Source organism: Paracoccus methylarcula (genome assembly GCF_003007735.2).
GTDB classification, from domain to species: domain Bacteria; phylum Pseudomonadota; class Alphaproteobacteria; order Rhodobacterales; family Rhodobacteraceae; genus Paracoccus; species Paracoccus methylarcula.
In genome coordinates this window covers 1-54,971 of the sequence record NZ_PXNQ02000008.1, presented here as the reverse complement: position 1 = coordinate 54,971, position 54,971 = coordinate 1, and the positions used below count along the sequence as shown (strand labels likewise).

Genomic DNA, 54,971 nt, shown 5'->3' with positions numbered 1-54,971 from the left:
GTGAAGCCGGTGGCATCCTCGAAGAGTGCCATCCCGACATCATCCTCTGCGACATCCTGATGCCCGGTCTGAACGGGTTCAAGTTTCTGAAAAGCGTCCGCCGACAGCATCATGAACTGGACGATACTGCATTCATCTTTCTTACGGCGCTCGGAGATCACGACAATCAGGTTCTCGGACGCAAATCGGGGGCAGATGACTATCTGGTCAAGCCTGTGGATATCGAATTGCTCGATGCCGCGATCTGCGCAAGGCTCGACTGCCTGGCGCGGCTTCAGGCAAGGAAATCGCGGCTAAGGGAAGGTGCAGACGGACTGGTGCATTTGTCCAGCCGGGAGACCGAAGTTCTCACGGAACTGGGTCGCGGCAAGACGATCAGGCAAGCCGCCGCCCATCTTGGCCTGTCGGAATATACGGTGGGGGATTACGTCAAGGCCATTTATCGCAAACTCGGGATCTCCAGCCGAGCGGAAGCCGCCCTCGAAGCGTTCCGTCGGGGGCTGGGATAGTCGCTCTGCCCTCAACCGCCTTCGTCCCGAGATGATCTGTTCAAGGCACCCTATACCATCATGCCGCTGCCCTTCTGCGCCGGACATGGGCCATGCAGGCAACCTCGCGGATAGCGCCGGAACGGTAGAGTTCCTCGAACCCGGCATAGCCATCGGCATGCATCCATCCACCAAACCGGGCGAGGTGATTCTTGGGGTGTTTCCCCTTTCGGTCGCCTGAGAAGCGATAAGCACGCGGCCGGTGGCGCATCGCCCCCCCATGGCCGTTCATCGCGGGCATAGACCCACAAACGTGCCGTCTGCATCTTTCCGGTGCCGGGGCCAGCATGCGCATGGGCGTGTCATCCGTGAAGATCGCTTCGCCTGCCAACACATGCCGCCCGATGGTATCGGCCAGGGGCTCCAGCAGGGCGGTGGATTTGCCGACCCAGTCGGCCAGGGTGGAGCGGTCGAGGTCGATGCCCTCCCGCTCGAAGATCTGGCATCTGGCGATGCAATGGCAAATGGTCGGCGTATTTGCCGGCCAACACATGGGCCAGCAGGCCCGGACAGGACGGCCACGCTCGATGGCGCACAACCGCATCGGTGCTGCATTGGTTCCGGTGTCGCTCATGAGGATATCCCCCTCGGCTCGCACCCGAGGTGTCGCCAGGCTATGCGAAACGCATAGACATGGACAAGAGCGTCAACAACCTGCTGGCCAGCAACACTTACGGGTAATAGCTCAGATGCACGATATCGGCCGATACACCTGTCGTCACAGGGGCGATTATGATATCGGCATCACCGTCGCGATAACCGAAGCCTCCATCGCCATAGTCGCCAAAAGGCTCATAGCGCAGCAGATCGGCCCCTGCCGTATTTGCCATCTGAGCAGCGATCGCTTCGCTCTGTCTCAGCGGGTCCGCCGCGTTCAGCATCATGATGCTGCACTTGTCATCGGTCATGCTTGCCCCCGACAAGACCGATGCATTGATATCGTTCGGACCGGCGAAGCTGGCAAACATGAATGCACCTGATCCGGATTGGGATTGCCCGCCAAAACTATCGGATTTGGCCAAGGAGTCGATGGCCCGCGAAAGGTCCCCGGCCGAACCAAGGCAATATTCCTTGAAATAGGATATTGCTTCCACCTGACGGTCTTGAGCGAGCGCAGCGTTCGGTATCAGTACTATCGCCATCGCTGCCGGGCCAAGTATTTTTCTCATAAAGAAACCTCCGTTCAATATCTTATCGCGAAATCGGATTCTTCTCAGAATAGCCCGATGAGTGCAACCGAAGGGAATGTGAGAGCCTCCGGCTCCTGTAATTCACCTGCTGAAAGCCGGTAGATAACGGACATGCAGCCTGTCTGCACAGTCAAATACACAACCAGCGTGCCGGCAAGAATGTCAGCATTGCTCACGAATAATTCCGGTAACCAGCCGCGTGCCATGACGGGCGACCTCGTCGACCAGGATATCCAGGTCTTCACGTGCCGTTCGGTGGTTGTTGATCGCGGCACGCAGGCAATGACGGCCCCGCACCGTTGTATCGGATACCGCGGCGACACCGGTCTCCTGCATTCGCACCATGATTTCCGTGTTCAATTTCTTCAGCACCGACTCCGGCAACCCTCCGGGATCGTAACGAAAGCACACGATGTTTATGGATGTCGGAAAGCAGATTTTCAGATCCGGCATCGCCTCGATCCGTTCTGTCAGGTAGCGTGCGTGTGCAAGATCTTGTTCGATCAGGCGGCCGAACTTGGTGACACCATGTTCCTTCAGCGCCATCCAGACCTTGAGCGCCCTGAACCCGCGCGATGTCTGAAGTCCCAAGTCATGCAACCACGCTCCTGACGCAATGCCGCGCGGCGCGTTCTCCAGATATTCGGGCGTAACCGTGAAGGTGCCGTGATGCAACTGTGCATCCCGGACCAGGACACATCCGACCTCGAATGGGGCGTGCAGCCATTTGTGCGGGTCCAACGCGATGGAGTCGGCACGCGCAATGCCCCGAACCAGCCTCCGGCTTTCCGGCGCGATGGCCAGGAGCGCGCCGATGCAGCCGTCCACATGCAGCCAAAGCCCTTCCTCGGCACAGAGATCGGCAATTGCCTCCAGATCGTCGAGAGAGCCGGTATTGACTGTTCCCGCGGTTGCAATCACGCAGGCGGGGTTGATCCCGCGCGCCCGGTCTTCGGCAATAGCAGCGCGCAGAGCGGCAATATCCATTCGGCACCCCGGATCAGACGGAACACGGCAAAGGGCGCGGTTGCCCAGGCCCAAGGCCTCCAACGCAATCCGGTGGCAGGAATGGAGCTGGTCGGAACCGTAGAACCGCATGGGAGCTTTCAACGCAGCCAGACCAAGTTCGCGCAGGTCAATGCCGGACATCCGGTTGCGTGCCACGGTCAGCCCGATCAGGTTGGCCATCGAGCCGCCCGACACCAGCGTGCCGCTCGCCTCTGCCGGATAGCCCATCATCTCCTTCAGCCAGTTGACGACCTGCTTGTCGATCTCGGCCGCGGCATGGTCTCCGCCACCGAGATTCGACCCGAGGATCGCGGCCAGAAAATCGCCGAGCGCTCCGGTAAAGTTGCTCGCGCCCATGTACCACATCCAGAAGCGCGGATGGATATTCCCCATCGGAAAGGGCAGCATATTGACGACGAGTTCGTCATAGACCTCTTCAAGCGGTTTCCCGGCTTGCGGTGCGGGACTCCGGAAATGGGCGCGCACCTCGGGCGGCATGTCTCGCCAGACCGGCTGGTCACGCACTCCCTTCGTGTAGTCGATCGCGTCGTCGACGATACGGCGGGCAAGGACCCTGAGCGGGTCCCAGTCCGCAGGGTCGAGGGTTTCGGTGCTGTCCCCCATCGCTCAATCCAACTGATATCCGGGAGTGGAGCGCGACAGCGCTATCTCGTCGTCGGTCATTTCCTCGGGGATGGCTTCGAAAAGCGGCGTGGACATGTAGCGTTCACCCGTGTCGGGCAGCATGCAAAGGATGACGCTGCCCGGTTCCGCCCTTTCCGCGATCTTCATGGCCACCGCAAAGGTCGCTCCGCCAGAGATACCGGTCAGGATCCCTTCCTGTCGCGCAAGTTTCTGCGCCCAGGCGATGCCGTCGGGCCCGGCCACCGGGATCAGTTCGTCATAGAGGCCGGCATCCACCGCTTCTTGCAGCACATGGGGAATGAAATCGGGCGTCCAGCCTGGATCGGGTGCGGCTCGAAGGCGAGATGACTTCCGGTGGGCGAGCCATCGGCATTGCGGAGCTGCGACTGGCCGCTGCCCAGAAGCTGCGCATTGGCAGGCTCCGACAGGATGATCTTCACCTCCGGGCGTTCGCGGCGCAGCACACGGCCCACGCCCGTCACCGTGCCGCCCGTGCCGTAGCCGGTGACCCAGTAGTCCAGACGCCGTTCCTTGAAATCAGCAAGGATTTCGCGTGCGGTCGTATTCTCGTGGATGCGGGCATTGGCGTCGGTCTCGAACTGGCGTGCGAGAAACCAGCCATTGGCTTCGGCCAGTTCGACCGCCTTGCGATACATGCCGAAACCTTTTTCCGCCCGTGGGGTCAGCACGACCTTTGCACCCATCATCCGCATCAGCTTGCGTCGCTCGATCGAGAAACTGTCTGCCATCGTTACGACCAACGGATAACCCTTCGCCGCACAGACCATGGCCAACCCGATCCCGGTATTCCCGGATGTCGCCTCGACGACCGTCTGGCCCGGGCTCAAACGTCCCTCCCGCTCTGCTTCCTCGATGATGCTGAGAGCCAGCCGGTCCTTGACGGACCCGGCCGGGTTGAAGAATTCGGCCTTCACATAGATCTCCACCCCGGAAGGCGCGAGGGTACAGATCCGGATTGCGGGGGTGTCTCCGATAGTTTCGAGTATGCTGTCGAACAGCCTCCCGCGACCCTGTGTCATTCGCATTGTCATCGCGTCCATCACTACTCTCCATTTGTTTTCCAGGATCGGCGTCCTGCCTGCCCCGCCGATCGGCCCGGCGGGAACATCACTAGTCAGTGGACGAGGGGCGTGATCCTCGCGCGCAAACCATGGGTGAAAACGGCCTCCTCGCGAGGGTGACCTCAGTGTTGATGCTCGGGCGGCGCGAACAGGATCAGTTCGACTCGATCAGCGCCATCGACATAGCCATCATGTCCCGGCGGGATCTCGAAGAAGTCACCGGTGCGGATGCGCGTCTCCACCCCGGTGTCGATCATGCGAACGACGAGCTCGCCGGAGATGCAATAGCCGGTATGCTGCATCGGGCAGGACTCGGGTGAGCCGAGCAGCGGCTTCTCGTCAATCTCCCAGTTCCAGCCGGGCTCGAAGATCGCATGCATTCCCATGCTACCGTCGCCCATCCTGATGATCGAGATTCCCCCTCGCTCCTTCATGTCGAGAAGTTCGTCTGGAGCATCAAACCGTCGAGTTTCTATCACTTGCTGTTGCATCGTCTCTCTCCATGTTGGGGCAGGATTATCGGCGGATCAACCGCCATACCTTCGAACCTATGCCCTTAGCTTCGGGCAAGCTTGACGGAATCCTGAAGGAATCATGCAGAACTTCGCGATTATGTCGTATTCTCGCATATGACATGGTTTTTTGGAGATCTTCGACTCGACTCCGAGCATTTCCAGCTCAGCCGTTCCGGCGAACCGGTGCGGGTTGAACCGCAGGCGCTTTCATTACTGATTCATCTCGTCCGGCATCACAACCGCATGGTGACGAAGGATGAACTCGCCGCGACAGTCTGGCAGGGCCGGGCAGTCTCGGATGCCAGCATCTCCAGCAGCATCCGCATGGTTCGGCAAGCCGTGGGCGATGACGGTGTACACCAGAAAATTATCCGCACCGTGCATGGTCGCGGTTTTCGCTTTGTCGCGGAAATGACGAATATCCCGGCGCGGGTTTCGATCGAAGCCAGCGGGAAGCCGCTCGAACCTCCGGCGGGGCGACCCTCGATTGCCGTTCTGCCCCTCCAACCGCTCGGGATTTCACCTGATCTTGCCATTCTGGGCGAAGCAATTCCCCACGAGATCATCGAGGCATTGTCGCGGCTACGATGGCTGGCGGTTATCGCCCGAGGCTCGACATTCCGCTTTAGTCAGGCCACCACCGATACGGCTCTGGTCGCGACAGCGCTCGCGGCGCGTTATGTCCTGTCCGGTATCATTGAAGGCAGGCACCGGACGGTTGCAGTGACGCTGGAACTGACCGACACCAGTTCCGGCGAAATCATCTGGGCTGACCGGCTCACGACCCCGCTAGACGAAATCGATGACCTGAGAGAACAGATCGTCGTGCATCTTGTCTCGGCGCTCGAAACCCACATACCCTTGAACGAAGCACGAATTGCGCGACTGAACGGTCCCGACGGGTTGGATCCCTGGGCCAATTACCATCTCGGCCTGCGTCATCTCTATCGCTTCACTGCCTCCGACACGATGCTCGCGGAGAAATGTTTCGAACGGGCGATCGCAGTAGATCCACGCTTCGCCCGCGCCCATGCCGGGCTGTCCTTCACCAGCTTTCTGCAAGCCTTCCTGCACCTTGTTTCCGATCCAGCGGCTGCGGCATGCGCAGCCCGGCGAAACGCCGAACGCAGCCTGGAACTCGATGCTCTCGATCCGTTCGCGAACTTTACCATGGGCCGCTCATACTGGTTGACGAACGAGCCCGAAGTTGCCGCCGATTGGCTGGCACGGGCGACGACCCTCAACCCGAACTATGCCCAGGGATTCTATGCTTCGGCATTCACCGCAATGCTGACCGGCAACGTGCCAGCGACGATGGCCGCCCTGGACACCTCGCTGCATCTCAGCCCCCTGGACCCGCTGCTCTACGGAATTCACGGGGTCCGTGCGCAGATACTGCTCCAACAGGGGGACCATCAAGCCGCGGCCGATTGGGCCGAACGCGCGGCCAAGACGCCCGGAGCTCATTACCTGATCGCCATGCTTGCACTTGCCGCGAACGGGTTGGCCGGTCGCCGCGATCACGCAGCCCGCTGGCGGCAAGAAACGCACCGGCTCAAGCCCGATGCCAAGGCGGCAGACTATTTCGCGGCCTTTCCGACACGCGATGTCACCTCTCGCGAACAGATCGCCGCCGAGCTGCGCCGGCAGGGCTTCTGAGGCCGGTTTCGTGGAACCGATTTTGGGGCATTCGCGGGTTTGAATACCTGTAATATAAATGTCAATTTGGTCGTCTGCGCCGCAGTGCTCATCATGACCGCATCGGCGATATCAGCATCCTCGGCGGGAGCCCAGACGACTACCAGCAGCGCAACATCCAGTTCTTCAAGTTCCGCGCATGTCGAAAGTTCGGCGGCTGCCTCCGCATCCGGCGGCACCTCCATCATCGGCGGAGGCGCAGCCGGTGGCGTCACCCAGGTCGACGAGACTTGCCTGCTGGCTTAGATGGGGCAAGGCCAGGCTGCACTGATCATGATCGCTACGAGGGAATGCTCGGCCCTTCGCCAGGCTGGAAGCATCCCTTCCGGCAGCATCTGCTCTGGTTCGGAACGTCGCGCCGCCGAGCGCGCGACGGCAACAGGGGATAGTATCGAGCCAGTCGATCGCCTCCAACTCGGACTATGTCACATGCACCCGCAATGACAGCGGTCAGTTGGTCGCGCGAAAGCGCAGCCGGATGCAGGACTATCGCTCGTGATACCGGCGTGGTCAGAACCAACCGCATAACCAGCTTCCGAAATCCTCACCACGCCCTTCACGCTATGGGGCCATCGAAATTGCCGCCGCCATCAGGCTATTCTGAATAAACGGAACGCTCCGGAGTCGTGAGACAGGCATCACCGCTGCCGCGCTGGCCGATGGGAATACGGCTACATTATGTGAAGGGGGGAACATTGCATGCCGGCAGGCATCCCGAGACCTGGGCCAATGTCACCGCATATGTGTAGCCGTCCCAAACGACGCCTCGCGCATGCGACGGATTTCCTGATCAAAGTGGCAATCAGCGCGTTTCCTGCCGGTCAAGAAACGGTGTAATGCCTCAACGCCAACCTTGATGCTTTTGGCCGGCTCAAAATTTTCCGAACTCGAATATCGCCTGGAAACACACCTCCAGAACCGTAGTTCAATCAACAGGCGAAGCTCTTCCCTTCCCGGAAAGCTCCCAGATCGCGGTCCAATCACTTCCAAATTGCGGATACTTGACTTCCAATTAGCCGAAGATGATAGTTCCAAATAGCTGCAGATTTGGAGACGGGATGTTCAAACGGTTTATAAAGCACCGGGCAGAAGAAGCACTATCCGATACGCCCGTGGTTCTGATTGTGGGACCACGCCGGGCAGGCAAGACCACGCTCGTCAAGGAGATGAAGGAAGCCGGTCGGGATTATATCACACTCGATGATCAGACCGTGCTCGAGGCAGCCCGATCCGATCCGGCAGGCTTCATCCGGGGCTTGGACCGGGCCATCATCGACGAGATCCAACGCGCCCCGGAACTGCTGCTGGCGATCAAGAAAACGGTCGATGAGGATTATCGGCCAGGCCGGTTTCTTCTCACCGGCTCCGCGAACGTGCTGACCTTGCCGCGGGTTGCCGACAGTCTCGCCGGTCGCATGGAAACCCTTCAGATGTTGCCGCTTTCGAGAGCCGAAATCGAAGATCGGACACCAAGCTTCCTGGAACGCCTCTTCAACGGAAATCTGCAGAGCCAGCCCAAGGCCCTTGTCGGCGATGATCTCGTCCAACTCGTCCTGCTTGGCGGTTTTCCCGAAGCGATCACGCGTGAACGCGAGCGGCGGCGGCAGGACTGGGCGCGCTCCTATCTGACCTCTGTTCTCACTCGCGATTTGCGGGACATCGCGGAAGTGGAAAAATTGACCGAACTTCCGAAATTCGTGCGGCTTCTGGCCGAACATTCCGGTCAACTGGTCAATTATTCGCAGTTCGGGGCCAGCATCAATGTCAGTCACAAGACCGGGCAGCGCTATGTCGGACTGCTCGAACAGGTATTCCTGATCGCCACAGTGCAGCCCTGGTTTACCAACGGACTGAAACGCATGGTGAAAACGCCGAAACTGCATTTCCTCGACTCTGGCCTGCTGGCGGCGGCGCGAGGGTTGACCTTCGACCGGTTGAAGGCGGATCGTGAGAAATTCGGGGCATTGCTGGAAAGCTTCGTGTTCTCGGAAGTGCTGAAACTGATGACAGCCTCGGATCTGCACCTGACAGCTTATCATTTCCGGGACCGGGATATGCGCGAGGTGGACATCGTACTGGAGCGCGATGACGGGATCATCGCGGCCATCGAAGTCAAGGCAAGCGCCACGGTCAAGGCTGGAGATTTTGGAAGCTTACGCGCCATGGCGGAAGCGCGCGGGGATCGCTTCGCCTTTGGTGTCGTCCTCTATGATGGCGCGGATGTCGTGCCGTTTGGCGATCGCCTCGCGGCAGTCCCATTGTCGAGTTTGTGGGGCTAGGAAATCATGGCGATCCCTGCTTTTTGCAGGCACGGTATCCGTTCCCGGTGCCGGTCGTCCAGATGTCACGCAGCACAGGCGATCTATGGTATGCAGCCTGCAACGCATGAACCGCCAAGCCCGACAGCTTCAAGGACTTAGGAGCGCTTTGGCCCAAGCTGGAGAAAAGGGCCAAATCCCGCGCCATGGAATACGCATCTATCTTATGTCGGCTTCCTGTTCGAGTTTCCAACATGATTTTCCCCTATGTGATGCCGTAAGACGGCATAAAGACCTCGCGCCGATTGGCGCGAGGCAAGTCCAACAGGGAGGTGGTCATATCGACCACGAGGCATTGCAGGATGCGGATTGGGTGCATCTCGGCACCCATTCCGACGCCGCCCTTGTGAGGTGCCTCGTCGAAGAGAAAGTGCAGTTCAGCATCGATGTCTCGACCCAACCGCTAGGCCTCGCGTTGGACGGTGGCCGCAGTGGTGGGTGAGCAGGAGGCGCGGCGTCTTTGCGCCGACACAGCCGACAGTATTGCCGAGATCAGGGCGCTTCACGACCGGGGCCTGATCGATTGCGACCTGCGTCTCGATGGCTGGCTCTGGACGGCCAGTTCGACGGCCCAGGAAGGAGCATGGTCACAGGCTGTCGCGATGACCGAGGCTGCGCCGGCGCCGATCATTCCCGGCCGCTTGACGCAGACGAAATCCACCGTCGCACCGGTTCACCCGTTTCCTATACCGGGGTCATCGAAGCCGATGCCGGTTCCGTTCATCCGGGCAAGCTAGCCGTCGGTCTGCATAATCTGGCCATTGCACGTGGCGTGATCATTCACGAGAATTCGCCGGTTCTCGAAATCCATCCCGGCACGATCTGCCGACTGCGTACCCCGGCCGACGAAGTGACTGCGCCGACACTCGTGCTGGCTGCCAATGCGTGGCTGGCCGGCATTCCCGAGTTACGGCAATATCTCTACATCGTGCAAAGTCAGGTCATCGCCACGGAAGAGAACCCGCAGCGCCTGGACGATCTGGGCTGGCGCGACGGAGCGGCGATCTGCGATTCTCAGCGGCAGGTCCTGTATTATCAACGGACACCGAGAGGCCGGGTGATCTTTGGCCACGGCAGCGGGTTGACCGCCTTTCGTGAGAATTTTGGCGCCGAGTTCAATCGCAGCACCAAGCGCGGGCGCGACAATATCGCAGAGCTTCATCGTGTCTATCCCAAGCTTGCGGATCTCACGATCACCCATGACTGGGCCGGTCCCATAGACTGCTCGGCCGATCATGTGCCGGTCTTCGACCATTTGGTCAAGCATCCCAACATCTTTTTCGGTATGGGCTTCAACGGCACAGGCATTGCCCAGACACCGATTGCCGGCCGTATCCTGGCCAGCCTTGCCCTGGGCAGCCGCGACCGCTGGAGCGAAAGCGGGCTGGTAGGGATCGGAAAACGTCTCAAATTACCTTCCGAACCCTTCCGCTATCTTGGCGGCAGGTTGGTGCGCGCCGCTATCCGCCGTCGCAACGCAATCGAAATCCGGAATGAGCGGCCGGACCCGATCACCCGGGTCCTGTCGGACATGACCCCCGGGCGCTGACCCGCCTGCACCACCGACGAGCCGCAACTGGAGTTTCGCAAAATGGCCGAGCTGACAATCCGTCAAGTAAGGAAATCATATGGCGCGATGGAGGTGCTGCATGGCATCGATCTCGATATCGAGAAGGGCGAGTTCATGGTCTTTGTAGGCCCTTCGGGCTGCGGCAAGTCCACGCTTCTGCGCAGCATTGCCGGGCTGGAAGACATCACCTCGGGGGAGTTGCGCATCGAGGGTCAACTCATGAACCATGTCCAACCCTCCAAGCGAGGCATCGCCATGGTCTTTCAGTCCTACGCACTGTACCCGCATATGACCGTGCGCGACAACATGGCCTTCGGCATGAAGATCGCCGGCATGAAAAAAGCCGAGATAGAAAGGCGCGTCCGGCATGCCGCCGATATCCTGCAACTGGGCGACTATCTGGATCGCCACCCCAAGGCATTGTCGGGCGGACAACGCCAGCGTGTCGCCATCGGACGGGCCATCGTGCGCGACCCCAGGGTGTTTCTCTTCGATGAGCCCTTGTCGAATCTGGATGCCGCATTACGCGTCGCCACCCGGATCGAGATCGCCAAGCTGAAACAGGCCATGCCCGATACGACGATGATCTATGTCACCCACGATCAGGTCGAGGCGATGACTCTTGCCGACCGCATCGTGGTGCTGAAAGACGGCAATGTCGAACAGATCGGCGCACCAAAAGAGTTGTATCGCAGCCCCCGTAACATATTCGTCGCACAGTTCATCGGCTCTCCGGCAATGAATATCGTCGAGGGCAGGATCACCGGAAACGGCGGCGATCGGGTAATCATTGAACACACCGCGAACGGCAGCGCCGAGGTTGCCATGCGGATGACCGGTGATGCCACCGGCCGCACCGTCCGTATCGGTGTCCGCCCCGAAGATCTGTCGCTGGCGCAGGATGGCTCCCACATCTTTGCAGGCAATATCGACCATATCGAGCATCTGGGAGAAGTCCAACTGGTGCATCTTGATGCGGGGCTTTCCGATAGACCGGTGATCGCAAAGCTTGCGGGATCGCTGGATCTCGCCCGAGGACAAGATATCTGCCTGCGCACCAACGTGACATCACTGCATCTGTTCGACGATCAGGGAGAACGTCTGAACGGGCCAGCAGGCGGTTGATCAGTGAACTTCCTACCGGCTTGCACCGGTAGCATCCCGGTTGGAGCGCAACTCCAGATACTGGCGGATGATGTCATTGCTGACATTTCCCGAGGTCGTCGAGAAGTAACCGCACATCCTGACAGGCTATCGGCAGTTCGGAGAACAGGTTCTCGCTCATGGCGAAGCCGTAGAACAGCCGGAAATGATCGGTGATGGTCACCGTATCGGCGACCTCCATCAGGTTGGCATCCGCCATTCCGCGGATCCCGCCCTCAGCCGCATCGACCACGCCCTGCTGCAGTGCCAGGTAGAGTTCGGAAAAGGGAATGGTCTGCGGCGCGGTGCCCAGCACCTCGAAGGTCCGGACATAGGCCGGGGCTTCCGGAACCCGCATCTTGATGCCCGAAAGATCCTCGGGCTTCGGATAAGGCTTGTGCCCCAGGATCGAGCGAGGCGCATCGAACCAGTTGAGCGCCAGAACCCTGAGGCCGCCCTTTTTGGAAAGTTGCCCGTTCATCTCTGTGACCAGATCAGACGCCGCGAGCTTCTGCGCGTCCTCCAACGTCGGGGTTAGAAACGGCCCGTTCAGGATGGAATAATCGGCGACGCCCGCCGTCGCGAGATTTCCTGCAGACATGTAAAAGATGATGTTTTCATCGAAAGTCGCCTGCTCAAGCGCCTGAACTGGCCCCCCAAGCTGCGCCGCAGGAAAGATTTCGAGTTTCAGCTTCCCATCCGTCTGTTCCCCGATATCGGCGACGATTTCCTCCAGCTTGGGATGAATGGGACTGGTCGTCGAGTTCTGATGCGAAATCCTGAAATAGGCCTCGCCATCAAGCTCCGCCGCGCATTGAGCCCCGTTTTCCGCTGCCTGCGCCATTGTCACAGTCGCAACCACCGCCATCGCGGATACGGTCGATCCCAGAAACTTGACCTTCATTGGTTCCTCCCTTCAAGAGCAAGTTGGTCTGACGAATTCGCGCAACCTTATTGTGGGCGCTGGCCCCGATCTTGAAAGTTTGTGCAGAAGCGGTTTTTATGGGTGGTGCTTCAGCCATCCGGGCGCCATCGGCGGTTCGCAGGACGAATTACGCTTTAACAGCCGCAGGCTACATGCGCTCATGCCGCAATCGACGTCCAGGACTCTCGCACATTGGCGCATAGAACCCGGCTTCGACATTTTTGATATTTGCACCAAAGCGGAACCGGGTACGCTGCATTGTCACCCTACCTATAACTTCGGTTGCGTCCTCGAAGGGGCCGCGCAACTCGATATCGGCGGGAAAACCATTCCCCAGCCCATGGGTTCGGTGGTATTGCTAAACGCTTTTGACGCCCATGCCAGCACCTGGCTGGAACGGGAAAACCGGTATTTCGTCATCTATGCCAATGACGACGCATGGAGCGAACTGCTTGATCGCACTCATGCGCATGAATCATTGCGATTCATCGAACCGGTCACCGATGACAATATCCTTTTTCACATGCCCAGGGGTATCCGGCTGGAATTGCATGCACGCCCGGCCAATGTGGGTCTGGCAGATATTGCCTGCCTGCTGCAGTTTTGTATCAGCCGCGGGAAGGCTCGCGAACACGGTTCGGCACCGCGAGACATGCCCGAGGCCCAGGCTATCCTGCAAAACCTGTCGCCGGACCCCACCGCCGAAACCGCAGAGGGTGTCATTCGGGTCGAAGAGGTCGCCACGCAACTGGGCATGAGCCGTTTCCAGTTGTCGCGCCTGTGCCTGGCAAATCATGGCATACAGCCCCGCCGCCTGAAACTGCAGTTGATGGTTGCCCGCGCCCAACTGGAAATCTCTCAGGGCACCTCGCTCACCGACGCCGCATTGGCGGCAGGTTTCAGCGACCAAAGTCATATGAGCCGGGAATTCCGCAAGACAATAGGGATGACCCCCCGGGAATATCAGGACGTCATCACCCCATTGCCCCGCGACTGACAGCACAAACATGCAAGAAGCTTCGCAGTTTGACGGTTACGGGATGGTAGATGAAACCTGCCATGGAGAGCAAATTGCAGAAAGTGGATTTTCGCAGCGCGATTGCGAGGCAACCCGGGATGCTGGAAGCCAGCCGGGTTGAAGTGCTTGACCAGATCCGGGCATTGCGATCGAAACTGTCTCATCCCGGATCACCGCTGCTGACCGCGACGGGTGCCAGCTATTACGCCGCACTCAGCGCGGCATCCAGGTGGCATCGACAGGGGCTGGCCGCCAATACCCTAACCAGCGGCGAGCTTTACGGGGCCCGCCTTCAATTGCCGATACGGTGATCGCGATTTCCGCATCGGGACGCAGCGTCGAGCCGATCGAGGCGCTCCGGCAGTTGAAGCCCCGGCTTTCGATCGGCATCTGCTGTACAGCCGACAACCCCATGGAGGATCATGTCGACTCGCTCATCGCGACCGGGTGCTCGGCGGACAGCAGCCCCAATACTGCCAGCTTCGTCGGGACGGTGCAGGCCTTGGGGCTTCTGGGGGATGCCCTGAGCGGCCAGCAAACGGATTTCTCGGCACTTTCCGGGCAACTCGACAATGCCCTGTCCTCGGTCCGCCCGCATATCGGCAAGGCTGCGCATATGCTGCTGGACAGGACGTCGGTCGATCTTGTCGGTAATCGCTGCGCCTTCGGCATTGCGGGCTACGCCGCACTTCTTATGCGGGAATTCGCACGTATCCCGGCTCATAGCTGGGCGACCCATAATTTCCTGCACGGGCCGATGGAGCCGAACAACGACGCCACGGCAATCGTCCTTTTCGGCGAAGAGAGGGAGATCACGCTTGCCCAGGACAGCGCGGATTACGGAATTCCGACGGTCCTGATTACTCAATCACAGGCGGTGCAGGAAAGGCGGAACCTTTGCGTCCTGACGCTGCCGGCAGCCGGTGATGACCTGATCGGGGCGATTGTTCAGGCGGCTGTTGCCCAGTTACTGGTCGTCGAGGTCGCGGAATCCCGTGGCTTTGAATCCTGCAATTTCCGCTATCGGCAGAACGATACGAAAATCCATTCATAGCAAGATCGGGCCATGACATATGCCGTCCGCCGCGAGGCGGGTGGCCTCACCCGCTCCTGACGCGGCGTCCCTGCTGATCAAACACCAGAACCTTCGCAGGATCGAAACAAGTATGCACCTGCCGGTCATCGGCAAAGCGGGCGCCGTGGGACAGTACCGTGACCCTTGCGCCGCCCGGGATCTCGCCGTGAACGCATGTGCTCTCGCCCAGTTCCTCGACAAAACCAATCGATAGCGGAAATGTCGCGGAACCGCCATGATCGGACAACGCGATATGCTCGGGCCGGATCCCCAGCGTCACCTTTTGCCCCACCGAAAGCCCGGCCCCGCCATGCGCGAAGCGCAGCCCGCTGTCCGAACCGGACAACCGCGCCTCGACGGTTCCGGCGTTCAACCCCGCCACCTCGGCTTCAAGGAAATTCATCCGCGGCGTTCCCACGAACCCCGCCACGAACATGTTGTCGGGATCGTCATACAGATCGAGCGGCCGCCCCACCTGTTGGATCACACCGCCATTCATCACCACCATCTTGTCGGCCAGCGTCATCGCCTCGACCTGGTCATGGGTGACATAGATCATGGTGCTGCCAAGCCGCTTGTGCAACAGGGCAAGCTCGGCTCGCATCTGGATGCGCAACTCGGCATCCAGATTGGACAGTGGCTCGTCGAACAGGAACACCTTCGGCTCGCGCACGATGGCCCGCCCGATCGCCACCCGCTGTTTCTGGCCGCCCGAAAGCTGGCCGGGCTTGCGGTCGAGCAGTTTCTCCAGCTGCAGGATCCGGGCCGCCTGATCGACCTTTTCCGTGATCTCCCGTTTCGGAGCCCGCGAAAGTTTCAGCGTAAAGCCCATATTCTCGGCCACGGTCATATGCGGATACAGCGCATAGGACTGGAACACCATCGCCACGCCCCGGCGTGCGGGATCGGTGTCGTTGATGACCTGTCCATCAAGGCGGATCTCGCCACCGCTGATTTCTTCGAGCCCCGCGATCATTCTCAGCAGGGTAGATTTGCCGCAACCGGAAGGGCCGACAAAGACGACGAACTCCCCGCTGGAGACATCGAGGCAGATGTCCTTCAGCACCTCGACAGCGCCGTAATTCTTGTGTGCGTTGGTGATTTCAAGAGATGACATGGGTCTTGTTCCGTTTCGAATGATCCGCAGCGCTCAGCCCTTGCTGCCCGTCGAGGCGATGCCTTCTACGATGCGGCGCTGGAAGATGAGAAAGAAGATCAGCGGCGGGACCGCGGCCAGCAGATTGGCCGTCATTACCACATCCACCGTGGTATGGGACAGCGGTGAGTTGAACAGGCTGACCACCTGGCTCACCGTGAACATCTCGGGTTTCTGGCTGACCACCAGGGGCCAGATGAAATTACCCCATGTTTTCATGAAGGTCAGGATAGCCAGTGTCACAAGCGCCGTCCGCGACAGCGGCAGGGCGACATGCCAGTAAAGCTGGAAATGACTCGCTCCGTCCAGCCGCGCCGCCTCCAGCATCTCGCGCGGGATGCTTTTCATGAACTGCGTCAGCATGAACAGGCCAAAGGCGGATGCAAGTCCCGGAAGAACCAGCCCCTGCATGGTATTGAGCCAACCCAGCCTGGCCACCAGCAGATAGGTGGGGATCAGCGTCGCCGCCATCGGCACCATCAGCGACAACATGACGACGGCGAAAAGGATTCGCTTGCCAGGAAAATCGAACAGGGCGAACTCGAATGCCGCCATCGAACTGACCAGCAGCACCCCGGCGATGGTCAGGATCGTATAGGCGACCGAGACGTAATAGGCACGCAGATAGCCGGTCTCGGTCAAAACACGCTGGATATTGCTGATCCCCGAACTGAACGAAGTCGGATAAAGACGCGGGTTCAGCGACACCGGCTGACCCGGGTCGGCGAATACCACGTTGAACATCCACCAGATCGGGAAGGCCGCAACGATCGCGATACAGATGGCAAGCGTCCATTTCGCCACGCTCCAAGGAGTGATCCGGGACATGCGCGGCAGCAGGGCTATGCTCATCATCCGTTCTCCTTCTTGCGCTGGAAGGCAAAGATTGTCGCGGTGATCGCCACGATCACGAGGGTAAGCAGAAAGCCATAGGCCGCCGCCTGCCCAAAGCCCAACCGTCCGAAACCGCGCCCCATCATGTCCATGACGGGAAAGAGCAACGCATCCCGCCTGCCGCCGTAATCGAGAAAGGACGACCCGGTCAGGAGCCAGGGGATATCGAACACCTGCAGCGCCGAGATGAAGCTGTAGGTGACGACAAAGATCATCACCGGGCGGATCATCGGCAGGGTTACATAACGGATCTCCTGCAGCTTGTTGGCTCCATCCAGCCGCGCAGCCTCATAGTAATGGCGTGGAATATCCTTGAGCCCCGCCAGCAGGATGACCATGTTGAAGCCCGCCGAAACCCAGACATCGACACCGATGAGCGAATACAACATCACATCCGGGTCGGTCAAAAAGCGGACATTCTCAAAGCCGAACCAGCCGAGGATCAGGTTGAGCACGCCGAAATTGGGCGCATAGATCCAGCGCCAGATGGTTGCCGCCAGAAACAGCGGCATCACCACAGGCACGAAATAAACGCTACGGAAGAACCGGGCCCAGAATCCCTGGAAATGATCGACCAGCAGGGCAAGCCCAAAGGCGACGGACACCCCCAAAGGAACCGTGATCATGACATAGGTGAGCAGGTTGGTTGCCGCGATCCGGGAACTGCGCGCGTTCAGGATCATTTCGTAATTCTTCAACCCGACAAAGGCGGGCTCGTGAATGCCGTCCCAGTCGAAAAAGCTGTAACCGAAGCCGCTGAGGATCGGGTAAAGAAAAAACGCCCCGAACAACAGCATGAACGGCGTCAGCATCATGAAATTGGGTAGGCTCTTGGTAAGTCGCATGTATCTCTCTGCCGGGCGGGGATACGGCGCGGCCGGCGGAATGCCGGCCGCTGCTTGACAGTAAGGCCTCAGTTATAAGCGATAACTTCGTCCAGCTCTTCCACGATACGCGCGGCGCCCTCATCAGGGGTTTCGTCCCCCTCGACGATCGAGGCGATACCGTCCAGAAGCACCGACCAGTAATCGGCGGGATAAGCCTCGACAAAGAAGGGCGGGCGGTTGAAGATCGCGTTTTTCGCCGCGTCGTTGGTAATCTTCAACAGGGGATGACCCGACACCTCGGGATCGGCCAGGGCTTCATCGTTGCTGTTATAACGGCCAAGCGCGGCGGCCCAACGGCTCATCTGCGACTTCTCGGCGACATAGGCCGCGAACAGCCACGATATCCCGGCATTTTCCTTGGGCGCGACACCGATGAACTCAAAGCCCTTCACGCCGCCATGCTTGCCTTCCTCGGCGCCGGGAACCAGAACCCAGTCATATTCGAGATCGCCGTTTTCTGCGGCTTGCTCGAAGATCGGGTTAATCCACGGACCGCCCACGATAAAGGCCAGCTCATTGCTCATGAACAGATCCTTGGTTGCCTGATCGTCCTCGGAGGTTCCGGTGGAATAAGGCTTCATATCGACCAGGAGCTGCGCGGCGGCGGCAAGCTTATCCGGTTCGATCAAGGTCTTGTCGTTCTCGAAATCGATCCCCCATTCGCCGGGTTCGGCCACGCCCGAATAGGCATTGGCGACCGAGAACCAGGTCTGCGACATGTCGGGCACGGCCTTCTTGCCAATGGCCTCGATCTTTTCCATCTGCGCCTTCCAGTCCTCCCAGTCCCGGATCGGCGCGTCAGGGTCGATGCCGGCCTCTTTCAGGACTGCGAGGTTTCGATACATGAAAGAGCCATAGCCGGTATAGGGAAGGCAATACATCACCTCGGGCTCGGGCGAACACATGTCGATCAGGTCGGGATTGAACTGCTTGCGAAACTCTTCGGGCATAGCCATCCAGTCTTCATAGATGTTCTTCAGCGCCCCCGCCTCGACCAGAATCGCCCCCAGCGAGGTCGAGTTCATGAACACATCCGGCCCGGTCCCGCTGGCCGCGCCCGCGATCTGCCCGGTCAGCAGATCGTCATCGCCCCGCCCCGAGATGGTGATCTCCACCTCCGGATGCTCGGCCTTGAACTCGTCGATAAAACTCTGCTGAAGCTCCAGCGCCTCGCCCTGCGCAAAATCAGAGTAGACCCAGTAGTCCAACTCCTGCGCACCGGCATGACCGGCAAGCGCCGCACCCGCCAAAGCAAGCCACAGCACCCGCGGCCTCATTGTGATCGTCATAAGCTCCCCTCCTCTCACCGCCGGCCCCGAATCAACAACGACACTCGGCTTGCCAATATTGTTAAGTTACTTTACTAATAAATCAGGATCGTTCAATAGCTAATTTTTAGAGAGCGCAGAATAACACTTTATATCAGTTATTACTGAATAATTATGCAAATCCATGGTTGCACAGCGCTTCAATACCTGTTTGTAATAATACCTTACTAACTTGAGGAATCCCTGGATGGCAGACCTTTATCTGGGTGTAGATATCGGCGGCACCAAGACGCATCTGCGTGCGACCGCTCCTACCGACGGGGAGCGGGAGCTGATTTTGCCTACGGCAGAGTGGCGCAGGCATGACTGGGCAAAGGATGCGCAGGCGCTGGTCCGGCTGGGCAGCAGAGTCGCCGATGGCCGCCCCATCGCCGCCATGGCCGTCGGAGCACATGGCTGCGACGATGCCCAGGAATGTGCGGCCTTCGAATCAGCGCTTGTGGCCCTCGCCGGCTTTCCTGTTCGCGTGGTCAACGACGCAGAACTGATCCCGGCAGCCATGGGCGTGCATGACGGAATCGGCGTCGTCGCCGGCACCGGCTCCATCGCCGTGACCCGGAACCCGGATGGCGAGATGTTGGTCGCGGGTGGTTGGGGCTGGGTGATCGGTGATGAGGGCAGTGCCTCGGGGCTTGTGCGCGAAGCCGCCCGGATCGCCAGCCTGTATCTGGATCAGGGTGGCACACCGGATGAACCGCTGGTCCGGCTGTTATGCGAAAGCCTCGGGATCGACAGAACCGTGCGCTTGGGCAGTGCCATCTCGGGCAGCAAGAGCGCCGCGAGCCTCGGCAGCCACGCCGCAGCGGTCTTCGACGCGGCAGCCGCCGGATCGGTTTTGGCGCAACGCGCCATCGACGAGGGCGCCGCAGCACTCGTGGATCTGATCGCCCGGCTCATCGCAAGGGGAGCGCGCGCGCGCAAAGTCGTCGCCGGCGGCGGAGTCATCCGCGCCCAGCCCCCTCTTGCCGACGCGTTCCTGAGGCAAATCTCGTCACGCTTCAGCAACAGAATGACAGCCCGCATTCTCGACGGCCCGCCCGTTGCCGGGGCCTGCGCCATCGCGCGACGCCTTCGCCCCGATTTTTCCCAATCCGCAACCGAGGAGAACCCATGAGCTACCGTTCCACCATCGCACGTCAGCCCCAACAGCTTGCCGACAGCCTGAAAACCATCAACGAGGAAATCCGCAATCTCGACCTTTCGCGTTTTTCCGGGGGCTCGATCGCCGTCGCGGGTATCGGCGCCAGTTTTGAGGCAGCGGTCGTCACCGCAGGAGAGTTGCAGCGCCGGGATAAACGCGCGGCGGCATGGCACGCGGTCGATCTGATGCAGCCTGGCAATGCCGCCGACAGCATCATCGCCCTGTCAGCCGGGGGGCGCAGCATCGAGCCGGTGCACGCATTGGAAGCCCATGCCGGAACGCCCTCGCTGGCAGTCACGAGCGAGGGCGGCAATCCACTGTCCGATGCGGCCGATGCAAGCCTTTGCTTCCGGTCGGGCGAGGACGCCACCCCATCGAGCACCGGCTACACCGCGACACTGCTTGCCACGGGGATCCTTGCTGACATGATTTGCGGCGCTTCCGGGACAGATTGGCAGGAACTACCGGCTCTTGCGGAAAAGGTTCTGAGTGATGCAGGCGCCGCCATGCCCCGGCTGCGGGAACTTTTTCACCAACGCCGGGCGATAGATTGCGTTGGCGCCAACTCGGCGCTTGGTACCGCAGGCGAAACCGGCCTGCTGATCCGCGAAGCGGCACGGATTCCGGCCGGCGCCACCGATACGCTCCATTATCTCCACGGCCCGATGGAGGCGATGGACCGCACAACCGGAGTCGTTATCATCGGAGAAGGCCGCGAAGTGAAACTGGCCCGTGACATGGCGGAAATCGGATGCGCGGTCCTGCTGATCACCGCCGACAGCGAAATCCCGGACGCAGAAAACCTTGCAGTCATTCGCGTTCCGCAAAGCGAAAACCGTATCATGCGCGGCATTCTCGACATTCTTCCCGCTCAACTGCTGGCGGCCGAACTGTCGGATGCCGCCGGGCTGACAGACACGAAATTCCGCTACCGGCAAACAGACACCAAGATCAAGGCGGCCTGACCGGCCGTCATCCGGCGAAAGCCGCAGGCTCAGCCTGCGCTTTCGCCAACTAGTCGCTCTTGCGCCCGACGCAACGCAACATGCTGGATTCCCATTAGAGTCGCCTCGTCGCCCAACCCGGTCACCTCGACCCGCGTCGGAACCGACAACTCGTCGGCGACCCGCCTGACCTGCGGCAAAATCAGGTTGTTCTGACCAATACCACCCCCAAGAACGACCAGCCCCGGATCAAGCACGGCAACGCATGCCGCAACAAGCCTGCCGATATCGCGGGCGTAGTGCTCGACCCGCTCGATGGCGGCGGCATGCCCCTGCCCGGCCAGACGGAAAAGATCGATGGCATCGGTGGGTGGCGTTTCGCCATCCGGCCAATCGCCGCGAACACGCCGCAAGAGCGACTCGGAGCCCAGGTAGTTCTCCAGCTCCTCCTGCCTCGGCTCGGCATCGGGCGACCACGGGAAAGGCAGATAGCTGACCTCGCCCGCACCGCCATTGCAGCCGCGCACCAGTTCGCCGCCCAATACGATGCCCATGCCGATCTTGACCCCTACCTGGATATAAGCGAAATCGTCCACCCCGCTGGCGACACCTTTCACGCCTTCGGCCAAGGCAGCGCAATTGACGTTGTTTTCCAGAATGAGCGGCAATTCGGCGGCTATCCCGGCCTCGTCGATCAGGCGTTGGTGCAACGCGATCTCTTCCGGCTGGTCCAGTTCGCGGCTAACCTTGGTCGGCAAGGCAATCCCGATGGCGCGCAAATTCCCCCAGTCTTCACGAGCCTCGGCCATGGCAGCGCGGACGGCCTGAACGACGACAGAGGTCAGTTCGGCGCTGAAACGGCGCTGCTCGGTGGCAAGCTGATAGCCCCCGCCATACAGGGTGTGCCCGTCCAGCGTCGAAGCCCGCAACCGCACAAAGGTCGAACCGGCATCCACGACGATAACATGCCCGGCCCCCGCCCCGATCCGGTACATGGCCGGCTTACGCCCGGTGCTCCCGTCCCGCAGACCCATGGCCTCGACATACCCGGCGCGGGCAAGATCGCTCATGGCGGCGGACAGGGTCGGCCGCGACAGGCCAAGGCGCCGTGCCAGATCGGGCCGGGTCGCCTCCCCCTCGCGCGCGAGGCAGAGGAACACGTTTCTCGCGCTTGCGGTCAGTTTAGGCTCGGCGGGTCCGGACTTGCTGGAATTCAAACGGAATCCTTTCAGTGTAGAGTACGCGGTGACTTCCTTGGGCCTCGACCTCCTGGCGCGATTCGCCGATACGCAGAAGATCGGAACGACCGCCCGGACAAGCCAATAATGCATATGCATTTCAGTTCAAGAGGCACAAAATGCTCGGCCCGACCTGCGGAAAATGCGGATCAGGCGTATCGGAACACGCCAACCAAGTAACGATCTCGGCCATCAATCGCAACTTTCCCGGCCGCGGCAGTTCCGGCCAGACCTGGCTGGCCAGCCCGCCAACCGTGGTTGTCAGCACCATCGCCGGGTGCATCTGTTCGTTTGAATAGTTGCAAAAAGTGTGTTGGGAGGGACGGGAACGGAATGAGGCGTATCACCAAGAACAACCAACACGGGACGCCTGTAGAGGTATACGGGCCATATCGCCTATAAGCGCGCGAAATGATGCATCCTAGGTGCTTCGGCCCCTTCCAGAACGTGTTTGGATGCGGGCTCTCCTACGCCCGATTTGAACCTCTGTCTGGTTAAAGGGCTGATGTTATTTAATAAGAGGTTCTGGCTTGGGCGAATTCTATGCAAATGCAAGAAGCGCGCCGTTTGGCGCGCTGTGCGTAAACTACTGGTTTATATGGATGTTTTTGGTTCCAATTGGTTGCGGGGGCTCCCAACCACCGATAGCAACACTTGCTGCAAGTCTCTGTTTAAAAAATAGAAATCGTCGTTAGCGTCACTTCCCTCATGCCACCAGGAGTACAAGCGACCAGACAAACCTCGAACCAAAGACCCTTAAGTCAGTCAGAAGCCGGATAGACTTCTCTGTCAATAGTCACGCCCAGATAAGTGATCTATCCTCGGTTTTCTCAAGCAGCTGAGGCCGGGCCGGTATCCATCCCGGGACACACACCATCAGCTTTTATTGCCTGAGGCGGGTAGCCATCCCTATCCGTCTGAGACCATTTCACCCTGGCTCGCAAACCTGTTGCCCGAGGAAGAACAGCTTCAAATCCTGACCCGATCCCTGGGGCTCGACAGGGCCGACACCCTCGCCGTTCTGGCTGAGATCGGCGGCGACACCGCCGGTGCCCTGTCGTTCGGTTTCCCGCCGGATCGGAACGCCTGGGGCTGGACACCTCTGACGGATCTCTATGCAGTCGCCAATCCGCAGGAGGCGCTGGAGCGGCATTTCGAGGATCTCGGCCCCCGCCCCTTTCTCGTCGGTGAGGAAGGGGTCCGGCAATCGCTGGCCGGTGGACAGAAGAAATCGGCCCTTGCGGTGCTTTCGCCCGACGGCACGCCCGTTCTGCGGCTGCCGCAGCCGGGCGACGTGCTGGCCGTACTACGCGATGGTGTGAATCGGCGTGGGGCTCCAACGCCAATCGGCACCATAAGTTATTGAATTTCCCAATCGGGGCAAGGTCAATCGGTGATGCCGATTCACATCGACTGTTGCCTCGCTGACCGAAAGCGCCTGGCAAAGCTGTAGCTTGGGAATCAGCAGTGTGCCGCTGTCCGAGGCAGCAACCGGAAATGCGACGGCCAATCAGACAGATCGAACCAGACGCTACCCGAAATGCTACCTTTCCGTATGGAATGCGGAGTAAATACAGCGGAAACAGTCGATTGGAAAGAAAGACCGGGGGGCAGGCAGCCCCCCGGCCATCGCGGGACGCAACCACCGGGATGTCAGGCCGGGATCCGGATTACCCTCAATGCCCCAGGATCTGGCTCAGGAACAGCTTGGTGCGCTCTGACCGCGGATTGTGGAAGAAATCATGCGGGTTGTTCTGCTCGACGATCTGGCCCTGGTCCATGAAGATCACCCGGTTCGCCACGGCCTGCGCAAAGCCCATCTCGTGGGTCACGCAGATCATCGTCATCCCCTCTTCGGCGAGTTCGATCATCGTGTCGAGGACCTCCTTGATCATCTCGGGGTCCAGCGCCGAGGTCGGTTCGTCGAAGAGCATGATCTTGGGCTGCATGCAAAGCGAGCGCGCGATTGCCACCCGCTGCTGCTGTCCGCCGGAAAGCTGGCCGGGATATTTGCCCGCCTGTTCGGGGATCTTCACCTTTTCCAGATATTCCATCGCGGTCGCCTCGGCCTGCCGGCGCGGCGTCTTGCGCACCCAGATGGGCGCCAGCGTGCAGTTTTCCAGCACGGTCAGATGCGGGAACAGGTTGAAATGCTGGAACACCATCCCGACTTCCGAGCGGACCTTGTCGATATTCTTGATATCGCTGGTCAGCTCGATCCCGTCGACGACGATCCGGCCCGCCTGGTGTTCCTCCAACCGGTTGATGCAGCGGATCAGCGTCGATTTGCCCGAGCCCGAGGGCCCGGCGATCACGATCCGCTCGCCGCGATGGACGGTCAGGTCGATATCGCGCAGCACGTGGAAACTCCCGAACCACTTGTTCATGGAGCTGACCTCGATGGCGACCTCGTCGCTGATGGTCATCTGGCTGGGGTCGATCCTGCGGGTCACGGCTTCGCTCATGGCAGCCTCCTTACCTGTTGTCACGCTGCAGCCGGCGTTCGAGATACATCGAGTAGCGCGACATGCTGAAGCAGATGATGAAGAAGATGGCGCCGGTGAAGATGAACGGCTCCCAGTAGATGCCCTTCCAGGCGAAATTGGCGCGCACGAAATCCGAGATCCCCTTCAGCGGATCGAACAGCCCGACAAAGGTGACCAGGGTGGTGTCCTTGAACATGCCGATAAAGGTCGAGACGATGCCGGGAATGCTGATCTTCAGCGCCTGCGGCAGGATGATCAGGCGCTGCGCCTTCCAGTAGTCCAGCCCCAGGGAATCGGCAGCCTCGTATTGCCCCTTGGGCAAGGCCGCCAGCCCGCCGCGTATCACCTCGGCCATATAGGCGGCGGCGAAGACCGTCACCATGATGATGACCCGCAGGATGATGTCGAAATCCGTGCCCGGCGGCAGGAAATAGTTCAGCAGCAGCGAGGCGACGAAAAGCAGGGAGATCAGCGGCACGCCACGGATGAACTCGATGAAGATCACTGCCAGGCTGGTCACCAGGAACATGTCCGAGCGCCGTGCCAGCGCAAGGATGATGCCGATCGGCAGGGACAGGGCGATGCCCGCGACGCCGATGGTGATGGCCAGAAGGAAGCCGCCGAATTTCTCGGATTGGACGGAGGTGATACCCAGGGGCAGCAGGTTCTGCAGATCCCCCGCCGCCTCGCCTGTGAAGCCGATCCACCAGATCAGCGTCACCAGGATTCCCGCAACCACCGCCAGCATCGGTGAGACGATGCCGACAAGCCGCCAGCCCAGCCAGCCGAGACCGATCCCCGCCAGCACCATCAGCGGCGCCCACAGGGTTCCTCCCCATAACAGGAAAACGCCGATCAGCGGGTAGAGCGCCGAAAAGATCAGCAGCCAGCCCGCATGACGCTCGGCAAGGATGGTGGCGCCGATCATGACGATCGCGCTCAGCAGGAAGGCGGCGGTCGGCACGCCGAGCACCTGCATGAACAGCAATGTGGCCACGGTTGTCGCGACCAGCACGATTCGCCGGATTTGCTGCGTCTCGGAAAACAGGATCGGGGCCAGCGCGACCATCAGCAGGCCAAAGGCCAGCAAGGGCCGCCAATAGAGGCTGGGCGGGTAGAAGCCGAACATGTATTGATGCCAGCGCTCGCGGATGACCGCGAAACAGGCACCGCGCGCACCCTCGCCCCATGTGGCGGCGATGATCTCGCGGCATTGCGCCAGGCTGTCGGCGTTCCAGACCGAATGCGCGAACCAGTCCCAGAAATGGCTGACAAGGAACCAGATGATCGCCAGGCCGAGCACTGTCAGCAACGTGTTGACCGGGCCGGAGAACAGGTTCTCGCGCAGCCATTTCACCGCCCCGGCCTCGCGGATCGGGGGCGGCTCGGGCGGCAGCATGGTTTCGCGGAAGAAGGCGGCGTCGCGGGTGGAGGTCTTGCTCATCTCAGCGCTCCTTCAGCTTGACGCGGCTGTTGAAGACATTCATCCCGCCCGAGATCATCAGGCTGAGGATCAGGTAGATCAGCATCATCAGCACGATCGACTCCAGTTCGCGGCCGGTCTGGTTCAGCGTCGTTCCGCCAAGCGTGCCGCGCAAGTCCATGTAGCCGACCGCGATGGCCAGCGAGCTGTTCTTCATCAGGTTCAGATATTGCGAGATCAGCGGCGGGATGATGACCCGCAGCGCCTGCGGCAGGATCACCAGGTTCATCGTCCTGTTGGGCCGCAGGCCCAGGGCAAAGGCCGCCTCGCTCTGCCCATGGCTGACCGAGAGGATACCGGCGCGCACGATCTCGGCGATGAAGGCCCCGGTATAGAGCGTCAGCGCCAGCCACAGCACGACGAAGGCATTGCCCAGGTTGATGCCGCCGGCAAAGTTGAAGCCCTTCAATTCGGGCGCCAGCAGGTGCAGGCCGAAATACCAGATCAGCAGCAGCGAGGGCACGGTCATCACGGCGAGATTGATCCACCATGTCGTCGGGCGGATGCCGGTGCGGTCCTGTATGGCCTGCGCCCGGTCCAGGATCGCGCCGCGGATGAACCAGCCGCCGATGATCGCCACCAGGAAGGCGATGACCGCCCAGTTGACGGTGATCCGCGCGCCCAGGTCGAGCGTGCCGGGATCGTTGGTCATGCCAAGCGCCGGGATCGCGGTATAGCGGTTGGTCAGCGCGACCTGGTCGAACAGGATCTTCGACCAGGCCGGGTCCTCGCCGCGATAGGCGTTCGGCGGCGGCATGATCTCGGTGAAGAGAGCATAGATGATCAGGATCCACAGCAAGAGCGGGATATTGCGGAAGGTCTCGACATAGATGGTCATCAGCCGGGCGAAGAGCCAGTTCTTCGACAGGCGGGCAACGCCGATGGACACCCCGAGGATCGTCGCCGCCACGCAGCCCAGCACCGAGACGATGATGGTGTTCAGGAGCCCGACAATCGTCGCCCGGAGATGCCAGTCATCCGAATTATAGGGGATCGACGTTTGCGGGATGTCATAGCCTGCCCGCTGGAACAGGAAGCCGAAATTGAAATCCTTGCCCTGTGCGGCGAGATTCTGGATCGTGTTGTTCACCAGCCACCATGCCACTGCCATGACCAGGATGAAGACGATCACCTGGAAGGTCATGGAGCGGTAGCGCCGGTCATAGACCAGCATGCTCACCCGGAACGGCTGGTCAGCCGGTAGCGGAGCGTCCGTCATATATGCTTCCCTGTCGCCGGTCCGCGGCTTTGGCGCCGCTTGCTATCGACCGGATTTCATTCTTGCAAAGGCAATGGAGGCGCGGATGCGCCCCCATCTTTCACCGATCAGCGGAACGGTTGCGCGTAAAGCAGGCCGCCCTGCGTCCACTGGGCATTCAGCCCGCGGGTCAGCCCGATCGGGGTCTGTTCCCCGATATTGGCCGCGAAGATCTCGCCGTAATTGCCGCTGGCCTGGATGGCCCGCTTGGCCCATTCGTTGTCCAGCCCGATCATCGCGCCCAATTCTCCGGATACGCCCAGGAGCCGCTGAACCTCGGGATTGTCCGAGGATTTCACCAGTTCCTCGATATTCTTCGAGGTCACCCCGTATTCCTCGGCGGCGATCAGCGCGTTCAGCGTCCAGCGGACGATGTCGCCCCAGTTGTTGTCGCCATGGCGCACGGCAGGGCCGAGCGGCTCTTTCGAGACGACCTCGGGCAGGATGACGTGATTTTCAGGATCGGCGAAGGCCGCCCGGGTCGCGGCAAGGCCCGAGATGTCGGTCGTGTAGGCATCGCATGCCCCGGCCATGTATTGCTGCTCACCCTCGGCATTGCTGTCGATATTGACCGGCTGGTAGCTGAGATCATTGGCCTTGAAGTAATCGGCCAGGTTCAGTTCGGTCGTGGTGCCGGTCTGGATGCAGATCGTGGCGCCGTCCAGTTCCTTGACCGATGTGACCCCCAGATCCTTGGGCACCATGAAGCCCTGCCCGTCGTAATAGTTCACACCGGCGAAATCGAGCTTGAGATCGGTATCGCGCGAGAATGTCCAGGTCGAGTTCCGGGCCAGCATGTCCACCTCGCCCGAGGACAGGGCGGTGAAACGGGTCTGGCCGGTCGTCGGCACATATTTCACCTTGGAGGGATCGCCCAGAACGGCAGCGGCGACCGCCTTGCACAGATCGATGTCGAAGCCCGCCCAGTTGCCATTGGCATCGGGCGCGGCAAAGCCCACCAGCCCGGTGTTGACGCCACAGTTCAGTTCGCCACGGGCCTTCACATCGGCAAGGGTATCGGCCATGCCCATACCCGCAGTCATACCGGCAACCGCGATGCTGCCCAAGAATACCGTTTTTTTCATGTTTACCTCGTTGTTGGAGCCCAGAGCCATGCAGTCTGCCCTGCCCAGAGTTCATGGGGCCTGTTGATCAAGCCGCGATTTCTGATCGGGACCGCAACGGACACGCGGTCGATACAAGCAACATCTTGCCGATCCTGTCCCACAGGTCAAGCATGGCGCCCCAATCGGAAAGTTCAACTTTTACACGAAAGCTGATGAAACCGTGCCGCCGATCGCATCGCATCAAGCGATTGCCAGCCGCCGCCTCGGCCTCTTCGTCCCGCCCCCACTGGCTGCTCTGCCAGGTTTCATCGATGCGCGACAGGCGATGCGCGTCCTCTGCGCTCAACCTTCCACGAAGAACGGCCAGCCCCAGGACGAGGGAACCGGGCAGTGTCACAAGGTCGTGCAGCGCCATCAGGCCAAAGCTGTCGAGCATATCCATTTCCGCCCGCAACCGCGCCAGCGAATCATCGGGCTGCCGGACCGGGACGATCCCATGGGTGATCCGCAGCGGCGCCCGCAACTCGGTGGCGGCCCAATCGATCAGCGGGTCCCAGCCCTCGGCCTGCATCCGCAGCAATTCCTCGGGCTGCTCGGCCCGGTAGCACAGCAGGTCGGTGCCGCCATATTCGGCAAGCATGGCCGCGACATCGGCAAATTGCGGACGGATTTTCTCGATGGCGGAATTCGCCGCGCGGGTCAGCGGCATGGCGTTGGGATCGATGATCTCGGTCTGCGCGTCCCATTCGGCGGCGATGGCCTGCGCGAGCGCCTTGGTCGGCAGGATCAGCGGCTGCTTGCCCGGCGTCCGCAATGGGCGTTCGTCCAGCAGGATCTCCCATCCGTCATTCGCCGGGCGCGTGCCCGCCGCCTTCCAGAACCGCCGCGCCTTCCATTCGCTCATGCCGCCCACTCCGTGATCGCGGCGGTAAGCGCCGGGAAGTCGGGCGCGACAAGCGCCGCCCCGGCATCATGCAGCGCCGCCACGGGATGATAGCCCCATGCGACGCCGAAACCGGGCATTCCGGCAGCAACCGCCATCTCGATATCGAATGCCGTGTCACCGATCATGACCGCCGACCCGGCATCCGTCCCGCTCTCTGCCAATGCCGCCTCGAGCATCGAGGGATTCGGCTTGGAGGGATGGTCGTCCGCCGTCTGCAACGAGACGAAGCGGCCCTCCAGCCCATGCGCCTCGATCATCGCCCGCAGGCCCCGGCGCGATTTGCCGGTAGCCACCGCCAGCAGCAGGTCGTCGCGCGCCGACAGCGCGTCCAGGCAATCACGCGCACCGGGATAAAGCGGGGCGGGCGCGGCCTTGCGGGCGCTCATGAAGGAGTCCTTGTAGCCCTGCACGATCCGCGATTGCGTGGGTTCGTCGGTCCCGGGCGCCAGGCGGGCGACGGCGACCGGCAGGGACAGGCCGACGATGCCAAGCACCTGGGATTGCGGCAGCGGCGCCAGGCCGGCAGCCACGAAGGCATGGCTCATGGCGTGGTGGATATGGTGCTGGCTATCGACCAGCGTGCCGTCCACATCGAAGATGACCAGCTTCATTCTTCCTCCGCGAAGGGATCGTCGGGCACGTCATTCTCGTGCCAGCCCAGGGTTTTCCACGTGCGCTGCATATGGTCGGGCAAGGGCGCGGTCAGCGTCATCCGCCGCTTGGTGATCGGGTGATCGAAAGACAGGCTGCGGGCATGCAGATGCAACTTGCGGCTGATCTCTCCGCCAAGCTGCGCGCCCCAGCCATCGCCCAGGTTCTCTTGCCCCGAGCCGCCATATTTGCCGTCGCCGACGATGGGATGGCCCAGCTCGGCCATATGCGCGCGAAGCTGATGCGTGCGCCCGGTGATCGGAACCAGCGCGCACCAGCTTGCGCGCGTGCCCAATGCGTCCAGCACGGCATAATCGGTGGTCGCCCGCTTGGCGCCCTCGGTCGAGGCGATGTCGCGGGGATGGACGGCGATCATCTTCTCGCCCTCGCCGCCGCGCCCGTGGCCAGCGGCCTTGACCAGACCGTAGCGCACCGTGCCCATGCGCGGATTGGGCACACCCGCCACCGCCGCCCAGTAGATCTTGCGGGTCGTGCGCGAGCGGAACGCCTCGGAGAGCGCGCGGGCGATGCGGTCGGTGCGGGCGAGCAGCAGCAGGCCCGAGGTGTCCTTGTCCAGCCGGTGCACCAGCTTGGGCCGGTCCTTGAAGCCGAACATCAGCGCCCCGGTCAGCCCGTCGACGTGGCGATTGCCCTGCCCGCTGCCGCCCTGCGACGGCAGGCCCGGAGGCTTGTTCAGCGCGATGATATGCTCGTCCTTCCACAGCACCGCCTGCTGGATCATCTTCTGGTCGCTGTCGGGAATGCGCGGGCCGTCGGACCTGACCCGGGCGGGCACGGACCGGGCGTAGGGCCGGGCCTCGGGCAAGGGCGGCACGCGCACCTCCTGCCCCGCCTCGATCCGGGTGGAGGACTTGACCCGCCCGCCATCGACGCGCAACTGCCCGGTGCGGCACATCTTCTCGACCGCGCCTTGCGACAGTTGGGGAAAGCGCTTCTTCAGCCAACGGTCAAGGCGCTGGTCGCCCTCGTCATGGCCCACGCGGATCAGTTGCACGCCGCTCATGCGAAAAGCCCCCGGCCGACGGCCAGCCCCGCCGTCACCGCGAAAAGCGACAGCACGACCGAAACCGATATGTAAATGATGGTGTCCGCCATCTGGCCACGTTCCCACAGGGTCATCGCGTCCAGCGAAAAGGCCGAGAAGGTGGTGAAGCCGCCAAGAACGCCGGTCAGCAGGAACGGCGCGTAATGGTTGTGCCAGCGATGCGCCATGAAGGCCGCCAGAAGGCCCATGGCGAAGCTGCCCAGCACGTTCACGAGGCCGGTGGCGATGGGAAAGCCCGGCCCGTGCCACGCGATGGCGCGATAGACCGCGTAGCGCGCCGTCGCGCCGATTGCTCCGCCCAAGGCGACCTGAAGGAATGGATTCATCATGGCGCGGTGATGTGGCGCGGCGGTGGCAAAGTCAACCACCGCCGCCCTCGCAGGCCCCGCCATCCGCTGGAATCATCCACCGGGAATCCGGGGCCTGCGCATGTGCCGATGGCGCGAGGGGAAGCGCGCCATCGGCGGGGGGGACCGATCAGCCGTTCAGCATTGGCAGGCCGTGTTTCCCGTGCCGCTCGACCAATTGCTTGATCTGCTTGCCCTTCTCGGGGATCAGGCGGGCGGGCTCGGCGATGAAATCCGGTTCGGTGATCTGCGGAAAGAGCGTCTCGATCTCTTTCCTTGCCTCGGGCGGCACGCTTTGCAGCGCGACCGGGCCGGTGAACAGGCTTTCGGTCGGCGCGTCCTCGGAAAAGATCACCTGATGCTTGTCGAACAGGATGTGGAAATAGGTCACATCCTCGACATCCCCGGCGATCTCGATGCCGCTCATGCCGACCAGCTTGTTGGCGGGGATCAGGATTTCCTCGGCGCCGAACATGCGCTGCGCGATCTTCGAGCGGACCAGGACCCGGTGCTGACGGCTGACCATCAGATCCCGCTTGGGCAAGCCGTTCCCGAGCGCGCCCGCAGGGATACGGATCGGGAGCAGCTTGGGGTTATGCGCCAGATCGACGGCATCGCGTTTGGTCGAGCCGATCCAGCGGATGGGCTGATAGCCGTCGTCAAGGGTGGCGATCATGTCGCCGGGCTGGAGTTCCTCGACAGGTTTGTTGCCTTGGTTGGTTTCGATCAGGGTGCCGGAGGTGAAGCAGGGGATGGGCGATACAGCGTCCGTTATATGGGCGTCGATTCTGACATTGTCTATCCATCCTTTTCCCGCGTTGGCACCGGTTCGTCCACCCATCCAAAGCTGATAACCATCTTGCGGAGTGGTCTGCCATTCATTGTTTGGGATGGTGGCATTTACCGTATATCCCTCGGGGTCAATTACTTCCCCCGATATTTGATCCGCTCCCCCCCATACTACAGTCACTTCCCCGTCCGCTGTAACTTTAATATCGAAATGACTGTCTTTGAGCTCTTCCGGATTATACGCCGCGAGACTGGTGCTACCGATCACCTCTCCATTCCATGTGACTCTTAGCACGTCTTCGAATGGAAGCATTGATACAGATAATCCCTGTTCGCTACCCAATTCATATTTTGTACCATCTTGTCCTGGAGTATCACCCTCCCCCTTTCCGAACGTAAATGCCATGCCATCGGCACGGCCATTACCGGTCTCTTCAGATCCTTCCTGGCCGGAAAATTTGTAGTAAACATTTACATGAAGAGTATCAACCCTCTCACCCCCATTTAGAATTGAATAGTCGTTGTTCTGATTGTCATAGAACTGCACAAGCGCTCGCGAATTTTCACCATTGTATAGATAAGGTGCCCCAAAATTCTGCTCTACACCCAAGCCGGTTTTACCGACAGTATCACTAATGCGATACAGCCCACCCTCGTTTGGGACATTCCTGTCGAACGTGGTGAAGTAATTAAAATTTCTATCTACCATTTTCTTTCACTCTTTCAAACCCATAAACCACAAAGCCCGCAACCGCAGCACTTCGCACTAAAGACTCCCCCAGCAAGGGAATCGCTACTTTTTCTGATAGCACCCGAATATAGCTGCGCAACCTGATATTCGCAGATCGGTTAATTCGGTTAACCGGATATCATCGCCAAATATAAGCAGACATCTTCAAGACCCTCTCAGTAACTCGTTAACTTCCTCGAACCAATCCGAGGACCGAACTCTTTCACAACTCGGTAAACGTATCACGGGATCCCGGACCGCGCAGCCCCGCTGCGAAAGAAATTCCTGAAATCTGCACCACATCCGGAACAGATCCCGCGATTATTTCCATTCCGGCACCCCTAAAGCGATCACCCGCCCCGCCTGAGCCGCTGCGCGACGAACCAGTCCAGCCGTTTCTTCAGCTCTCGTTCGAATCCGCGTTCGATCGGGGTGTAGAGGACCGGGCGTTTCATGCCCTCGGGGAAATAGTCCTGGCCCGAGAACCCGTCCTCGGCATCGTGGTCATAGGCGTAGCCGCGCCATAGCCTGATCCTTCATCATCTTCGTGGGCGCGTTCAGGATATGGGCGGGCGGCATCAGGCTGCCGGTGCGCCTCGCCTCGGCGCGCGCGCCCTTGTAGGCGACATAGCCCGCGTTGGATTTCGGCGACAACGCAAGGAAGATCACCGCCTGCGCCAGCGCCAGCTCTCCCTCGGGGCTGCCGAGGCGTTCATAGAGCGCCCATGCATCCAGGCAATGCCGCGCCGCCGCCGGTTCGGCCAGCCCGATATCCTCGATCGCCATGCGGGTGATGCGGCGGGCGAGATAGCGCGGATCCTCGCCCCCCTCCAGCATCCGGGCGAGCCAGTAGAGCGCGGCATCCGGGTCCGAGCCGCGCACCGATTTATGCAGGGCCGAGATCAGGTTGTAATGCTCGTCCCCCGACTTGTCGTATTTGGCGGCGCGGCGCATCAGCCGGTTGGCCATGGCCTGCGCGTCCAGCGGCGTGCCGGTTTTCCACGCCGCCACCTGCTCGATCAGGTTCAGGACGGCACGGCCATCGCCATCCGCCATTTCCAGCAGCGCCTCGCGCGCCTCGGCGGTCAGGGGGAGCTTGCGGCCCAGTTCCCCCTCGGCCCGCTGCGCGAGGCGTTCCAGGTCGGCAAGGCTCAGCCGTTCCAGCACGATCACCTGCGCGCGCGACATGACGGCGGCGTTCAGCTCGAAGGACGGGTTCTCGGTCGTGGCGCCGACCAGAAGGATGGTGCCATCCTCCATATGCGGCAGGAAACTGTCCTGCTGGGCCTTGTTGAAGCGGTGGATCTCGTCAACGAAAAGCAGGGTGCCGCGCCCCTGTCCGCGGCGCAGCCGGGCGGCCTCGAACACCTTGCGCAGGTCCGGGACGCCGGTGAAGATCGCGCTGATCTGGACAAAGGCGAGGTCGGTTTCATCGGCCAGCAGCCGGGCGATGGTGGTCTTGCCCACCCCCGGCGGCCCCCAGAGGATCAGCGAGGAGAGGCTGCCCGCCGCCAGCATCGAGCCGAGCGGCCCATCCGGGCCAAGCACGCGGTCCTGCCCGATCACATCCTGCAGCCGCGCGGGGCGGATCCTGTCGGCCAGCGGACGCATCGCCGGGTTGGGCGGCGATTCGGATGAGGCGGGGGTGTCGAACAGATCGGCCATGTCACGCGCATTCTAGGATGCGGGCAAGGGGACCGAAAGCCCCGATCCTTCCGGCGGGATTACAGCAGACGGTATTCCTGGGCCCGTTGCAGGGCCTCGGCGGTGGTGCGGGCCATCAGCCGCTTTCGGGTCGAGATCAGCCGGGCCTTGAAGGCACTTTCCGTGATGCCGAGCTTTGCCGCCGCCTCTGCATGCCGGTCGCCATCCGCGATACGGCGCAGGGCGTCCTTCTGTGCCCTGGTCAGCCCGGCAGGCGGTTCGGTTATCGCGTGCAACTGCCGGATGATGGCCGAAGCCCTGTCGATTTCGCCGTCGCTGAATTCGCGTTCGCCATTGGTCAGCCCCGCGATGCTGCGAGAGGCAATCGGGCCATGCGAGACGGTCAGGCCATGGGTCAGGCCGTGATCGGCAGCCGCCCGCATGATGCCGAACGGGTCCGGGACGGGCAGCGCCGACCATCTGCATGCCCCGGTGGCCGAGAATCCCCAAGCCATGACCGGATCGCGCAGGGCAAAGCCGTTGCGGGAATAGAATTCCGTCCAATCCTCTGGATAGGTCTGGAATTGCATCAGCGGGGCAGCGTGCCGGATATGCAAGGCCACGAAATATCCCGCCGGTGCGATCACGCCCAACTTTTTCAATGCAACACTGATTTCTGCGCGTGCAGTCATGTTTTCTAAATCGGTCCCTTGTTAAACCTACAATATCACGACAGTTGAAACAATCTTGTATTGCCAAATGGTTAATACACCGGAATTGTTCCATCGCCGGAACGATCACATGAAAAAATATCCATATCACAACATTTCACACCCGGACACGGGCCGGAAAACCGCCTGATTCCCCGTTTCATGCTGCAAAAGCAAAAACCCCGCCGCTGTTCTCAGCGACGGGGTTTTTCGTTCTTGTTGCCGTGCCCGGCGCTGTTCAGCCTTCGTCGCCCTCAGTGGTTTCGGCTTCGACACGCGCAAGGTCGGCCGCGCCCTTGGCGCTCGGATCGCGGTCGACCAGTTCGATGATCGCCATCGGCGCCATGTCGCCATAGCGGAAACCGGCCTTCAGCACGCGGACATAGCCGCCCTGGCGCTCCTTGTAGCGCTCGCCCAGGACTTCGAACAGCTTGGCGACATGGATGTCCTGCTTGAGCTGCGAGGCGCCTGGCGGCGGGCATGCAGATCGCCGCGCTTGGCCAGCGTGATCAGCTTCTCGACGATGGGACGCAGTTCCTTGGCCTTGGGCAGGGTCGTCTTGATCTGCTCGTGCTCGATCAGCGAGCCAGCCATGTTGGCGAACAGCGCCTTGCGGTGTTCGTGGGTGCGGTTGAGACGGCGATAGCCGCGAGCGTGACGCATTTCATTTCTCCATTGACGTCTTTTGCTTTGTCCGGCGGCCCATGCGTGCGGGCCACTCTCCTTGGGGCGGAATGCCCGGGGTTTGACGGGGCGGGATCAACCCGCCACCATCAGAATTACCGCTTCAGAACTGATCGTCGAAGCGCTTGGCCAGGTCCTCGATATTCTCCGGCGGCCAGTCCACGACATCCATGCCCAGATGCAGGCCCATGCCCGAGAGCACTTCCTTGATCTCGTTCAGGGATTTGCGGCCGAAATTCGGGGTCCGCAGCATCTCGGCCTCGGTCTTCTGGATCAGGTCGCCGATATAGACGATATTGTCGTTCTTCAGGCAGTTGGCCGAACGGACCGACAATTCCAGCTCGTCCACCTTCTTGAGCAGGCGCGGATCGAATTCCAGACCGTCGTCGCTGTCCTGGCGGCTGGCCGATTCCGGTTCCTCGAAATTGACGAAGACCGAAAGCTGGTCCTGGACGATGCGGGCGGCATAGGCCACGGCGTCTTCCGGGGTCAGCGAACCGTCCGTCTCGATCTTCATGGTCAGCTTGTCGTAATCCAGCACCTGGCCCTCGCGGGTCGGGGTGACTTCATAGCTGACACGCTTGACCGGCGAGAAGATCGCGTCGATCGGGATCAGGCCGATGGGTGCATCCTCGGGGCGGTTCTTGTCGGCAGCGACATAGCCCTTGCCGGTCTGCACGGTCAGTTCCAGGTTCAGATCGGCGCCCTCGTCCAGGTGGCAGATCACGTGATCGCGGTTCAGCACCGTGATCCCGGCCGTTTCCTGGATATCGCTGGCCTTCACCTCGCCCGGACCCTTGGCCGTCAGCGACAGGCGCTTGGGGCCCTCGACTTCCATTTTCAGGGTGACGCCCTTGAGGTTCAGCACGATATCGGTCACATCCTCGCGGACACCGGCGACGCTGCTGAACTCATGCAGGACGTTGTCGATCTGGACCGAGGTGATGGCAGCGCCTTGCAGCGACGACAGCAGCACACGGCGCAGCGCATTGCCGAGCGTCAGGCCGAAGCCCCGCTCCAGCGGCTCTGCGACGAGGGTCGCCGTCCGGGTCGCGTCGGCGCCCGGCTTGACGGCAAGCTGCGTCGGCTTGATCAGTTCGGCCCAATTCTTGTGGATCATGGGTTTGCCTCCATACTTGTTTCCGAGCCCATGACCGAGGCCGGAAACGCCCGAGGTTGAATGCGAAATGTCCGAACCGCGTGCATCACACGCGGTTCGGTGAATGATGATCCAGTATCAGACGCGGCGGCGCTTTGGCGGGCGGCAGCCGTTATGTGCGATCGGGGTCACATCGCGGATGGCGGTGATGTTGAAGCCGACCGCGGCCAGCGCACGCAGCGCCGATTCACGGCCCGAGCCGGGGCCCTGAACTTCGACTTCAAGCGTTCTCACGCCATGTTCCTGCGCCTTGCGGCCAGCGTCCTCGGCAGCCATCTGGGCGGCGTAAGGGGTCGATTTGCGCGAACCCTTGAAGCCCATCGTGCCAGCCGACGACCAGGAGATGGCGTTGCCCTGCACATCCGAGATCAGGATCTTGGTGTTGTTGAAGCTCGAATTCACATGCGCCACGCCGGTGGCGATGTTCTTGCGCTCTTTGCGCTTCATGCGGGTCTTGTCGCGTGCCATATCCGTTCCCCCTTATTTCTTCTTGCCGGCAATAGGCTTTGCCGGGCCCTTGCGGGTGCGGGCATTGGTATGGGTGCGCTGGCCGCGGGTCGGAAGACCACGGCGGTGACGCAGGCCGCGATAGGACCCCATATCCATCAGGCGCTTGACGTTCATCTGCACTTCACGGCGCAGATCGCCTTCGACGGTCAGGTTCTGGTCGATAAATTCGCGAATCTGAAGAACTTCGGCATCCGAGAGTTCGTTCACGCGACGAGTGGCATCGATGCCGGTCGCTTCGCAAATCTGTTGGGCATTGGCAGGACCGATGCCATGGATATAGGTCAGTGCGATGGGGACACGCTTCCCCGTCGGAATATTGACGCCAGCGATACGAGCCACGCGTTATCCTTTTCGGTTGCGGTTCCGTAGCGCCGGAACCTTTTTTCACAACGTAAGGCCCGAAAGCCGTGCCTTCGGGCCATTCTATGATCCACCCGTATAGCGGGTGATTCTCTTGCGAGAAGCCGTGATCTAATCGGAGATCACGTCCGCGTCAAGGGGATAGCTTAACAAGGGCTTGACAAAACCGGATTTCATTGCCGCCCTAGTTTCCATCCAGCGCCGTGTCGATCTGCGACGCCACGATGTCGATCTCGGCAAGACCGTTGACCGGCGTCAGCTTGCCCTTGGCATAGTAGTAGCCGATCAGAGGCGAGGTCTTCTTGTAATATTCCAGCAGGCGGGTGCGCAGGCTGTCTTCGTTGTCATCGGCGCGGCGCTGCAGATCGGTCGAGCCGCAGACATCGCAGACGCCTTCCTTGGCGGTCGGCTTGGTCTCGTCGTGATAGACCTCGCCGCAATTGCCGCAGGTGAAGCGCCCGGTGATCCGGCGCACCAGCGCCTCGTCATCGACCTGCATCTCGATCACGGTATCCAGCGCCGTACCGGTCTCTTCCAGCAGCTTCCCGAGCGCATCGGCCTGAGCCAGCGTGCGCGGGAAACCGTCGAAGATGAAACCCTTGCCGCCCTCGGCCAGTTTCTCGCGGATCAGCCCGATGACGATATCATCCGTGACCAGTTGCCCGCGATCCATGACCTCGGCCACTTTGCGGCCCATCTCGGTCCCCGAGGTCCGGGCGGCGCGCAGCATGTCGCCGGTGGAAAGCTGGACCATGCCCCGCTCTTCGACCAGCTTGCGGGCCTGCGTTCCCTTGCCGGCACCCGGAGGCCCCAGAAGAATGATATTGATCGTCATGTAGCCTGTCCCCCTCGGCTGGCCGTTCCGGCTTGTTGGTCAGCTCAGCGCCGCGACGGCGCCTTGCGCAATTTCCCGCTTCCCGATTTACGTTTACCACGCAGTTGGGATTTCTCAATCAGACCTTCATACTGATGCGCCAGCAGATGGCTCTGGACCTGGTTGATCGTGTCCATCGTCACCGAAACCACGATCAGCACCGAGGTGCCGCCGAAATAGAACGGCACCGACCATTGATGACGCAGGATCTCGGGCAGCAGGCAGACGGCGGCCAGATAGGCCGAGCCGATGACCAGCACGCGGTTGACGACGTAATCCAGGTATTCCTCGGTCCGCTTGCCCGGCCGGATGCCCGGAATGAAGCCGCCCTGGTTCTTCAGGTTCTCGGCCACGTCGTCGGATTTGAAGGACACGTTCTGGGTGTAGAAATAGGCGAAGAAGACGATCATCGCCGCGAAGAACACCAGGTAGAGCGGCTGGCCCGGCCCGAAATAGGCCAGGATCGTGGACATGATCGGCCCGGTCTGGTTCCCCGAGAAGGTCGAGATGGTGATCGGCAGCAGCAGCAGCGAGCTGGCGAAGATCGCCGGGATGACACCCGCCGGGTTGACCTTGATCGGCAGGTGGCTGGATTGGCCGTCATAGACCTTCATGCCGACCTGGCGTCGCGGATACTGGATGCGGATCTTGCGCAGCGCGCGTTCCATGAACACGACGAAGCCGATCACCGCGATGACCATGACGATCACGCCCAGAACAACCGGAGTCGAGATCGCGCCCGACCGGCCCTGCGCGAAGAAATTCGCCAGCGCCGCCGGGATCTCGGCCACGATGCCCACGAAGATGATCAGCGAGATGCCGTTGCCGATGCCGCGCGCGGTGATCTGCTCGCCCAGCCACATCAGGAACATCGTACCGCCGACCAGGGTGATGACCACCGATGCCTGGAAGAACAGGCCCGGATCATGGGCCAGTCCGCCTGCCTCGAGGCTGCGCGCAAGGCCGTAAGCCTGGAACAGCGCCAGCAGCACCGTGCCGTAGCGGGTATACTGGTTGATCTTCTTGCGGCCCTGCTCGCCCTCTTTCTTGAGCTGTTCGAGCGCGGGCACCATGGATGCCATGAGCTGCACGATGATCGAGGCCGAGATATAGGGCATGATGCCAAGCGCAAAGACGCCCATGCGCCCGAGCGCGCCACCCGTGAACATCGACAGGATGCCGCCGATGCCCGATTGGGCCTGTTCCATGAAGTTGCGCAGCGCGGCGCCGTCGATGCCCGGCACGGGAATATAGGTGCCGAGGCGGTAGATGATCAGCAGGCCGATCGTGAACCAGATTCGCTGGCGAAGTTCCGTGGCCTTGCCCAATGCCCCCCAAGAGAGGTTCGCGGCCATCTGTTCTGCGGCTGACGCCATATTTTCCGTCCCGTGTCATGACAGCGCCGCCGATCCGTTTCCGGGGTCCGGCGGCGCCTGGAAAACCTGTTTGCTATCTATGAGGCGCGGGCGCCCCGTTCAACAGCTTATTCCGCCGCTGCCGGCAGCGTCACCTTGCCGCCCGCCTTTTCGACCGCCTCGACCGCCGATTTCGACGCGCCGGTAACGGTGATGTTCAGCTTGGCCTTCAGCTCGCCCTTGCCCAGCAGCCGGACACCGTCCAGCTTGCGGCGCACGACGCCAGCGGCAACCAGCGCATCCTCGGTCACATCGGCCTTGGCGTCCAGCTTGCCCGCATCGACGAAGCTTTGCAGCTGGCCAAGGTTGATGACGGCGAATTTCAGCGCGTTGGGCTTGGTGAAGCCGCGCTTGGGCAGGCGGCGATAAAGCGGCATCTGGCCGCCTTCGTAACCGTTCAGGGCCACGCCCGAACGCGATTTCTGGCCCTTGATACCACGGCCAGCGGTCTTGCCCTTGCCCGAACCGGGACCACGCGCCACGCGCTTCTTGGTCGGGTTCGCGCCTTCGTTATCGCGGATTTCATGCAGTTTCATGTCGCTTCTCCTAAGCCGGACACATCCCCGAAGCGATACAGGACGGACACGGCATTTCTTGGTTATCGAGTCGGCCCATGAGATGGGCACCGCGGGTGCGTAGCGGATGGTGCGGCGCGGGTCAAGGCCGCAACATCTCCTGACCCGGCTCACATCCGGGCCGAAATGACCCCTGCGTCTTCCGGGTATCCCAGGGCATCGGCGACATCGATCGCCGTATAGAGCAAGGGCCGGGGGAAATCCGACAGCTCTTCGATGCGCCAGTCATCCCGGCGGATATGCGGGCGCGAGTTCGTCTCGATCCCCGAGCCGCGCTGCAGCGGCTGGCCGACGAAGGCGGCGAGGCCAGCGTCATCCTCTTGCCGGTCCACGCGGAAGATGATCCCGGGACGCAAGTCCAGCGCCATCCGATACCAGTAGGCATAGCTGGCAAAAGCGAGACCAAGACCGGTCTGCGGCACTTCGGAACGGCTGAAGATGTCGATGCCGAGCTTTTCCCAGATGACCATGGCGCGCCAGCCGATCGAGCGGCGGTTGTTGTTCTCGGGCAGGATCGAGCCAATCGCCGCAAGCGGGGACCGCGCAACGCAGAACAGCCTGAACTCCTCGGTGAGCGGGCCGATGGCATGGCCCCAGGGAACGCTCTCCCGCCCCGACAGGGCCATCCAGGACACGATCCCTTCCTTGCCGATCTTCTCATGCTCGACCTGCACCCCGCCCGAGCGCAGCAATGCCGCCGTGAAACCCGTTCCGCAGCGGGGATGTCCGATACCGACCAGCAATGGAAGCCTCCTGAATGCCGTTATGCCTGCCCCTTGGGGCCAGTTCTCTGCAACCTGTCGCGCAGAACGGCAAGGCATTTGCGCGCATGTTCGATCCGAAGCGGATAATAACTTCTTGATGCAACCTGCGCGGGCGGCTCCTGTTCCAGAAGTGCGAGCAACTGGCGCAGCCTTGCCCCCGAGACGGAAATCCTGTCCGGGTCCTCGCTGATCATGCAGTTGTACCAACGCCCGCCGAACCAGCGGGCCCGGTGCCGGGCATGATCCGCAATGGCGACTTTCGCATGGAGCCAGTTATGCAGGTCGATCTCGTTGAACGGCATGATATCGGCCGCGATCCCACCCGCGCCGAAAAGCGGGGCGAGCCCGTCCGTCGCGGAGTTCGCCATGCCCTTGCTGAAATCGCGCCGGGCAGCGGATATCTTGTCTTCCGGCATATGTGACCTCCGGCATCGCCTGAAAATCGGGTGGTAAAAATCGGGACGATAGCGCGTTCCCGTTGCCTGCGCAAAAACGAAAAGGCGCCCCGGAATCCGGGGCGCCGCTTTTCTGTCAACCGATCAGGATGATCAGCCGCGCTCTTCCACGATCACCGCGAGATGCGGGATCTTGGCGACCATGCCGCGAACCGCCGGAGTATCCTCCAGCTCGCGGGTGCGGTGCATCTTGTTCAGGCCCAGGCCTTTCAGCGTCGCGCGCTGGCTGGCCGGGCGGCGGATCGGCGAACCGATCTGCTTGACGACGATGGTTTTCTTCTTGGCCATGTCCTTGCCTCCTTACGCTTCAGCCGAAGCTTCGGCGGGTGCCTCGGCCGGCTTGTCGTTCGAAGGCAGGATATCCGCCACCTTCTTGCCACGGCGCTGCGCGACCGAACGGGGGCTGTTGTTGTTCTTCAGCCCGTCCAGCGTGGCGCGGATCATGTTATAGGGGTTTTGCGACCCCAGTGACTTGGCCACGACGTCCTGCACGCCCAGCATCTCGAACACGGCGCGCATCGGACCACCGGCGATGATCCCGGTACCGGGAACGGCCGTCCGCATCACGACCTTGCCGGCGCCATGACGGCCCTCGATGTCGTGGTGCAAGGTGCGGCCTTCGCGCAGCGGCACGCGGATCAGGCCGCGCTTGGCCTGCTCAGTTGCCTTGCGGATCGCCTCGGGGACTTCCTTGGCCTTGCCCTTGCCGAAGCCGACACGGCCCCGCTGGTCGCCGACCACCACCAGAGCGGCAAAGCCGAAGCGCTTGCCCCCCTTGACGGTTTTCGACACGCGGTTGATCGCCACGAGACGATCGGCGAATTCCGGGGTTTCGTCGCGGTCTTCGCGGCGGCCCCGACGATTTTCACGTTCTGCCATACGGCTTTCCTTATCAAGCTGGCGCAAAATTGCGCCGTTATCGTCAATCCAGGTGAGCCTTTCGGCCAGTTGGCCCCTTGCTCCCGGATCATCGGGGTGGCGCAGCCGCCACCCGCAGGGATCAGAACTTCAACCCGCCTTCGCGGGCAGCGTCGGCCAGGGCCTTGACTTTACCGTGGAACAGGAAGCCGCCACGGTCGAAGACGACGTCTTCCACCCCGGCCTTCTTCGCACGTTCGGCAATCGCCGCACCGATCTTGGCGGCAGCCTCGACATTGTTCTTGCCCACGACGCCCAGATCCTTCTCCAGCGTGCTGGCCGAGGCCAGGGTCACGCCATTCAGGTCGTCGATGACCTGAACCGAGATGTTCTTGGACGAACGGTGAACCGACATCCGCGGGCGGCCATTCGACATCGCCCGCAATTTGTTCCTTACGCGCAAGCGGCGCTTCTGGAACAGCTTTTGCTTTTTCAGTGCCATTTCTCGCGCCCCTTACTTCTTCTTGCCTTCCTTGCGGAGGATATACTCGCCCTTGTAGCGGATACCCTTGCCCTTGTAGGGCTCGGGTGCACGCCACTCGCGGATATTCGCCGCAACCTGGCCGACCAGCTGCTGGTCAATCCCTTCGACAACCACTTCGGTCTGCTTCGGGGCGGTGATCGTCACGCCCTCGGGCGTTCGAAATTCACCTCGTGGCTGTAGCCCAGGGACAGTTTCAGGGTCTTGCCCTGCATCTGCGCGCGGTAACCCACGCCCTGGATTTCCAGCTCTTTCCTGAAGCCTTCCGACACGCCCTGCGCCAGGTTCGCCACCATGGTGCGGGTCATGCCCCATTGCTGGCGGGCCCGCTTGGACAGGCCGCGAGGCTTGACCGAAACAGAGCCGTCTTCCAGCGCCAGGTCGACATCGTCATTCGCCGTGAAGCTGCGGGTGCCCTTGGGCCCCTTCACCTCGATCGTCTGGCCCTTGATCTCGGCCGTCACGCCCTTGGGCAGTTCGACCGGCTTCTTACCAATCCGAGACATCTGCTGCCCTCCTTAGAATACCGTGCAGAGGACTTCGCCGCCGACATTGGCGTTGCGAGCCGCTGCATCAGACATGACGCCCTTCGGGGTCGACACGATCGAAACGCCGAGGCCCTGGCGGACCTGCGGGATCTCCCGGGCACCGGCATAAACGCGGCGGCCCGGCTTCGATACGCGCGACAATTCCCGGATGACCGGGGTGCCGTCGAAATATTTCAGGCCGATTTCCAGCTCCGTATGGCCGGCATCGGTGGTCACTTCCTCGTAGCCGCGGATGTAACCTTCTGCTTTCAGCACGTCCAGAACCCAAGCGCGCAGCTTGGAGGACGGGGTGCGCACGGTCGATTTGCCGCGCATCTGCGCATTGCGGATGCGGGTCAGCATATCGCCGAGAGGATCGTTCATCGACATATCTGCCCCCTTACCAGCTGGATTTGACCATGCCGGGGATATAGCCGTTCGAGCCAAGCTCGCGCAGCGCGATCCGCGACAGTTTCAGTTTGCGGTAATACGCGTGCGGACGGCCGCTGAGCTGGCAGCGGTTGTGCAGACGCGTAGCCGAGGAATTCCGCGGCAGTTCGGCCAGCTTCAGCGTGGCCTTGAACCGCTCTTCCATCGGGCGGGACTGATCCTTGATGATCTCGTTCAGTTCGGCGCGCTTGGCGGCGTATTTCTGAACCAGTTTCGCGCGCTTCTTTTCGCGCTCTACCATCGACTTCTTTGCCATATCTTCTTCCCTCCGCGATTCAGCTGCTGAACGGCATGTTGAAATGCTTCAACAGCGACTTCGCTTCCGCGTCGGTCTTCGCGGTGGTGCAGATGATGATGTCCATCCCCAGAACTTCGTCGACCTTGTCGAAGTTGATTTCCGGGAACACGATGTGCTCTTTCAGGCCCATGGCATAGTTGCCGTAGCCGTCGAAAGCAGTGCCCTTGACGCCGCGGAAGTCGCGGACGCGGGGCAGCGCGATATTGATCAGGCGGTCGAGGAATTCATACATCCGGTCGCCGCGCAGCGTCACCTTGGCCCCCAGGGGCATCTCCTCGCGGACACGGAAGCCGGCGATCGAGTTCTTCGCCTTGGTGATCACGGCCTTCTGACCGGCGATCAGCGACAGTTCCTCGGCGCCCTGCTTCACCTTCTTGGTGTCCTTGACGGCCTCGCCGATGCCCATGTTCAGGACGATCTTGTCCAGGCGCGGGATCTGCATGTCGTTCTTGTAGGCGAACTCTTCCTTGAGCGCGGGCTTGATCGTCTCGCGGAACAGCGCCTTGAGGCGCGGCGTGTATTTCGAAGCGTCCAGCATCAGATCACGTCTCCCGTGGTCTTGGCGAAACGGACCTTCTTGCCGTCTTCCTCGCGGAAGCCGACGCGGGTCGCTTTGCCGTTCTTGTCCATCAGAGCCAGGTTCGACAGGTCGATCGGCATCGCCTTCGGCACGCGGCCGCCCTGGCTTGCCTGGGTCTGGCGCTGGTGACGGATCGCGATGTTCACGCCGTCAACGATGGCCTTGTTGTCCTTGGGCATCACCGCGGTGATCTCGCCCTGCTTGCCCTTGTCCTTGCCGGCCAGCACGACGACCTTGTCGCCCTTTTTCAGCTTGGCAGCCATTACAGCACCTCCGGAGCAAGCGAGATGATCTTCATGAAGTTCTTCGCACGCAGCTCACGCACGACCGGCCCGAAGATACGGGTGCCGACCGGCTCGCCCTGGTTGTTCAGGACAACGGCGGCGTTGCGGTCGAAGCGGATCGAGGTTCCGTCCTCGCGCTTCACTTCCTTGGCGGTCCGAACGACGACGGCCTTGCGCACATCGCCCTTCTTGACCCGGCCCCGTGGGATGGCTTCCTTGACGGACACGACGATAATGTCGCCCACCGACGCATAGCGACGGTGCGAACCACCCAGGACCTTGATGCACTGCACCCGGCGCGCGCCGGAGTTGTCAGCGACATCCAGATTGGTCTGCATCTGGATCATTTGGTTTCTCCCGACCTTTGGGGACCGGCTCTTCCGGCCCCAGGGTTTCGATTAATTCTGGTAAAGAGGTTACGCCGAAGCGGCCTCATCCGTCAGGACGGTCCAGCGTTTCGTCTTCGAGACCGGGGCACATTCGGCAATGCGAACGGTATCCCCGATCTTGAACTGGTTATTCGCGTCATGGGCGCGATATTTCTTGGACGACCGTACGGTCTTGTGCAGCAGCGGATGCTTGTAGCGGCGCTCGACCAGAACGGTCACGGTCTGATCGTTCTTGTCGCTGGTCACGCGGCCTTGCAGAATGCGTTTGGGCATGAGCCAGCCTCCTTAGTTCGATGCCGCGGCTTCTGCCGCTTTCTGGTTCAGAATGGTCCTCACACGCGCAACGTCACGGCGCACGGCGCGCATGCGGGCGGTGTTCTCGAGCTGGCCGGTGGCCTGCTGGAAGCGCAGGTTGAACGCTTCCTTCTTCAGCGAGACAAGCTGCTCTTGCAGCTGGTCCGGGGTCTTCGATTTCAGTTCCTGCGCATCCATTGCGCTTGTTCCTTTCCAACATCACCGGAGGGCCCTTGATTGCCAAGGCCACCCTGATTCCCGGTGGAGTTTCGAGATGAAGGCCAGCCCATACACCCGTGATACGCATATTGCAACAGGGTTTGCCCAGGTTTTCGAACTTGTCAGGTTCATGCGATGCTTCTACCGTATCAATGTTAGTAATTTAGTTCGGAGTACAGATCTTGGAACCCACTGTTATGATCGGCGCATCCGTTGTCGCGGCACTCGTCGGAAGCATATTCTTCATCAACGATGATAGCGACGGTGACGAGCATTCGGACCCGCAACCAGAGCCCGCCCCGGAACCGGGACCTGAGCCCCAGTTGCATGAAGGAACCGATGGCGCCGACGAGATCACAAGTTACGATCCCGAAGCGGATGAGGACGGCACCCTGTCCAGCCTGGATGGCGACGACACGATCCGCTTCGAAGAGGGTGAGGAAATCGAATGGAATATCGACTCAGGCGCCGGGAATGACGAGATCGATATCGGCTATTCCTATCGCAACGAGATTCATGGCGGCGACGGAAACGACCATATCCAGATGATCGACGGCGCCGATACGGAAATTCATGGCGACGCCGGCAATGACACGATCAGCGCCAGCGATAGCGAATATTACGATTTCGGCAACCTGTCGCTCTTCGGGGGCGAAGGCGACGATGTCTTGCAGGTGGGCAAGCTTGAGGGCGTCACCCAACTGGAGTTCGACGGTGCCGACGGCCCGGATCTGTCGGGCGGAGAGGGCAGTGACAGCTTCGATCTTTCAGTCGAGCTGGACGAGGAACTGATTTCTCTTGCCGATTTTTACGGCAATAATGACGTGGGTAGCACCGAAGGCCCTTCGGACGAACCCCGCTCGAACGATATTGGACGCATTTCGGATTTCGTCTCGGGCGAGGACAAGCTGACCATCGATCCGGTAACCCATGCCGAAGCGGCGACCTATCTGGGCCATGATATCGTCCAGTCCGAAGACGAGACATCGACCGGTATCACGTTGCATTATGCCGTAAAGGGACAGACGGATCCGGTCCTGCACGCGACCTTGTGGCTCGATGGCACGCCATCGATCGCAGAGGGCGATCTGCAATTCGTCAACCTGCCCGCCTGATCATCGGCAAAACGTGGTGCTGTCACCACCGCAGCCGCTCCCAATGGAAAAGCCCCGGCAACGCGCCGGGGCTTTATCCTTGAGCCGAAAGCGGGACGGCGAAGCGCCCCACCCTTTTACCAGTCCTGACGCTCGACGATGCGGGTCTGGATCGGCAGTTTCATCGCACCGAGACGCAGGGCCTCCTTGGCGATGGTGTCGGAGACACCGTCGATCTCGAACATGATCCGGCCGGGATGCACGCGGGCGGCCCAGAAATCGACCGAACCCTTGCCTTTACCCATCCGCACTTCGGTCGGCTTCGAGGAAACCGGAACATCCGGGAAGATCCGGATCCAGACCCGGCCCTGACGCTTCATGTGGCGGGTGATCGCGCGGCGGGCCGCTTCGATCTGGCGGGCGGTGACGCGCTGAGGCTCGGCGGCCTTCAGGGCGAAGGATCCGAAATTGATATCGAACCCGCCCTTTGCGTTGCCGTGAATCCGGCCCTTGTGCTGTTTGCGGAACTTCGTCCGTTTAGGCTGCAGCATTTTCTGTTCTCCTTACCGGGCGTCGCGGCGCGGGCCGCGCGGAGCCGGACCTTCCTGGGCCTCGGCTGCGCGACGATCGCGGGCTTGCGGATCATGTTCCATGATCTCGCCCTTGAAGATCCACACCTTGACGCCGATGATCCCGTAAGGGGTCGAGGCTTCGGCCAGCGCGTAATCCATGTCGGCGCGCAGGGTGTGCAGAGGCACACGGCCTTCGCGATACCATTCGGTCCGCGCGATCTCGGCACCGCCAAGACGGCCCGCGACATTCACACGAATACCCAGGGCACCCATGCGCATCGCGTTCTGGACCGAGCGCTTCATGGCGCGGCGGAACGAGACACGGCGTTCGAGCTGCTGCGCGATCGACTCGGCGACCAGCGCGGCATCGATCTCGGGCTTGCGCACTTCGACGATGTTCAGATGCAGCTCGCTGCCGGTGAAGTTCGACAGCTTCTTGCGCAGGGTTTCGATATCGGCGCCCTTCTTGCCGATGATGACACCCGGACGCGCGGCGTGAATGGTCACGCGGCACTTCTTGTGCGGACGCTCGATGATGACGCGGCTGATACCGGCCTGCTTGGCCTCTTTCTTGATGAAGTCCCGGATTTTCAGGTCTTCAAGAAGCAGATCGCCATATTCCTTGTCGTCTGCATACCAGCGGCTATCCCAGGTGCGGTTGACCTGGAGGCGCATCCCGATGGGGTTGACCTTCTGACCCATTACGCTTGCTCCTCGACTTGGCGCACCTTGATGGTGATTTCCGAAAACGGCTTCATGATCTTGCCGAACCGGCCACGGGCCCGCGGACGGCCGCGCTTCATCACCAGGTTCTTGCCGACCCAGGCTTCGGCGACGATCAGGTTGTCGACGTCCAGCCCGTGGTTGTTCTCGGCATTCGCGATGGCCGACTGAAGGCATTTCTTCACGTCGCCCGCGATGCGCTTGTGCGAGAAGGTCAGATCGGACAGGGCGCGATCGACTTTCTTGCCGCGGATCAGGCCAGCGACGAGATTCAGCTTCTGCGGCGAGACGCGAAGCATCTTGGTCTTCGCCATCGCCTCGTTCTCCGCCACGCGGCGCGGATTCTTTTCCTTACCCATGACGATTACTTCCTCTTGGCTTTCTTGTCCGCCGCGTGACCGTAATAGGTCCGGGTGGGCGAGTATTCACCGAATTTCTGGCCGATCATGTCTTCCGAGACGTTCACGGGGATATGCTTGTGCCCGTTATAGACGCCGAAAGTGAGGCCGACGAATTGCGGCAGGATGGTCGAACGACGCGACCAGATCTTGATGACGTCGGATTTCCCCGACTCACGGGCCTTTTCCGCTTTCTTGAGCACATAGGCGTCAACAAAGGGGCCCTTCCATACAGAACGTGCCATGACTTAACGCCCCTTCTTCTTCGCGTGACGCGACCGCAGGATATACTTGTCGGTCGACTTGTTGCTGCGGGTCTTCTTGCCCTTGGTGTCCTTGCCCCAGGGCGTCACCGGCGTGCGGCCACCCGAGGTGCGGCCCTCACCACCACCATGCGGGTGGTCGATCGGGTTCATGACGACACCGCGGACAGAGGGGCGGATGCCCTTGTGGCGGTTGCGGCCGGCCTTGCCGATATTCTGGTTCGAATGGTCGGCATTCGACACGGCGCCGATGGTTGCCATGCATTCCTGACGCACCATCCGCAGCTCGCCCGAGGACAGGCGGATCTGCGCATAGCCACCGTCGCGGCCCACGAATTGCGCATAGGTGCCGGCCGAACGCGCGATCTGACCGCCCTTGCCGGGCTTCAGCTCGACATTATGGACGATGGTGCCGATCGGCATGCCGCTGAAGGGCATGGCGTTGCCGGGCTTCACGTCAACCTTGCTGCTGGCGATGATCTTGTCGCCCACGGCTAGACGCTGCGGCGCGAGGATATAGGCGCGCTCGCCATCCTCGTAAGAGACCAGCGCGATGAAGGCGGTCCGGTTGGGATCGTATTCGATCCGCTCGACCACCGCGGTCACGTCGAACTTGTTGCGCTTGAAATCGACGATGCGATACAGGCGCTTTGCCCCGCCGCCCTTGCGGCGCATGGTGATCCGTCCGGTGTTGTTCCGTCCGCCCTTCTTCGTCAAACCCTCGGTGAGAGTCTTGACCGGGCGACCTTTCCAAAGCTCCGAACGGTCGATCAGAACCAGCCCGCGCTGGCCAGGCGTCGTCGGTTTATACGACTTCAATGCCATCTTTCTGTCTTCCGTCGCTTTGGACCAAGATGGTCCGTTTCAATCAAAAAACGCGCGGCCCCGGTTATCCGGGGCCGCAGATTCGCAGCCTACTATCAGAGTCCCGTCGAGACGTCGATAGTGTTCCCCTCCTCGAGGGTCACATAGGCCTTCTTCACATCGCTCCGGCGGCCAAGCTGGCCGCGGAAACGCTTGGTCTTGCCCTTGGTGATGGTGGTGTTCACCGCCTTCACCTTGACGCCGAACAGCGCCTCGACCGCTTCCTTGATCTGCGGCTTGGTGGCGTCATTCGTCACCTGGAAGACAACGCCGTTGTTTTCCGAGGTCAGCGTGGCCTTTTCGGTGATGACCGGCTTGACGATCACATCGTAATGTTCGGGTTTCGCGCTCATTTCAGGCGAGCCTCCAGAGCTTCGACACCCGCCCGCGTGATGACCAGGGTATCACGCTTGAGGATGTCATAGACATTGGCGCCCATCGACGGCAGGATATCCACACCCTCGATGTTGCGCGCGGCGCGGGCGAAGCCTTCGTTGACCTCGGCACCGTCGATCACCAGCACGCGCTTCCAGCCGTTTTCCTTGACGGCCTTGGCGACGACGGCGGTCTTGGCATCGGCGAGGTTCAGATCCTCGACGACCACGAGTTCACCGGCCGTGGCTTTCGCCGACAGCGCATGCTTCAGCCCCAGGGCCCGCACCTTCTTGGGCAGGTCAAAGGCGTGGCTGCGCGGGGTCGGCCCCTTGTAGACGCCACCCTTGCGGAAGATCGGTGCCTTGCGGCTGCCGTGGCGAGCGCCGCCGGTGCCCTTCTGGCGATAGATCTTCTTGGTCGAGTAGCTGACCTCCGACTTGGTCAGCACCGAATGGGTCCCGGCCTGGGCCTTGGCACGCTGCCAGCGAACGACACGCTGCAGCAGATCGCCGCGCGGTTCCAGCCCGAAGACCTCGTCGCTCAGATCGATCGACCCGGCCTTGCCCGAGTCCAGCTTGATCACATCGAGTTTCATCACTTGTCTCCTTCGGGCGCGGAGTCGTCAGATGCAGCCTCGCCACCTTCGGCCTGGATGGAAGCCTCGGCCTCCTTCAGCGCGGCTTCTTCGGCGGCAGCAGCTTCGGCTTCGGCAGCCTTGCGGGCGGCTTCTTCCTCGGCGGCAGCGGCGGCGGCGGCTTCCTCGGCCAGGCGCTTGGCCTCTTCGGCAGCGGATTTCAGGGCAGCGGGGAAGATTGCGTTTTCAGGCAGCGCCTTCTTGACCGCGTCCTTGACCGTGACCCAGCCACCTTTCGAACCGGGAACCGAGCCCTTGACCATGATCAGGCCGCGATCGGCATCGGTGCGCACGACCTGCAGGTTCTGCGTGGTCACGCGGGCGGCGCCCATATGGCCGGCCATCTTCTTGCCCTTGAACACCTTGCCGGGGTCCTGGCACTGGCCGGTCGAACCATGCGAGCGGTGGCTGATCGACACGCCGTGCGAGGCGCGCAGGCCGCCGAAATTATGCCGCTTCATCGCACCTGCGAAACCCTTACCGATCGAGGTGCCGGCGATGTCCACATACTGACCGGCGAAATAATGGTCAGCGGTGATCTCTTCACCCACATTGATCAGGTTTTCCTCGGCCACGCGGAATTCCGCGATCTTGCGCTTGGGCGCAACCGAGGCCTTGGCGAAATGGCCGCGCATCGCGGCGGTGGTCCGCTTGGCCTTGGCAGCGCCTGCGCCGAGCTGAACGGCAGTGTAGCCGTCACGCTCGACCGTGCGCTGGTCCACGACTTGCAGATTGTCCAGTTGCAGGACGGTCACCGGAACCTGGCGGCCATCCTCGAGGAACAGCCGGGTCATGCCCAGCTTCTTGGCGATAATACCGGTACGTAGCATCGAACCCCTCCTTACACCTTGATCTCGACATCCACGCCCGCGGCGAGGTCGAGTTTCATCAGGGCGTCAACGGTCTGGGGCGTCGGATCGACGATATCCAGCAGACGCTTATGCGTGCGGATTTCCCACTGGTCACGCGATTTCTTGTCGATATGCGGACCGCGCAGGACGGTGAATTTCTCGATCTTGTTCGGCAGCGGAATCGGGCCGCGAACGGTCGCACCGGTGCGCTTGGCCGTGTTGACGATTTCCTGGGTGCTGGCGTCCAGCACGCGGTAATCGAAGGCCTTCAACCGGATGCGGATATTCTGGCTTTGCATGTCACATCCCTCGAATGGGGAGTTCCAGTTGAGAGGCAGACAGAACACCACGCCCTGGCTGCGTCGAACCGTAAAAAAGCGCAGGCCGTCAAATTCCATGACGGCCCGCACCTGGACAATCGATTCTTCCATAAAACCGGAAGCCGATTGCGATGGCGGGGGTAGTGCCCTATCCCATGCCGATAGTCAAGAGCAGAAAACCATGAAATCCGGGCGGAACCCTGCCTCGCCTATCCGCCGATCTGATCGTATTTCAGCATCATGTAGCGCGCGGGCAGGTTCTTCTTCTCATCGCCCTCGTCGCTCATCAGCAGCAGATGCGGCTCATTATCGACAAGGATCGAGTCGATCGATTCCACGTTGTTGAGATTGATGATGTCGGGAAGCGCAAGCGGCTCTGGCGCAACCGCCGGATCGCCCGCCCATGACCAGAGCTGCGAATAGCGGTTATTCTCGTAGCCCTCGATCTCGTTCACGATCAGGAATGTATTCAGCACCGGATCATAGCTCAGCGCCCGGACGCCTCCGCCCTGCAGGTCCAGCAGGATCGGCGCACCGAAATCCGGTGCCGTGCCGCTTTCGAAGACCTCTTCGGGATTGGTGATGGACAGGATGACGGATTTGTCCCCGGCCATGGGTTCCCTCAGGCCGATCATCAGGTCCCCGGTCTCCCTGTAGTAAGCCAGCCCCTCGATATTCAGCCGGTCGAAATCGATCTCTTCGCCGTTCAGGTCGCGAATTGCCGAACCGAGCTCCGTTGCCGCGGCCAGGTCATCGCGCAGCGAGACATGGCTGCCGATGTCACCGACCGAATTGCCCTCGACCTTGAAGCGCAAAAGCTGCTCGCGATCGGGCTTGCGCTCTCCCTTCTTGTTTTTCGAATGCGAGGTGATCGTGTAGACATAACCCTCGTCATCGATGGACAGCCCCTCCAGATCGCTCATCTTGCGGCCGATTGCGCGGTTGATCTTGAGGTCATTCGCGGCATTTTCGACCAGGCTGCCATCGGCGGCGAGATCCATCAGGCTCATGGCGCGCGCCGCCTCGTCCTCGACAACCAGTATCCGGCCATCGGCAAGCTGCTGCACCGCCGAGGGTTCGTAGATATCGGTGAATTCGGAGATCCCGACATTGCGCAGCCGTGTCGTGGAATTGCCCGACAAGCCGGGGAAGACCCCCATGGCCGATTTGACACTGATAAAGGCAAGCACCGAGGCCAGAAGCCCCCAACGGAAAACCGTGTAGGAGATATTCAGCATCTTGAATTTGCGGTTCGCCATCTGGCCCAGCCAATACAGCTGATCGCTCATCTGATGATAGATTTCCGTCTGATCGCGCAGCAATTCCTGCATCCGCTGCCAATGCTCCTCGCGCGTCAGAAGAACGCGGTCCTCGTAGATCAGCAGGTTCAGTTCCCGGTCCCGCTGCGCATGATCGTTCCGGGAAAGGTATTCGCGCAGGTCGCGCAGCTTCGCCTGCCGGCGCCAAAGCGCCACCAGCCAGTCCCTCACCGCCGGGAACACCCCTGCCCTTTCGGGCGAAGCCGCAAGCAGGGCGAAGACGATCGAAACTGCCGCCGTGACAAGGAACACGGTTGCCGGAAACAGGAAGGCCGCCGTCGAGGAAAAGATGAACGCGCCCGAAATCATCAGCGCCGAAATGATCAGCCCGTTCAGCGAGATCATGATATTCGCCTTGGTGGCGGCCAGGGCAATGATGTCAAGCTCGGCCCGGCTGGCATTGCGGAACATGGTCTCGACGGCCTTGCGCGACCCCAGGGGCTTGTCTTCCCCCGTGATCTTCCTGGCCTGGCCGGAATCCGCCTCCTCCGATGCCGGTCCGCTGTCCTGAACGAATTCGGGCTCGATTCCCTCGCTTGCTTTCCTGCCTTTTGGCTTCTTGCTCATCATTCCTCCGGCTTCGCCACAAAATCCACACTTGTTCAAGACACTAGCCCGGCCTTGCCTGTCATGCCGGGTCAGTCTTTTTACCGGCCATTGTCTGATCGAGGCAAGTCGCGGTGATGGGGCCGTCGTCGTCCGGCAAGAACCCGCAAGCTTCACGATATCCGCAGAATATGAACAAACAGGTCAGCCTTCCGTGCACGGATCAAGGCCCGGCCGTCCTTTCATGATCGCGGCAAGGCCCATCCCGACGAAAAA

Annotated in this window: 61 protein-coding genes and 5 pseudogenes (1 of these 66 running past the window's edge); 13 read left to right on the top strand and 53 right to left on the bottom strand. The window is 61.2% G+C overall.

Annotation, left to right across the window (positions count from 1 at the left end; all coding sequences use genetic code 11):
* On the top strand, positions 1–509 hold the 3' portion of the coding sequence (locus tag A7A09_RS13380; protein ID WP_106691875.1) for a response regulator transcription factor. 118 nt of this gene lie to the left of the window's left edge; 509 of the gene's 627 nt are visible here — the last part of the coding sequence; the start codon falls outside the window, past its left edge; it ends in the stop codon at positions 507–509.
* Positions 510–567: 58 nt separating this feature from the next.
* On the opposite strand, the gene A7A09_RS13375 is transcribed toward A7A09_RS13380, so the two are convergent.
* The 5 genes and pseudogenes from A7A09_RS13375 to A7A09_RS13355 form a co-directional block, all read right to left on the bottom strand.
* Positions 568–1,122, bottom strand: a complete 555-nt coding sequence (locus tag A7A09_RS13375; RefSeq protein ID WP_106691874.1) for an IS66 family transposase — start codon at positions 1,120–1,122, stop codon at positions 568–570.
* Between the two features lie 97 nt (positions 1,123–1,219).
* Complete coding sequence (locus tag A7A09_RS13370; RefSeq protein ID WP_211341131.1) at positions 1,220–1,735, bottom strand: hypothetical protein; 516 nt, start codon at positions 1,733–1,735, stop codon at positions 1,220–1,222.
* A 165-nt stretch (positions 1,736–1,900) separates the two neighbouring features.
* A complete protein-coding gene (locus tag A7A09_RS13365; protein ID WP_106691872.1) occupies positions 1,901–3,370 on the bottom strand; it encodes a pyridoxal phosphate-dependent decarboxylase family protein in 1,470 nt (489 codons plus the stop codon).
* Between the two features lie 3 nt (positions 3,371–3,373).
* Positions 3,374–4,452 (bottom strand): annotated as a pseudogene (locus tag A7A09_RS13360) (PLP-dependent cysteine synthase family protein).
* Between the two features lie 143 nt (positions 4,453–4,595).
* Positions 4,596–4,964 (bottom strand): cupin domain-containing protein, encoded by a 369-nt coding sequence (locus A7A09_RS13355; protein ID WP_106691871.1) that lies wholly within the window; start codon positions 4,962–4,964, stop codon positions 4,596–4,598.
* A 138-nt stretch (positions 4,965–5,102) separates the two neighbouring features.
* On the opposite strand from A7A09_RS13355, the gene A7A09_RS13350 reads away from it, so the two are divergent.
* The 4 genes from A7A09_RS13350 (at position 5,103) to A7A09_RS13330 (ending at position 11,699) form a co-directional block, all read left to right on the top strand.
* Complete coding sequence (locus A7A09_RS13350) at positions 5,103–6,647, top strand: winged helix-turn-helix domain-containing tetratricopeptide repeat protein (RefSeq protein ID WP_106691870.1); 1,545 nt, start codon at positions 5,103–5,105, stop codon at positions 6,645–6,647.
* Positions 6,648–7,798: 1,151 nt separating this feature from the next.
* Positions 7,799–8,965 (top strand): ATP-binding protein, encoded by a 1,167-nt coding sequence (locus A7A09_RS13345; RefSeq protein WP_245999339.1) that lies wholly within the window; start codon positions 7,799–7,801, stop codon positions 8,963–8,965.
* Between the two features lie 622 nt (positions 8,966–9,587).
* Positions 9,588–10,553, top strand: a complete 966-nt coding sequence (locus tag A7A09_RS13335) for an NAD(P)/FAD-dependent oxidoreductase (RefSeq protein WP_211341130.1) — start codon at positions 9,588–9,590, stop codon at positions 10,551–10,553.
* Positions 10,554–10,595: 42 nt separating this feature from the next.
* Positions 10,596–11,699 carry an ABC transporter ATP-binding protein gene (locus tag A7A09_RS13330; protein ID WP_106691867.1) on the top strand — a complete coding sequence of 368 codons (1,104 nt, stop codon included), beginning with the start codon at positions 10,596–10,598 and terminating at the stop codon, positions 11,697–11,699.
* A gap of 12 nt (positions 11,700–11,711) precedes the next feature.
* Here A7A09_RS13330 and A7A09_RS21545 read toward each other — a convergent pair.
* Positions 11,712–11,810, bottom strand: a pseudogene (locus tag A7A09_RS21545) (IS200/IS605 family transposase); the annotation flags it as partial.
* Positions 11,773–12,561: a TRAP transporter substrate-binding protein DctP gene (dctP, locus tag A7A09_RS13320; RefSeq protein ID WP_245999366.1), complete on the bottom strand. Its 789-nt coding sequence runs from the start codon at positions 12,559–12,561 to the stop codon at positions 11,773–11,775. The pseudogene A7A09_RS21545 and the gene dctP, both read right to left, overlap by 38 nt.
* 49 nt (positions 12,562–12,610) lie before the next feature.
* Between dctP and A7A09_RS13315 the strand changes: the two genes are divergently transcribed.
* The 3 genes from A7A09_RS13315 (at position 12,611) to A7A09_RS13305 (ending at position 14,714) form a co-directional block, all read left to right on the top strand.
* Positions 12,611–13,639, top strand: a complete 1,029-nt coding sequence (locus A7A09_RS13315; protein WP_148043663.1) for an AraC family transcriptional regulator — start codon at positions 12,611–12,613, stop codon at positions 13,637–13,639.
* 62 nt (positions 13,640–13,701) lie between these two features.
* The gene (locus A7A09_RS13310) at positions 13,702–13,971 is read left to right on the top strand and encodes a hypothetical protein (protein WP_106691864.1); all 270 of its coding nucleotides are present in this window, start codon (positions 13,702–13,704) and stop codon (positions 13,969–13,971) included.
* Entirely contained in the window at positions 13,968–14,714 is a 747-nt protein-coding gene (locus tag A7A09_RS13305) for an SIS domain-containing protein (RefSeq protein WP_106691863.1), read from the top strand. The genes A7A09_RS13310 and A7A09_RS13305 overlap by 4 nt, the downstream gene beginning before the upstream one ends.
* Positions 14,715–14,760: 46 nt before the next feature.
* Here the strand turns inward: A7A09_RS13305 and A7A09_RS13300 are convergent, their stop codons facing one another.
* The 4 genes from A7A09_RS13300 to A7A09_RS13285 all read right to left on the bottom strand — a co-directional run bounded on the left by A7A09_RS13300 (position 14,761) and on the right by A7A09_RS13285 (position 18,961).
* Positions 14,761–15,852: an ABC transporter ATP-binding protein gene (locus tag A7A09_RS13300; protein WP_106691862.1), complete on the bottom strand. Its 1,092-nt coding sequence runs from the start codon at positions 15,850–15,852 to the stop codon at positions 14,761–14,763.
* Between the two features lie 33 nt (positions 15,853–15,885).
* Positions 15,886–16,743: a carbohydrate ABC transporter permease gene (locus A7A09_RS13295; RefSeq protein ID WP_245999338.1), complete on the bottom strand. Its 858-nt coding sequence runs from the start codon at positions 16,741–16,743 to the stop codon at positions 15,886–15,888.
* Complete coding sequence (locus A7A09_RS13290; protein ID WP_106691860.1) at positions 16,743–17,630, bottom strand: carbohydrate ABC transporter permease; 888 nt, start codon at positions 17,628–17,630, stop codon at positions 16,743–16,745. The genes A7A09_RS13295 and A7A09_RS13290 overlap by 1 nt, the downstream gene beginning before the upstream one ends.
* 68 nt (positions 17,631–17,698) lie before the next feature.
* Positions 17,699–18,961: an extracellular solute-binding protein gene (locus A7A09_RS13285; protein ID WP_106691859.1), complete on the bottom strand. Its 1,263-nt coding sequence runs from the start codon at positions 18,959–18,961 to the stop codon at positions 17,699–17,701.
* Between the two features lie 226 nt (positions 18,962–19,187).
* Between A7A09_RS13285 and A7A09_RS13280 the strand changes: the two genes are divergently transcribed.
* Together A7A09_RS13280 and A7A09_RS13275 are read left to right on the top strand one after the other, a co-directional pair.
* Complete coding sequence (locus A7A09_RS13280; RefSeq protein ID WP_106691858.1) at positions 19,188–20,114, top strand: N-acetylglucosamine kinase; 927 nt, start codon at positions 19,188–19,190, stop codon at positions 20,112–20,114.
* Complete coding sequence (locus tag A7A09_RS13275; RefSeq protein WP_106691857.1) at positions 20,111–21,106, top strand: SIS domain-containing protein; 996 nt, start codon at positions 20,111–20,113, stop codon at positions 21,104–21,106. Before A7A09_RS13280 ends, A7A09_RS13275 begins: the two co-directional genes overlap by 4 nt.
* Before the next feature lie 29 nt (positions 21,107–21,135).
* Here A7A09_RS13275 and A7A09_RS13270 read toward each other — a convergent pair whose 3' ends face one another.
* A complete protein-coding gene (locus tag A7A09_RS13270; protein ID WP_211341129.1) occupies positions 21,136–22,302 on the bottom strand; it encodes an ROK family transcriptional regulator in 1,167 nt (388 codons plus the stop codon).
* A gap of 140 nt (positions 22,303–22,442) precedes the next feature.
* Here A7A09_RS13270 and A7A09_RS13265 point away from each other — a divergent pair, with 140 nt between their 5' ends.
* The gene (locus tag A7A09_RS13265; protein ID WP_106691856.1) at positions 22,443–22,622 is read left to right on the top strand and encodes an aconitase family protein; all 180 of its coding nucleotides are present in this window, start codon (positions 22,443–22,445) and stop codon (positions 22,620–22,622) included.
* Between the two features lie 587 nt (positions 22,623–23,209).
* Positions 23,210–23,689, top strand: coding sequence for a HipA N-terminal domain-containing protein (locus A7A09_RS13260; RefSeq protein WP_281277584.1), 480 nt, complete (start codon positions 23,210–23,212; stop codon positions 23,687–23,689).
* Positions 23,690–23,999: 310 nt separating this feature from the next.
* Here A7A09_RS13260 and A7A09_RS13255 read toward each other — a convergent pair whose 3' ends face one another.
* The 31 genes and pseudogenes from A7A09_RS13255 to rpmC all read right to left on the bottom strand — a co-directional run bounded on the left by A7A09_RS13255 (position 24,000) and on the right by rpmC (position 46,715).
* Positions 24,000–24,788, bottom strand: coding sequence for an amino acid ABC transporter ATP-binding protein (locus A7A09_RS13255; protein ID WP_106691854.1), 789 nt, complete (start codon positions 24,786–24,788; stop codon positions 24,000–24,002).
* Between the two features lie 10 nt (positions 24,789–24,798).
* A complete protein-coding gene (locus tag A7A09_RS13250; RefSeq protein WP_106691853.1) occupies positions 24,799–26,253 on the bottom strand; it encodes an amino acid ABC transporter permease in 1,455 nt (484 codons plus the stop codon).
* Between the two features lies 1 nt (position 26,254).
* Positions 26,255–27,511, bottom strand: a complete 1,257-nt coding sequence (locus A7A09_RS13245) for an amino acid ABC transporter permease (protein WP_245999336.1) — start codon at positions 27,509–27,511, stop codon at positions 26,255–26,257.
* A 107-nt stretch (positions 27,512–27,618) separates the two neighbouring features.
* Positions 27,619–28,635, bottom strand: a complete 1,017-nt coding sequence (locus tag A7A09_RS13240; protein ID WP_106692033.1) for an amino acid ABC transporter substrate-binding protein — start codon at positions 28,633–28,635, stop codon at positions 27,619–27,621.
* Positions 28,636–28,702: 67 nt separating this feature from the next.
* On the bottom strand, positions 28,703–29,521 hold the full coding sequence (locus tag A7A09_RS13235) for an ATP12 family chaperone protein (protein WP_170167103.1): 819 nt from the start codon (positions 29,519–29,521) through the stop codon (positions 28,703–28,705).
* A complete protein-coding gene (locus A7A09_RS13230) occupies positions 29,518–30,174 on the bottom strand; it encodes an HAD-IA family hydrolase (protein WP_106691851.1) in 657 nt (218 codons plus the stop codon). The genes A7A09_RS13235 and A7A09_RS13230 overlap by 4 nt, the downstream gene beginning before the upstream one ends.
* A complete protein-coding gene (locus A7A09_RS13225; protein ID WP_106691850.1) occupies positions 30,171–31,238 on the bottom strand; it encodes an RluA family pseudouridine synthase in 1,068 nt (355 codons plus the stop codon). Before A7A09_RS13225 ends, A7A09_RS13230 begins: the two co-directional genes overlap by 4 nt.
* The gene (gene crcB / locus A7A09_RS13220) at positions 31,235–31,609 is read right to left on the bottom strand and encodes a fluoride efflux transporter CrcB (protein WP_106692032.1); all 375 of its coding nucleotides are present in this window, start codon (positions 31,607–31,609) and stop codon (positions 31,235–31,237) included. Before crcB ends, A7A09_RS13225 begins: the two co-directional genes overlap by 4 nt.
* A gap of 148 nt (positions 31,610–31,757) precedes the next feature.
* Complete coding sequence (locus A7A09_RS21540) at positions 31,758–33,125, bottom strand: Hint domain-containing protein (RefSeq protein ID WP_245999335.1); 1,368 nt, start codon at positions 33,123–33,125, stop codon at positions 31,758–31,760.
* A gap of 371 nt (positions 33,126–33,496) precedes the next feature.
* Positions 33,497–34,811: pseudogene (locus A7A09_RS13210) on the bottom strand (replication-associated recombination protein A).
* Positions 34,812–34,870: 59 nt separating this feature from the next.
* Positions 34,871–35,482 carry a helix-turn-helix transcriptional regulator gene (locus A7A09_RS13205; protein WP_106691848.1) on the bottom strand — a complete coding sequence of 204 codons (612 nt, stop codon included), beginning with the start codon at positions 35,480–35,482 and terminating at the stop codon, positions 34,871–34,873.
* A gap of 256 nt (positions 35,483–35,738) precedes the next feature.
* Positions 35,739–36,163: pseudogene (rplQ, locus tag A7A09_RS13200) on the bottom strand (50S ribosomal protein L17).
* A 124-nt stretch (positions 36,164–36,287) separates the two neighbouring features.
* Positions 36,288–37,304 (bottom strand): DNA-directed RNA polymerase subunit alpha, encoded by a 1,017-nt coding sequence (locus tag A7A09_RS13195; protein ID WP_106691847.1) that lies wholly within the window; start codon positions 37,302–37,304, stop codon positions 36,288–36,290.
* Positions 37,305–37,421: 117 nt separating this feature from the next.
* Entirely contained in the window at positions 37,422–37,811 is a 390-nt protein-coding gene (gene rpsK, locus A7A09_RS13190; protein WP_106691846.1) for a 30S ribosomal protein S11, read from the bottom strand.
* 12 nt (positions 37,812–37,823) lie between these two features.
* Positions 37,824–38,192, bottom strand: a complete 369-nt coding sequence (gene rpsM / locus A7A09_RS13185) for a 30S ribosomal protein S13 (RefSeq protein ID WP_106691845.1) — start codon at positions 38,190–38,192, stop codon at positions 37,824–37,826.
* Between the two features lie 205 nt (positions 38,193–38,397).
* Positions 38,398–39,048: an adenylate kinase gene (locus A7A09_RS13180; RefSeq protein WP_170167102.1), complete on the bottom strand. Its 651-nt coding sequence runs from the start codon at positions 39,046–39,048 to the stop codon at positions 38,398–38,400.
* Between the two features lie 44 nt (positions 39,049–39,092).
* Complete coding sequence (secY, locus tag A7A09_RS13175) at positions 39,093–40,463, bottom strand: preprotein translocase subunit SecY (RefSeq protein ID WP_106691844.1); 1,371 nt, start codon at positions 40,461–40,463, stop codon at positions 39,093–39,095.
* Between the two features lie 107 nt (positions 40,464–40,570).
* Entirely contained in the window at positions 40,571–41,038 is a 468-nt protein-coding gene (rplO, locus tag A7A09_RS13170) for a 50S ribosomal protein L15 (RefSeq protein ID WP_106691843.1), read from the bottom strand.
* A gap of 149 nt (positions 41,039–41,187) precedes the next feature.
* Positions 41,188–41,820, bottom strand: a complete 633-nt coding sequence (locus tag A7A09_RS13165) for a hypothetical protein (RefSeq protein ID WP_106691842.1) — start codon at positions 41,818–41,820, stop codon at positions 41,188–41,190.
* Between the two features lie 20 nt (positions 41,821–41,840).
* Entirely contained in the window at positions 41,841–42,257 is a 417-nt protein-coding gene (locus A7A09_RS13160) for a hypothetical protein (RefSeq protein WP_106691841.1), read from the bottom strand.
* A gap of 132 nt (positions 42,258–42,389) precedes the next feature.
* The gene (rpmD, locus tag A7A09_RS13155; RefSeq protein ID WP_106691840.1) at positions 42,390–42,584 is read right to left on the bottom strand and encodes a 50S ribosomal protein L30; all 195 of its coding nucleotides are present in this window, start codon (positions 42,582–42,584) and stop codon (positions 42,390–42,392) included.
* Between the two features lie 12 nt (positions 42,585–42,596).
* Positions 42,597–43,175 (bottom strand): 30S ribosomal protein S5, encoded by a 579-nt coding sequence (rpsE, locus tag A7A09_RS13150; RefSeq protein ID WP_106691839.1) that lies wholly within the window; start codon positions 43,173–43,175, stop codon positions 42,597–42,599.
* A gap of 121 nt (positions 43,176–43,296) precedes the next feature.
* The gene (gene rplR / locus A7A09_RS13145; RefSeq protein WP_106691838.1) at positions 43,297–43,656 is read right to left on the bottom strand and encodes a 50S ribosomal protein L18; all 360 of its coding nucleotides are present in this window, start codon (positions 43,654–43,656) and stop codon (positions 43,297–43,299) included.
* A gap of 12 nt (positions 43,657–43,668) precedes the next feature.
* Positions 43,669–44,201, bottom strand: a pseudogene (gene rplF, locus A7A09_RS13140) (50S ribosomal protein L6).
* A 12-nt stretch (positions 44,202–44,213) separates the two neighbouring features.
* The gene (gene rpsH, locus A7A09_RS13135; RefSeq protein ID WP_106691837.1) at positions 44,214–44,612 is read right to left on the bottom strand and encodes a 30S ribosomal protein S8; all 399 of its coding nucleotides are present in this window, start codon (positions 44,610–44,612) and stop codon (positions 44,214–44,216) included.
* A gap of 10 nt (positions 44,613–44,622) precedes the next feature.
* Complete coding sequence (gene rpsN / locus A7A09_RS13130) at positions 44,623–44,928, bottom strand: 30S ribosomal protein S14 (protein WP_106691836.1); 306 nt, start codon at positions 44,926–44,928, stop codon at positions 44,623–44,625.
* A 19-nt stretch (positions 44,929–44,947) separates the two neighbouring features.
* Entirely contained in the window at positions 44,948–45,508 is a 561-nt protein-coding gene (gene rplE / locus A7A09_RS13125) for a 50S ribosomal protein L5 (protein ID WP_106691835.1), read from the bottom strand.
* Positions 45,508–45,813, bottom strand: a complete 306-nt coding sequence (rplX, locus tag A7A09_RS13120) for a 50S ribosomal protein L24 (RefSeq protein WP_106691834.1) — start codon at positions 45,811–45,813, stop codon at positions 45,508–45,510. Before rplX ends, rplE begins: the two co-directional genes overlap by 1 nt.
* The gene (gene rplN / locus A7A09_RS13115) at positions 45,813–46,181 is read right to left on the bottom strand and encodes a 50S ribosomal protein L14 (RefSeq protein ID WP_089345713.1); all 369 of its coding nucleotides are present in this window, start codon (positions 46,179–46,181) and stop codon (positions 45,813–45,815) included. The genes rplX and rplN overlap by 1 nt, the downstream gene beginning before the upstream one ends.
* 69 nt (positions 46,182–46,250) lie before the next feature.
* Positions 46,251–46,496, bottom strand: coding sequence for a 30S ribosomal protein S17 (rpsQ, locus tag A7A09_RS13110; RefSeq protein ID WP_106691833.1), 246 nt, complete (start codon positions 46,494–46,496; stop codon positions 46,251–46,253).
* Positions 46,497–46,508: 12 nt separating this feature from the next.
* Positions 46,509–46,715: a 50S ribosomal protein L29 gene (rpmC, locus tag A7A09_RS13105; RefSeq protein ID WP_106691832.1), complete on the bottom strand. Its 207-nt coding sequence runs from the start codon at positions 46,713–46,715 to the stop codon at positions 46,509–46,511.
* Between the two features lie 203 nt (positions 46,716–46,918).
* On the opposite strand from rpmC, the gene A7A09_RS13100 reads away from it, so the two are divergent.
* Complete coding sequence (locus A7A09_RS13100) at positions 46,919–47,851, top strand: hypothetical protein (protein ID WP_148043662.1); 933 nt, start codon at positions 46,919–46,921, stop codon at positions 47,849–47,851.
* 116 nt (positions 47,852–47,967) lie between these two features.
* Here A7A09_RS13100 and rplP read toward each other — a convergent pair whose 3' ends face one another.
* From rplP to A7A09_RS13050, 10 genes are all read right to left on the bottom strand, one after another.
* Complete coding sequence (rplP, locus tag A7A09_RS13095) at positions 47,968–48,381, bottom strand: 50S ribosomal protein L16 (protein ID WP_106691830.1); 414 nt, start codon at positions 48,379–48,381, stop codon at positions 47,968–47,970.
* Between the two features lie 12 nt (positions 48,382–48,393).
* Positions 48,394–49,104 carry a 30S ribosomal protein S3 gene (gene rpsC, locus A7A09_RS13090; protein WP_106691829.1) on the bottom strand — a complete coding sequence of 237 codons (711 nt, stop codon included), beginning with the start codon at positions 49,102–49,104 and terminating at the stop codon, positions 48,394–48,396.
* A complete protein-coding gene (gene rplV, locus A7A09_RS13085; protein WP_106691828.1) occupies positions 49,104–49,484 on the bottom strand; it encodes a 50S ribosomal protein L22 in 381 nt (126 codons plus the stop codon). The genes rpsC and rplV overlap by 1 nt, the downstream gene beginning before the upstream one ends.
* A 5-nt stretch (positions 49,485–49,489) precedes the next feature.
* Positions 49,490–49,768 carry a 30S ribosomal protein S19 gene (gene rpsS, locus A7A09_RS13080; RefSeq protein WP_076526684.1) on the bottom strand — a complete coding sequence of 93 codons (279 nt, stop codon included), beginning with the start codon at positions 49,766–49,768 and terminating at the stop codon, positions 49,490–49,492.
* A 3-nt stretch (positions 49,769–49,771) separates the two neighbouring features.
* Entirely contained in the window at positions 49,772–50,611 is an 840-nt protein-coding gene (gene rplB / locus A7A09_RS13075) for a 50S ribosomal protein L2 (RefSeq protein ID WP_106691827.1), read from the bottom strand.
* Between the two features lie 95 nt (positions 50,612–50,706).
* Complete coding sequence (locus tag A7A09_RS13070) at positions 50,707–51,003, bottom strand: 50S ribosomal protein L23 (protein WP_106691826.1); 297 nt, start codon at positions 51,001–51,003, stop codon at positions 50,707–50,709.
* A complete protein-coding gene (gene rplD, locus A7A09_RS13065) occupies positions 51,000–51,620 on the bottom strand; it encodes a 50S ribosomal protein L4 (protein WP_106691825.1) in 621 nt (206 codons plus the stop codon). The genes A7A09_RS13070 and rplD overlap by 4 nt, the downstream gene beginning before the upstream one ends.
* Positions 51,620–52,489, bottom strand: a complete 870-nt coding sequence (gene rplC / locus A7A09_RS13060) for a 50S ribosomal protein L3 (RefSeq protein WP_106691824.1) — start codon at positions 52,487–52,489, stop codon at positions 51,620–51,622. The genes rplD and rplC overlap by 1 nt, the downstream gene beginning before the upstream one ends.
* 11 nt (positions 52,490–52,500) lie before the next feature.
* Positions 52,501–52,809, bottom strand: a complete 309-nt coding sequence (gene rpsJ / locus A7A09_RS13055) for a 30S ribosomal protein S10 (RefSeq protein WP_042247848.1) — start codon at positions 52,807–52,809, stop codon at positions 52,501–52,503.
* A 230-nt stretch (positions 52,810–53,039) separates the two neighbouring features.
* Positions 53,040–54,716, bottom strand: a complete 1,677-nt coding sequence (locus tag A7A09_RS13050; protein ID WP_148043661.1) for a Pycsar system effector family protein — start codon at positions 54,714–54,716, stop codon at positions 53,040–53,042.
* Between the last annotated feature and the right edge of the window lie 255 nt (positions 54,717–54,971).

What these genes read in the sequence shown, in the direction of transcription:
- rplP (WP_106691830.1), bottom strand. Translation starts at nt 48,381, where the DNA reads ATGCTGCAGCCTAAACGGACGAAGTTCCGCAAACAGCACAAGGGCCGG.
- A7A09_RS13265 (WP_106691856.1), top strand. Translation starts at nt 22,443, where the DNA reads ATGCTCGGCCCGACCTGCGGAAAATGCGGATCAGGCGTATCGGAACAC.
- A7A09_RS13290 (WP_106691860.1), bottom strand. Translation starts at nt 17,630, where the DNA reads ATGCGACTTACCAAGAGCCTACCCAATTTCATGATGCTGACGCCGTTC.
- rplR (WP_106691838.1), bottom strand. Translation starts at nt 43,656, where the DNA reads ATGGCACTGAAAAAGCAAAAGCTGTTCCAGAAGCGCCGCTTGCGCGTA.
- A7A09_RS13180 (WP_170167102.1), bottom strand. Translation starts at nt 39,048, where the DNA reads ATGACGATCAATATCATTCTTCTGGGGCCTCCGGGTGCCGGCAAGGGA.
- rpsK (WP_106691846.1), bottom strand. Translation starts at nt 37,811, where the DNA reads ATGGCACGCGACAAGACCCGCATGAAGCGCAAAGAGCGCAAGAACATC.
- A7A09_RS13050 (WP_148043661.1), bottom strand. Translation starts at nt 54,716, where the DNA reads ATGAGCAAGAAGCCAAAAGGCAGGAAAGCAAGCGAGGGAATCGAGCCC.
- A7A09_RS13300 (WP_106691862.1), bottom strand. Translation starts at nt 15,852, where the DNA reads ATGTCATCTCTTGAAATCACCAACGCACACAAGAATTACGGCGCTGTC.
- rpsE (WP_106691839.1), bottom strand. Translation starts at nt 43,175, where the DNA reads ATGGCAGAACGTGAAAATCGTCGGGGCCGCCGCGAAGACCGCGACGAA.
- A7A09_RS13240 (WP_106692033.1), bottom strand. Translation starts at nt 28,635, where the DNA reads ATGAAAAAAACGGTATTCTTGGGCAGCATCGCGGTTGCCGGTATGACT.
- A7A09_RS13335 (WP_211341130.1), top strand. Translation starts at nt 9,588, where the DNA reads ATGGTCACAGGCTGTCGCGATGACCGAGGCTGCGCCGGCGCCGATCAT.
- rplX (WP_106691834.1), bottom strand. Translation starts at nt 45,813, where the DNA reads ATGGCTGCCAAGCTGAAAAAGGGCGACAAGGTCGTCGTGCTGGCCGGC.
- A7A09_RS13230 (WP_106691851.1), bottom strand. Translation starts at nt 30,174, where the DNA reads ATGAAGCTGGTCATCTTCGATGTGGACGGCACGCTGGTCGATAGCCAG.
- rpsN (WP_106691836.1), bottom strand. Translation starts at nt 44,928, where the DNA reads ATGGCAAAGAAGTCGATGGTAGAGCGCGAAAAGAAGCGCGCGAAACTG.
- A7A09_RS13195 (WP_106691847.1), bottom strand. Translation starts at nt 37,304, where the DNA reads ATGATCCACAAGAATTGGGCCGAACTGATCAAGCCGACGCAGCTTGCC.
- A7A09_RS13205 (WP_106691848.1), bottom strand. Translation starts at nt 35,482, where the DNA reads ATGACTGCACGCGCAGAAATCAGTGTTGCATTGAAAAAGTTGGGCGTG.
- rpsJ (WP_042247848.1), bottom strand. Translation starts at nt 52,809, where the DNA reads ATGCAAAGCCAGAATATCCGCATCCGGTTGAAGGCCTTCGATTACCGC.
- A7A09_RS13350 (WP_106691870.1), top strand. Translation starts at nt 5,103, where the DNA reads ATGACATGGTTTTTTGGAGATCTTCGACTCGACTCCGAGCATTTCCAG.
- A7A09_RS13225 (WP_106691850.1), bottom strand. Translation starts at nt 31,238, where the DNA reads ATGAGCGGCGTGCAACTGATCCGCGTGGGCCATGACGAGGGCGACCAG.
- A7A09_RS13160 (WP_106691841.1), bottom strand. Translation starts at nt 42,257, where the DNA reads ATGCCGGAAGACAAGATATCCGCTGCCCGGCGCGATTTCAGCAAGGGC.
- rplE (WP_106691835.1), bottom strand. Translation starts at nt 45,508, where the DNA reads ATGCTGGACGCTTCGAAATACACGCCGCGCCTCAAGGCGCTGTTCCGC.
- A7A09_RS13375 (WP_106691874.1), bottom strand. Translation starts at nt 1,122, where the DNA reads ATGAGCGACACCGGAACCAATGCAGCACCGATGCGGTTGTGCGCCATC.
- rpsS (WP_076526684.1), bottom strand. Translation starts at nt 49,768, where the DNA reads ATGGCACGTTCTGTATGGAAGGGCCCCTTTGTTGACGCCTATGTGCTC.
- A7A09_RS13280 (WP_106691858.1), top strand. Translation starts at nt 19,188, where the DNA reads ATGGCAGACCTTTATCTGGGTGTAGATATCGGCGGCACCAAGACGCAT.
- rplN (WP_089345713.1), bottom strand. Translation starts at nt 46,181, where the DNA reads ATGATCCAGATGCAGACCAATCTGGATGTCGCTGACAACTCCGGCGCG.
- A7A09_RS13070 (WP_106691826.1), bottom strand. Translation starts at nt 51,003, where the DNA reads ATGAGCGCGAAACCCGAACATTACGATGTGATCGTCAAGCCGGTCATC.
- rpsC (WP_106691829.1), bottom strand. Translation starts at nt 49,104, where the DNA reads ATGGGTCAGAAGGTCAACCCCATCGGGATGCGCCTCCAGGTCAACCGC.
- rplC (WP_106691824.1), bottom strand. Translation starts at nt 52,489, where the DNA reads ATGCTACGTACCGGTATTATCGCCAAGAAGCTGGGCATGACCCGGCTG.
- A7A09_RS13245 (WP_245999336.1), bottom strand. Translation starts at nt 27,511, where the DNA reads ATGACGGACGCTCCGCTACCGGCTGACCAGCCGTTCCGGGTGAGCATG.
- rpmC (WP_106691832.1), bottom strand. Translation starts at nt 46,715, where the DNA reads ATGGATGCGCAGGAACTGAAATCGAAGACCCCGGACCAGCTGCAAGAG.
- A7A09_RS13255 (WP_106691854.1), bottom strand. Translation starts at nt 24,788, where the DNA reads ATGAGCGAAGCCGTGACCCGCAGGATCGACCCCAGCCAGATGACCATC.
- A7A09_RS21540 (WP_245999335.1), bottom strand. Translation starts at nt 33,125, where the DNA reads ATGGTAGATAGAAATTTTAATTACTTCACCACGTTCGACAGGAATGTC.
- A7A09_RS13310 (WP_106691864.1), top strand. Translation starts at nt 13,702, where the DNA reads ATGGAGAGCAAATTGCAGAAAGTGGATTTTCGCAGCGCGATTGCGAGG.
- A7A09_RS13365 (WP_106691872.1), bottom strand. Translation starts at nt 3,370, where the DNA reads ATGGGGGACAGCACCGAAACCCTCGACCCTGCGGACTGGGACCCGCTC.
- A7A09_RS13295 (WP_245999338.1), bottom strand. Translation starts at nt 16,743, where the DNA reads ATGAGCATAGCCCTGCTGCCGCGCATGTCCCGGATCACTCCTTGGAGC.
- crcB (WP_106692032.1), bottom strand. Translation starts at nt 31,609, where the DNA reads ATGATGAATCCATTCCTTCAGGTCGCCTTGGGCGGAGCAATCGGCGCG.
- A7A09_RS13330 (WP_106691867.1), top strand. Translation starts at nt 10,596, where the DNA reads ATGGCCGAGCTGACAATCCGTCAAGTAAGGAAATCATATGGCGCGATG.
- A7A09_RS13285 (WP_106691859.1), bottom strand. Translation starts at nt 18,961, where the DNA reads ATGACGATCACAATGAGGCCGCGGGTGCTGTGGCTTGCTTTGGCGGGT.
- A7A09_RS13235 (WP_170167103.1), bottom strand. Translation starts at nt 29,521, where the DNA reads ATGAGCGAATGGAAGGCGCGGCGGTTCTGGAAGGCGGCGGGCACGCGC.
- rplO (WP_106691843.1), bottom strand. Translation starts at nt 41,038, where the DNA reads ATGAAACTGCATGAAATCCGCGATAACGAAGGCGCGAACCCGACCAAG.
- rplD (WP_106691825.1), bottom strand. Translation starts at nt 51,620, where the DNA reads ATGAAACTCGATGTGATCAAGCTGGACTCGGGCAAGGCCGGGTCGATC.
- dctP (WP_245999366.1), bottom strand. Translation starts at nt 12,561, where the DNA reads ATGGCGCAGGCAGCGGAAAACGGGGCTCAATGCGCGGCGGAGCTTGAT.
- rpsH (WP_106691837.1), bottom strand. Translation starts at nt 44,612, where the DNA reads ATGTCGATGAACGATCCTCTCGGCGATATGCTGACCCGCATCCGCAAT.
- secY (WP_106691844.1), bottom strand. Translation starts at nt 40,463, where the DNA reads ATGGCGTCAGCCGCAGAACAGATGGCCGCGAACCTCTCTTGGGGGGCA.
- A7A09_RS13250 (WP_106691853.1), bottom strand. Translation starts at nt 26,253, where the DNA reads ATGAGCAAGACCTCCACCCGCGACGCCGCCTTCTTCCGCGAAACCATG.
- A7A09_RS13355 (WP_106691871.1), bottom strand. Translation starts at nt 4,964, where the DNA reads ATGCAACAGCAAGTGATAGAAACTCGACGGTTTGATGCTCCAGACGAA.
- A7A09_RS13275 (WP_106691857.1), top strand. Translation starts at nt 20,111, where the DNA reads ATGAGCTACCGTTCCACCATCGCACGTCAGCCCCAACAGCTTGCCGAC.
- rpsQ (WP_106691833.1), bottom strand. Translation starts at nt 46,496, where the DNA reads ATGCCCAAACGCATTCTGCAAGGCCGCGTGACCAGCGACAAGAACGAT.
- rplV (WP_106691828.1), bottom strand. Translation starts at nt 49,484, where the DNA reads ATGGGTAAGGAAAAGAATCCGCGCCGCGTGGCGGAGAACGAGGCGATG.
- rplB (WP_106691827.1), bottom strand. Translation starts at nt 50,611, where the DNA reads ATGGCATTGAAGTCGTATAAACCGACGACGCCTGGCCAGCGCGGGCTG.
- rpmD (WP_106691840.1), bottom strand. Translation starts at nt 42,584, where the DNA reads ATGGCCAAGAAGAAAACCATCGTCGTCAAGCAGATCGGTTCGCCGATC.